This window comes from Isoptericola sp. NPDC055063 (assembly GCF_053608125.1).
Genome location: NZ_JBSGUW010000008.1, coordinates 121,810 through 178,563 on the forward strand (window position 1 = coordinate 121,810; position 56,754 = coordinate 178,563).

Here is a 56,754-nt window from a genome sequence, read left to right on the forward strand (position 1 = left end):
GAAGAGACGGTCGGGGTGTTGGGTGGGGGGGGTCTGCGGTAGGGGGTGAAGGAGAGGCACCGTTTGGGGGGAGGGGCCCCGGGGGAAGCGGGGCGGCCCCTCCACCGTTTGCCGGGCCCCCCGCGCGGCGTCAAGGTGAGGGACATGGCACGGGCGTCGACGCTGTCACGAGGGGTGTTCTACCCGGCTGCGGGCATCATCCTGCTGTTCGTCCTCCTGGCGGTGGTCGCCACCGACGCCACGACGGCGGTCATGAACTCCCTGCAGACCGAGGTGATCGGCGCCTTCGGCTGGTACTACGTGCTCCTGGTGGCCGCATTCGTGGTCTTCGCGATCTGGATGGGGCTGAGCCGCTTCGGCGACATCGTGCTGGGCCCCGACGACGAGGCCCCGGACTTCAAGCTGCCGGTGTGGTTCTCGATGCTGTTCGCCACGGGGATGGGCATCGGCCTCGTCTACTACGGGGTCTCTGAGCCGCTGTCCCACCTGGTCGAGCCGAAGCCGGGGGTCACCGGGGACGACGCCGCGCTCGCGCAGGCGGCGATCAGCCAGACGTACGTGCACTGGGGCATCCACGCGTGGGCGATCTACGTGGTGGCGGGGCTGGCGCTGGCGTACGCGATCCACCGCAAGGGGCGGCCCGTGTCGATCCGCTGGGCGCTGGAGCCGCTCCTCGGCGACCGGGTCAAGGGGGCGTGGGGGCACGTCATCGACGTCGTGGCCATCATCGGCACGGTGTTCGGCGTCGCGACGTCGCTCGGCCTCGGCGTGCTCCAGGTGGCTCACGGGCTGGGCTACCTGGAGGTGGTCGAGCCGTCGGTGGGTCTCGAGATCGGCCTGATCGCCGTGATCACCGCCATCGCCGGGTTCTCGGTGGCGTCCGGCCTCTCGCGCGGGATCAAGTGGCTGTCCAACGGCAACATGATGCTGGCGGGCGTGGTGCTCGCCGTCGTCCTCGTGCTCGGCCCCACCCTGTTCCTGCTGCGCAGCTGGGTCCAGTCGTTCGGGTACTACTTCGCGAACGTGGTCCAGATGACGTTCGACACGCTCGCCTTCCGCGGGGACGAGGGGCTCGCGTGGGAGTCGAGCTGGACGATCTTCTACTGGGGCTGGTGGATGTCGTGGGCGCCGTTCGTCGGCGTGTTCATCGCCCGCATCTCCCGCGGGCGCACGGTCCGGGAGTTCGTGCTCGGCACCCTCGCGGTCCCGATGCTGGTGACGACGATCTGGTTCAGCGTGTTCGGCGGCGCCGGGCTGCACCAGGAGATGACGGAGCCGGGCAGCATGCTCGACCCGGCGACCGGCGGTGTGAACACGGACACGGCGATGTTCCAGCTCTTCGACAGCCTGCCGGGCGCCGGCACCTGGCTCGCCGTCGCGGGGATCGTCCTCGTGGTGATCTTCTTCGTCACGTCGTCGGACTCGGGGTCGTTCGTCGTCGACATGCTCGCCCACGGCGGCAACCCGAACCCGCCGCTGTGGAGCCGGCTGTTCTGGGCGGCGCTGCAGGGGCTGGTCGCGATCGCGCTGCTGCTGTCGGGCGGGCTCCAGGCGCTGCAGACCGCCGCGATCCTCATCGCGCTGCCCTTCTCCCTGGTGCTCATCGGCATGGCCGTCTCGATCGTGCGCGAGCTGAGCGCCGAGCACCGGGCGATCGTGCGCTCCGAGCGGCGGGCCGCGCGCGCCGAGCTGACCGAGCACGTCACCGAGAAGGTGGCGACCACCTTGGCCGGACGCTGGGAGAACGTGCTGCCGTCGGCCCCCGGCGCCCTCCGGCTGCGCGTGCCCCGGCGCCGCGACGCGAGGCCGCCTGGCGGCGGAGCCGACCAGGAGCGGGGCGACGACGGGGCCCCGGGGGGCTGAGCGTGGGTCGTCGGGCAGGGTGAGGAGGACCATCCGCGAGCGGGTTCGCGCGGCAGGTAAGATGGTCGGGGCCCGATCGCGGGTCACACCTCCCTCCCCAGGAAAAGAGACCCTCGATGTCTGTGCGCTCAGACCTGCGCAACGTGGCGATCGTCGCCCACGTCGACCACGGCAAGACGACCCTCGTGGACGCCATGCTGCGCCAGGCAGGCGCCTTCTCCGCCCACCAGCACGTGGACGACCGCGTGATGGACTCCGGCGACCTGGAGCGGGAGAAGGGCATCACGATCCTCGCGAAGAACACCGCGGTCCGGTACGCCGGCCCGGCAGCCGCGAGCGTCGGCGAGCCCGGCGGCATCACCATCAACGTCATCGACACCCCGGGTCACGCCGACTTCGGCGGCGAGGTCGAGCGCGGCCTGTCGATGGTCGACGGCGTCGTGCTCCTCGTGGACGCGTCGGAGGGGCCGCTGCCCCAGACCCGCTTCGTGCTGCGCAAGGCGCTGGCCGCGAAGCTGCCCGTCATCGTCGTCGTGAACAAGGTGGACCGCCCCGACGCGCGCATCACCGAGGTCGTGGGGGAGACCACCGACCTGCTGCTCGGCCTCGCGAGCGACCTGTCCGACGAGGTGCCCGACCTCGACCTCGACGCGATCCTCGACGTGCCCGTCGTGTACGCGTCGGCCAAGGCGGGCCGCGCGTCGGTCGACCAGCCCGCGGACGGCTCGCTGCCCGCCAACGAGGACCTCGAGCCGCTGTTCGCCACCATCCTCGAGAAGATCCCGGCCCCGACGTTCGACGCCGAGATGCCGCTGCAGGCGCACGTCACCAACCTCGACGCGTCGCCGTTCCTCGGCCGCCTCGCGCTGCTGCGCATCTTCAACGGCACCCTGCGCAAGGGCCAGACCGTCGCCTGGGCGCGCCACGACGGCACCCTCACGAGCGTGCGCATCACCGAGCTTCTCGAGACCAAGGCGCTCGACCGCGTCCCCACCGAGTCCGCCGGCCCGGGCGAGATCGTGGCCGTCGCGGGCATCGCCGACATCATGATCGGCGAGACGCTCACCGACGTCGACGACCCGCGCCCGCTGCCGCTCATCACGGTGGACGACCCGGCGATCTCGATGACCATCGGCATCAACACCTCGCCGCTGGCCGGCAAGGGCGGCAAGGGCCACAAGGTCACCGCCCGCCAGGTCAAGGACCGCCTCGACGCGGAGCTCATCGGCAACGTGTCGCTCAAGGTCCTGCCGACCGAGCGACCCGACGCGTGGGAGGTGCAGGGCCGCGGCGAGCTCGCCCTGGCGATCCTCGTCGAGCAGATGCGCCGCGAGGGCTTCGAGCTCACCGTCGGCAAGCCGCAGGTCGTCACCAAGCAGGTCGACGGCAAGCGCCACGAGCCGATGGAGCGCATGACCATCGACGTGCCCGAGGAGTACCTCGGCGCCGTCACGCAGCTCCTCGCGCAGCGCAAGGGCCGCATGGAGACGATGAGCAACCACGGCACCGGCTGGGTGCGCATGGAGTTCATGGTCCCGGCGCGCGGCCTCATCGGCTTCCGCACCCAGTTCCTCACGGAGACGCGCGGCACCGGCATCGCGGCCTCCATCTCCGAGGGCTTCGAGCCGTGGAACGGCCCGATCGAGTCGCGCAACACGGGCTCGCTCGTCGCCGACCGCGCCGGCAAGGTGACGCCGTTCGCCATGATCAACCTGCAGGAGCGCGGCTCGTTCTTCGTCGACCCCACGCAGGAGGTCTACGAGGGCATGATCGTCGGCGAGAACTCCCGCAACGAGGACATGGACGTCAACATCACCAAGGAGAAGAAGCTGACGAACATGCGGTCCTCGACCGCGGACAACTTCGAGAACCTCATCCCGCCGCGCCACCTCACGCTCGAGGAGTCCCTCGAGTTCGCGCGCGAGGACGAGTGCGTCGAGGTGACGCCGGAGGTCGTGCGCATCCGCAAGGTGGAGCTCGACGCGACGGCGCGCGCCCGCGCGGTCGCCCGCGCCAAGCGCGCCTGACGGACCGGCGACGCCCGTGGGGCTGCTCGCGGTGCACGCGCACCCGGACGACGAGACCCTCGCGACCGGTGCGCTGATCGCGTCGTGGGCGGCCGCCGGGCGGCCGGTCACGGTGGTGACCTGCACGCGCGGCGAGCGCGGCGAGGTCATCGACACGCCGTCGCACCCCACGGGCCTGGCCCGCCTGGAGGGCGACGGGCCCGCGCTCGCCGCCCACCGCGAGACCGAGCTGGCCGCGGCGCTGGCAGCCCTCGGCGGCGCGCCGGGCGCCGTCGCCCACGCCTTCCTCGACGCGGTCGACCTGTCAGACGCCCCGGGCACCGGGGCGCACCCGGCGTCTGACACGCGGTTCGAGGACTCCGGGATGTCCTGGGTCGCGCCCGGCATCGCCGGCCCGGCCGACGACGCGCCGCCGACGGCGTTCGCGCGCGTCGCGCTCGACGACGCCGCGGCGCGGCTCGCGGCCCTGGTCCGGGCGCACCGGCCGGACGTCGTCGCGACCTACGAGGCGCGGGGCGGCTACGGTCACCCCGACCACGTGCGCACGCACGACGTCGCCGTCCGCGCGCTCGAGCTCGCGGCGGACCCTGCCGCGCCCGTCCCGGGCGAGGCGTGGGCACAGGCCGAGCTGTGGCAGGCGATGACGCCGTCGGCGGAGCTGCGGGCGTCGCGCAGGGCGCTGGCCGCGGACCCGGACGCGCGGGCCCTCGCGGACCGGGCCGGGCTCACCTTCCCCGACCCCGACGGGGACCTGCCGCCGCTCGCCCGGCACGACGAGGAGCTCGCCGCCGGCGACGTCCGCACCGTCGCGGTGGCGCCCGTGCTCGACCGGGTGCTCGGGGCGATGCGGGCGCACGCGACGCAGGTGCAGCACGCGACGGCCGGGCCGGCGGGGCCGACGGGGCCGACGGGGCCGACGGGGCCGACGGGCGACCCCGCCCTGCTCGGCTGGTACGCGCTGAGCAACGACGTGCTCGCCCCCGTGCTCGCCCACGAGACGTACCTGGCGTCCGCGCCGGTAGGCTCGGCGCGATGACCACGCCCGAGCACTCGACCGCCCCGGCCCGCACCGGCCGCTGGTGGGCGACCGCCGCCCGCGTCGTGCTCGCGCTCGCCCTCGGCGCCGCCGTCGGCGTGCTCGGCACCGTCGCCCACCGCACCCAGTGGCACGACCTGCCGGTCGGCATCGTCCTGGCCCTCGCCATCACCCTGTCGACGGCGATGCTGTGCCGTGCGTGGGCGGGCCTCGGCACGCTGCTCGCCGCGGGCGCCGGCTGGGTGGTCGCGGTGCAGGTGCTGTCGGTCGCGGGGCCGGGCGGGGACGTGCTGGTGCCGGCGCAGGCCGTCGGGCTCGTGTGGACCTACGGGGGCCTCGTCGCGTTCCTCGTCGCGGCCTTCCTGCCCCGGTCCTGGTTCACCGACCGCCGGGGCTGAGCGGACGGGTGTGACCGTCCCGTGCGCGGCACCATGCCGCGCGTGACGAACGTGTGGGAACTCGTGCCCGAATTGGCGGTTTCACCCGAACTGCGGCGAGGTCGGGCGAGGCCCCGCGAGTAGGATCCTCCACGCGGGTCCGGCCCGCGCCCACCTGTCCTCCCGGGGCGTCGTCCCCGCACCTCCACCCCGACGGAGCCTCTGCATGGGTCACCCGACCGAGCGCGATCCGGCGAGCCACGGATCCGCACCCGCCGAGCCCGCGCGTCCCGACTCCGGGGCCGACATGACGGCGACGAACCCGGCGGCGCCGCCGACCCTGATCACCTCCGCGCCGACTGCTCCCGCCCCGGCGGGCCTCGCGCCGAGCGCACCGGCGCCGGCACCGGCGCCGGCGACGCCGCAGCCCGCGACGGCGCAGCCTGCGACGCCGCCGGTGGCGGAGGAGGAGCCCGACGAGCCGTACCAGCCGCGCGTGCGCCTGTACGAGCAGCGCGTGATCGCGACCGTCGCCGCCCCCTCGACGGGCGCACCCACCCAGGCGCTGCCCGCGGTGTCCGCGTCCGCCGCCCCGGCGGCGTTCGGGGCGGCCGCGGCCTTCGCCGCGCCCGGCGGTCCGGCCGCGCCCGGCGGTCCGGCCGGACCTGTCGGCCCCGGTGGACCTGTCGGCCCCGGTGGACGTGTCGGCCCCGGCGGCGCGGGCGGGACCGGCGGGCCCGAGGGCCCGGCGTCGGGCTCCCCGCTCGACGGCCTCGCCGGCGACGGCGCCCCCAGCCGCGCGCCCAAGGTGGCGCTGTGGGCGGGCGTCGGCCTCGTCGTCGTGGCGGGCCTGTACGTGGGCGCGCAGGCGGCGGTCGCGGGGTCGGTGGCCAAGGGCACGACCGTGGCGGGCGTCGACATCGGCGGCATGGACACCGCCGCCGCGGTGGCGGCGCTGGACGCAGGCCTCGGCCCGCGCGCGGCCGAGCCGATCACCGTCCAGGCGGGCGACGCCTCGAGCACGGTCGACCCGGCCGACGCGGGCCTGTCCTTCGACGCCGACGCGACGGTCGAGGACCTCACCGGGTTCTCGCTGGGCCCGGCGCACCTGTGGGAGCACCTGGTGGGCGGGGACGAGGTCGCCCCGGCGGTCGACGTCCGACGCTCGGCGCTGACCGAGGCGCTCTCGGGGCTGGAGGAGTCGCTGCAGGTCGAGCCCGTGGACGGCACCGTCGGATTCAAGGGTGCCAAGGCGGTCGCGACGAAGGCCGAGGAGGGCTCCAGCGTGCAGGTCGACGCGGCGGTCGACACCGTCGCGGACGCGTGGCTGGTCACCTCGGGCCCGGTCGAGCTCCCCACCAAGACGGTCGACCCGGCGATCACGCAGGAGGAGACCGACGCGGCCCTGGCCGAGGCGGAGCAGGTCGTGAGCGGCCCCGTCGAGGTGGAGGTCGGCGACCAGACCGCGGAGCTGAGCCCGAAGACGCTCGCGAAGGCGACCTCGTTCAAGGCGGCCGACGGCTCGCTCACCGCGAAGTTCGACGGCGACAAGATCGTCTCGGCGGTCGTCGAGGGCACCGACGGGCTGCTCACGGAGCCGGACGACGCGCACTTCGTGTTCTCGGGCGGCAAGCCCGTGGTCGAGGGCGGCGCCCAGGGCACGTCCCTGGACCCGGACGCCGCGGCGAAGGCCGTCGGCAAGGCCGCTCTGGGGGACTCGCGCACCACGCAGCTGAAGCTCGTCGAGCGCGACCCGGAGCGCACCAAGGAGGGCCTCGAGGAGATGGGCGTGAAGGAGGTCGTCTCCGAGTTCTCCACGCCCCTGACCAGCGACAGCGTCCGCACCCGGAACCTGATCCGCGGTGCGCAGCTCGTCACGGGCACGCTCGTCGCCCCGGGCGAGACGTTCTCCCTGCTCGACACCCTGTCGCCCGTGACGGCGGCCAACGGGTACGTGCAGTCGGGCGTCATCAGCAACGGCGTGCACACCGACGCCATCGGCGGCGGGCTGTCCCAGATGGCCACCACCACGTACAACGCGGCGTACCACGCCGGGTACGACGACGCGGGCCACCAGCCGCACAGCTACTGGTTCGACCGCTACCCGGCCGGGCGCGAGGCCACCATCTACGTGGGCGCGATCGACATGAAGTTCACCAACGACACCCCGTACGGCGCGGTCATGCAGTCGTGGGTGTCGGGCGGGCGCGTGCACGTCGCGATCTGGTCCACGAAGTACTACACGGTGAAGCCCGGGACGGGCGACAAGCGCAACATCGTGCAGGCCACCCCGGTGCACAGCTCCGGCGCGTCGTGCGAGCCGTACCCGGGCGGCAGCGACGGCTTCACGATCACCGACTACCGCAAGGTGTACCTCGACGGCAAGCAGGTCAAGGACGAGTCGAAGACCTGGACGTACAAGCCGGACAACCCGGTGGTGTGCGACCAGCCGAAGGCCGACCGGGACCAGGACCGCCAGCCCAAGGACGACCAGGGCGACGGCGGCGGCGGGAGCACGGACGACAGCGACAGCAAGGCCAAGGAGGACTGATGCTCGGACGCTCGGAACGCGAGTCCCCGGCGCACGCCGCGCAGGCGGCGCACGACGCGGGATGGTCGGGGGTCGCCGCCGGCTCGGCGGTGGTCGCGGCCGTGGCGGACGAGTCGCTCGAGCTGCTCGACCTCGGCACGACGTCCGACACGCTCGCCACGGTGGCGACGATCGACGACCTCGCCGCGGTGGTGCACCTGGGCCACCCGGAGCAGCCGTCGCCGGCGCTCGAGGAGGCGATCCTCGCGGGCGACCCGTCGCTCATCGTCACGGCGGCGGTCGCCGTCGCGCCGCAGTGGGTGTGGGTGGCCCCGGCGGGCGCGTCGGGCGGCCAGGTCGTCATCGACGAGGCCGGGATGCGCGACTGCCAGGACCTGCTGCGTGGCATGGGCGTGAGCCCCCGCCTGGTGCCCACGCGGACGTCGGTCGACGAGCGGGTCGCGCTCGCCGGGGCGTCGGGCTCGATCGTCGTCGAGCGGTCGCGGGTGCCCGCCGGCTGGGCCGAGGTGCCCGGCAGCGAGCGGCTCGCCGGCCGCCTGCCGGTCTGGTACGGGCTGCTGGAGGCGCGCGCCGCGTGGCCGCGGTTCGACGAGCCCGCCCAGGTGTGGCTCGCCGTCGGGCCGTCGGACGACCACCGCGGGTCGCTGCAGCACACGCTGGCCGTGCTGTCGGCCGCGGGCGTGGACCTGCAGCACCTGCGCAGCCACGTGTCCGCCCGCGGGCCCCACGTGTTCTTCACCTCGTTCCGCTGCCCGTCCGTCGACGTCCTGGACGGCCTCGTCGCCGAGCTGGACGGCCGCGGCGTCGCGCACCGTACGCTCGCGGTGCTGCCGGGCGAGGGCTTCGTGCCGGGGCCCGTCCCGCTGGACCCGCGCTGGGTCGAGGGCGGGCAGGCCGGGGCATGAGGGTCGCGTACCTGGGCCCGGAGGGCACGTTCACCCACGAGGCGGCGCGCCGCTGGGCCGGGGGCGCGGGCTCTGCGGCACGGGACCAGGCCGAGGACGTGGCCCTCGAGCCCCTCGCGACGGTGCGCGCGGTGCACGACGCCGTCGCGTCGGGGGCCGCGGACCGCGGGGTCGTCGCGATCGAGAGCTCGGTCGAGGGGTACGTCGTGCCGTCGCTCGACGCTCTGGTGGGCAGCCCCGACGTCGTGGCCGTCGACGAGGTGGTGCTGGACGTCTCGTTCGACGCGTTCGTCCGGCCCGGGCACGCCGACGGCGCCGGCCTGCGCGAGGCGACCGCGCACCCGCACGGCCTGGCGCAGTGCACGCGGTTCGTCACCGAGCGGGGCCTGCTGCCCGTGCCGGCGTCGTCCAACGCGGCCGCCTGCCGCGACCTCGCCGACCATCAGGTCGCCTTCGGCCCGCGGCTGTGCGGGGAGCTGTACGGGCTGGAGACCCTCGCCACGGGGGTGGAGGACTTCGGCGGCGCGCGGACCCGCTTCCTCGTGCTGTGCCGGCGCGACGACGCGCCCGCCGCGTGGGCCCCGGTGCGCGCGGAGGGTGGTGAGGCCGCCGGTGGCGCATGGCGCACGATGCTCGCGATGACGCCGGTCGTGACGGGGCCGGGCGTGCTCGCGCGCGTCACGGGCGAGTTCGCGGCGCGCGGCGTCAACATGACGAGCCTCGTCGAGCGCCCGCTGAAGGTGCGTGAGAGCCAGTACGTGTTCGTCGTGACGCTCGACGGCGCCCCGTGGGAGCCGCGCGTGCGCGACCTGCTCGAGGCGCTCCTCGGCGCGGGCGACTCGCTCAAGGTGCTCGGGGCGTTCCCGGTGTCGCCGGGCGGGCCCGGGCTGGACGGCGTCCTGCCCGACCACGTGCCGACGGGCAGCGTGCTGCAGCAGGACGCGGACGAGACGCTCGCCCGGGGCCTGCTGTGGTGACCCGCGGCCCCGTCGGCACGGTCGCGGTGGTGGGCCTGGGGCTCGTCGGCGGGTCGCTGACCCGGCTGCTCGCCGCGCGCGGCGTCGACGTCGTCGCGACCGACGTCGACCCTGGTACCCGTGCGGACGCCCGGGCGGTGGGTCTGCGCGTCGCGGACGACCTCGCGGACCTCTGCGCGGCCGGCCCGGACCTGGTGGTGCTGGCCGTGCCGCTGCGGGCCGTCCGCGCGGCGGCGGCGGAGCTGGCGCCGCTGCTGGCCGGCGGCGACGCGACGCTCACGGACGTCGGCAGCGTCAAGGGCCCGGTGCGCGCCGCGGTGCGGGCGGCGGGCCTGGGCGACCGGTACGTGGGCGCCCACCCGATGGCCGGCACCGAGCAGAGCGGGTTCGCCGCGTCGGACGCCGGTCTGCTCGACGGCGCGCCCTGGGCGGTCACCGTGGCCGAGCCGGGCGCCGCCGCGGCGCACGAGCCGGCGCGCCTGGAGCAGGTGCTGCGCCTGGTGACGGGGCCGCTGGGCGGCACCGCGGCGGTCGTCACCGACGACCGGCACGACGAGGCGGCCGCCCTGATCAGCCACGTGCCGCACGTGCTGGCCACCCAGCTCCTCAACGCCGTGGCGGGCGCCCCCGTGCGCGACCTGGCGCTCGGCCTCGCGGCGGGCAGCTTCCGGGACGGCACGCGGGTCGCGCTCACCGACCCCGGCCGCACCGAGGCGATGGTCACCGAGAACGCCGCGTGGGTCGCGCCCGCGCTGCGCAAGGCGGTGCGCGACCTCGAGGTCGTGATCGGGGCGCTGGAGACGAACGGGTCGCTGCACGACGTCTTCCATGCCGCCGACGACGTCCGCGAGCTCCGCGCGGGCCGTGAGCGGCGCAACGGCGCCGAGGAGCGCGTGCCGCTGACCGGCGGCTGGACGCCCGCCGCGGTGGACGACCTCGTCTCGCGCTGCACGACCGGAACCGTCGTGGTGGGCGTCGACGACGACGCGGTCCGGGTGCGCGCGCCGCGCTGACGCGGGTCGACGTCGGGTCCTGCGTGGCTCAGTCGTCCTCGGGCCGGCCGCGCCGCGCCCGCCGCGGCGGGATCGGCTTCACGGCCTCGACGTCGGCTGCGGCGACGGAGACCTCCGCCAGGCCGGGGGACCGGTCGGGGAGCACACGCACGCCGTCGGGCCCGGCGGCCGTGAGAATCCCCACGACGTCGGCCCACCGGGCGCCGCTCTCGGCGGCCTCCGTGGCCGACAGCCGTCGCCGCACGACGACGCGGGTGCCCGCGGGCAGGCGGCGCCACGCGGACGGGGGTCCGGGGGGCGGTACGGCTGGTGGGACGGCTGACGGCGGAGGCACCACGTCAGCGATACTAGAGTTGGTCCGGCGCCCGGCTCTCCGGCGCGCGCCCTCGTCACCTGGAAGGTAGCCCGCAGTGACCTACGTGATCGCTCAGCCGTGCGTCGACGTCAAGGACAAGGCGTGCATCGAGGAGTGTCCCGTGGACTGCATCTACGAGGGCTCGCGGTCGCTCTACATCCACCCGGACGAGTGCGTGGACTGCGGTGCATGCGAGCCGGTGTGCCCGGTCGAGGCCATCTACTACGAGGACGACGTCCCCGAGCAGTGGAAGGACTACTACCGCGCCAACGTCGAGTTCTTCGACGACCTGGGCTCCCCGGGCGGCGCCGCGAAGATGGGGCTCATCGAGAAGGACGACCCCATGATCTCCGCCCTGCCGCCCCAGGCCTGATGGGCTTCGCGGACCTCAGCGACCTGCCCTACCCCTGGGACACGCTGGGGGACGTGCGGGCCACGGCCCACGCCCACCCCGGCGGCGTGGTCGACCTGTCGATCGGCACGCCCGTCGACCCGACGCCCGCCGTCGTGCGCGACGCGCTGGCCGCGGCGTCGGACGCCCACGGCTACCCGCTGACGCACGGCACGCCCGCGCTGCGCGCGGCCGTCGCGGACTGGTTCGCCCGGCGCCGCGGCGTCCCCGACCTCGACCCGGCGGCCGTGCTGCCCACGGTGGGCTCCAAGGAGCTCGTCGGGCTGCTCCCGTCGCTGCTGCGGCTGGGGCCGGGCGACGTCGTGGTGCACCCGGCGGTCGCGTACCCGACCTACGACGTCGGGGCGCGCCTGGCGGGCGCGACGCCGCTGGCCACGGACGACGTCGACGACTGGGCCGGGCGCGACGACGTGCGCCTGGTGTGGGTCAACTCGCCCGGCAACCCGACCGGCGAGGTCGCCGACGTCGCGCACCTGCGCCGCGTGGTGGAGGCCGCGCGCGCGACCGGCGCCGTCGTCGTGGGCGACGAGTGCTACGCCGAGCTGCCGTGGGCGGACGCCTGGGTGGGCGAGGGCGGGGTCTCCCGCGTGCCGAGCCTGCTCGACCCGCGGGTCACCGGCGGCAGCCACGACGGCCTGCTCGTGGCGTACTCGCTGTCGAAGCAGTCCAACGTGGCCGGGTACCGCGCCGCGTTCGTGGCCGGCGACCCGGCCCTGGTCGAGGGTCTGCTGGCCACGCGCAAGCACCTCGGCATGATCGTGCCGGCACCGGTCCAGGCGGCGATGACCGCGGCGCTCGGCGACGACGTGCACGTGGCCGCGCAGCGCGAGGTCTACCGCCGCCGCCGCGCGGCCCTGCTGGGCGCGCTCGAGGCCGCCGGGTTCGTCGTCGACGGGTCCGAGGCCGGCCTCTACCTGTGGGCGCGCCCCGCGGGGGAGCCCGGCGGCGCGACGTCGGGGGCGGCGGACCCGGTGCCGGCCGGCGCGACGTCGCGGGAGCTCGCGGCCTGGTTCGCCCGCCGCGGCATCCTCGTCGGGCCCGGGGAGTTCTACGGGACGGCGGGGGAGCGGCACGTGCGCGTCGCGCTGACCGCGCCCGACGACTCCGTGGCAGAGGCTGTGTCCCGCATCACATCCGCGTGACCGCCCGGATGGCAGGGGATGAGCAGGGGATTGGAACACCTTGGTGTTGAGGGGTAGGTTCGACCGCAGGCCGCGGTCACCCTGGAGGACACACGCGGCCGGCGTACCTCGGGTCGCCCCCGTCCCCGAGTCACGAGTCACGCGCTCTCCGTCCCCGTCGCCGGGTGCCGGTGGGCCCGTCACGGAAGGAAGACATGACGTCCACCACGCCTGCCGCAGGCACCACGGGAGACACCGCCACGGTTGAGCTCGTCGTCGACGGCACCGCCCGGCAGCTGCCCGTCGTCCCGGCCACGGAGGGCAACGACGGCATCGTCGTGTCGTCCCTGCTCAAGGACACCGGCCTGGTCACCGTCGACCCGGGCTTCACCAACACCGCGTCGTGCGAGTCGGCCATCACGTACATCGACGGCGACCAGGGCATCCTGCGCTACCGCGGGTACCCGATCGAGCAGCTCGCCGACTCGTCCACCTTCCTCGAGGTGGCCTACCTGCTGATCCACGGCGAGCTGCCCTCGGCGACGGAGCTGTCGGCGTTCGAGGAGCGGGTCAACCGCCACACGCTCGTGCCCGAGGGCTTCCGCGCGTTCCTCTCGTCGTTCCCGCGCGGCGGACACCCGATGTCGATCCTCGCGTCGGCCGTCAACGCGCTCCCGACGTACTACCCGGAGTCGCTCGACCCGCACGACCCCGAGGCCGTCGAGCTCGCCACCGTGCTGATCCTCGCGAAGATCCGCACCATCACCTCGTACCTGCACCGTGCGACGCGCGACGAGCCGCTCATGTACCCGGACTACGCCCGCGGCTACGTGGACGACTTCCTGCGCATGACGTTCTCGCGGCCGTACGAGCAGTGGGAGTCCGACCCGGTGCTCGTGTCCGCCATGGACAAGCTGCTCATCCTGCACGCCGACCACGAGCAGAACTGCTCCACGTCCACCGTGCGCATCGTCGGCTCGTCGAACGCGACGCTCTACGCGTCCGTCGCCGCCGGCATCAACGCCCTCTCCGGCCCGTCGCACGGCGGCGCCAACGAGGCCGTGCTCACGATGCTCGAGAGCATCCGCAGCGGCGACGACTCCGTCGAGACCTTCATGAAGAAGGTCAAGAACAAGGAGGACGGCGTCCGGCTCATGGGCTTCGGGCACCGCGTCTACAAGAGCTACGACCCGCGCGCCGCGATCGTCAAGAAGCACGCCGACGCCGTGCTCGGCCAGCTCGGCGCCAAGGACGAGCTCCTCGACATCGCCCGCGGGCTCGAGGAGATCGCCCTGTCCGACGACTACTTCGTGCAGCGCAAGCTGTACCCGAACGTCGACTTCTACACCGGCCTCATCTACAAGGCCATGGGCTTCTCGCCGGCCATGTTCACGCCGCTGTTCGCGCTGGGCCGCATGCCGGGCTGGATCGCCCAGTGGCGCGAGATGATGCACGACCCGCAGACCAAGATCGGCCGCCCGCGGCAGGTCTACACGGGTCCCACCGAGCGCGACTACGTGGGGCTCGAGCAGCGCTGATCGCCTTCCTTGGGACCGTCGCGTCCCGGTAGTGCCCGCCGAGGGAGCGGGATCTCGTGTCGCGAGGCGTCCATCCGATCGCTCGCACCTCGCGACCTCCCGCCAGGCCCATCCAGCCTCGCGACACGAGATCCCGCTCCCTCGGCTCGTTCGTCCTGCGGCCTTTCGCTCCGCGGCCTTGGTGCAGGAACCGTGTCCGCCCGCGAGGTGGACTGCGGGGAACCGTGTCAGCCGGCGGGGAGGACGACGACGACCGCGCCCGCGGGCGGGTGTGCGGCGCCCGGGGCTGTCTCCCACTCGCCGGTCTCGCGGCTCCAGGCCTGCCGGCCGGCGCGGACCTCCTCGGCGCCGGTGGACGACGCCGTCGCGACCGCCCAGTGCGCGACGGCCCACGTCGAGAGCTTCTGCTTCAGCGGCAGGCCGGCCGTGTCGATGCGCACCGTGGTGCCGTCGTCGCCCGCCCGCACGGCGTCGGTGGGCAGGCCGAGGTCGCGCGCCGCGAGCTCGGTCAGGGTGGCCACGGCGGCGTCGCCGGTGGGGGCGTCGGTCTCGGCGACGGGCGGGAGCGTGCACGTGACGGCGCCGGGGGAGTGCCCGGTGAGCGCGGACGCCCAGGCGCGCGACCGGGTCTCGTGCTGGGCGTACGCCTCCGGGAACCCGGAGCGTTGCACGGCCTGGGCGGCGTCGGTGACCTCCATGTCCTGGTAGCCCCGGACCTCGACGAGGCCGTCGAAGAAGGCGCCGGTCGAGTACACGGGGTCCATGATCTCCTCGGGCGTGCCCCAGCCCTGCGACGGGCGCTGCTGGAACAGGCCGAGCGAGTCCCGGTCGCCGTAGTCGATGTTCACCAGGCGCGACTCCTGCAGCGCGGTCGCCAGCGCGATCGTCGCGGCCCGTCCGGGCAGGCCCCGCTGCACGGACGTGCCGACCACCAGCGCGGCGTTCTGGGCCTGCACGGGCGTGAGGTACCAGGACGTGCCGTCCAGCGCGGCGGCGCAGCGCTCGGGCTCCGGCGGGCTCGTGCGGTCCAGGAACCACACGACGCCCGCGATCGCGCCGACCCCGACCACGAGGACGGCGCCGACGGCCGCGGCGATCCCGGCCGTGCGCCGCCTTCGACGTCGGGCCCGGCTCACCGTCAGTTCGCGTGCAGCGCGGCGTTGAGCTCGATGCCGACCCCACCGCGCTCGAGCACCTCGACGGTGCCGGTGCGGGAGTTGCGGCGGAAGAGCAGGTTGTCGCGGCCGGCCAGGTCGCGGGCCTTGACGACGAGCGGGTCGCCGTCGGCGCCCATCTCGCCGAGCACGGTGACCTTGGTGCCGGCGGTCAGGTAGAGGCCGGCCTCGACCACGCAGTCGTCGCCCAGCGGGATGCCGAGGCCGGCGTTGGCGCCCAGCAGGGACCGCTCGCCCACGCGGATGACCTCCTTGCCGCCCCCGGACAGCGTGCCCATGATCGACGCGCCGCCGCCGACGTCGGACCCGTCGCCCACGACGACCCCCGCCGAGATGCGGCCCTCGACCATCGACGCGCCGAGCGTGCCGGCGTTGAAGTTCACGAAGCCCTCGTGCATGACCGTGGTTCCGGCGGCGAGGTGCGCGCCCAGGCGCACGCGGTCGGCGTCGGCGATCCGCACGCCCGCGGGGACGACGTAGTCGACCATGCGGGGGAACTTGTCGACGCCGAACACGGTGACGGCGCGGCCGGTGTCGGCGCGCAGGCGCAGGCGGGTGGCCTCGAAGCCCTCGACGGCGCACGGGCCGTGCGACGTCCACACCACGTTGGTCAGCACGCCGAACAGCCCGTCCAGGTTCACGCCGTGCGGCTCGACCAGCCGGTGCGAGAGCAGGTGCAGGCGCAGGTACGCGTCGGCGGTGTCCGTCGGCGCGACGTCGAGGTCGATCACCGTGCGCACGACGACGACGTCCACGCGGCGCGCGTCGTCCCGCTCGGTGAGGGCGTCGAGCTCGGCCGGGATGTCGACGTCCGACTCCGGCGGCGCGCCCAGCACGGGGGCGGGGTACCAGACGTCGAGCGTGGTGCCGTCGTCGGCGACCGTGGCGAGACCGAGGCCCCAGGCGGGGCGGGAGGAGGCAGGCGTCGTCATGCGGCCAGCGTAGTCGGCGCGTCTGCCACGATGGTGCGCGTGACCACGGACCGCACAGCGCCTTCGCCCGACCCCCACCTGGACCTGCACGCCGCCTCCCGGATCGACACACTCCTGGACACCCTGCTCGACCCGGCGACGATCGCGTCGTCCGACCTCGTCGACCTGCTGGCCGCGGTGTGCGACGTGCCGTCGGTCTCGGGCGACGAGGCCGCGCTCGCCGACGCCGTGGAGCGCGTGCTGCGCGCCCAGCCGCACCTGGAGGTGCTGCGCGACGGCGACGCGCTCGTGGCGCGCACGACCCTCGGCCGCGACCGGCGCGTGATCATCGCCGGCCACCTCGACACCGTGCCGCTCACCGAGCCCGCCAACCTCCCGACCCGGCGGGAGACCGCGGCGGACGGCACCGTGGAGCTGTGGGGCCGCGGCACGGTGGACATGAAGGGCGGCGTGGCGATCGCCCTCGCCCTCGCCGTGGAGCTCGGGCGCCCGGGCGCGGAGCCCGCGCACGACGTCACCTACGTCTTCTACGACCACGAGGAGGTCGAGGCGTCCCTCAGCGGGCTGGGCCGCCTGGTGCGCAACCACCCGGAGGCGCTCGCGGGGGACTTCGCGATCCTCGGGGAGTCCAGCAACAACGGCATCGAGGGCGGCTGCAACGGCACGCTGCGCGTCGAGGTCCGCACCCACGGCGTCGCCGCGCACTCGGCCCGTGCCTGGGCGGGAGTCAACGCGATCCACGCGGCGGCCCCGGTGCTCGCCCGCCTGGCCGCGTACGAGGCGCGGGAGGTCGAGGTGGACGGCCTGGTGTACCGGGAGAGCCTGGGCGCGGTCGGCATCCGCGGCGGCATCGCGGGCAACGTCGTGCCCGACGCCTGCACCGTCACCGTCAACTACCGCTTCGCGCCGTCCCTGGACGTCGCGGGGGCGGAGGCGCACGTGCGCGAGCTGTTCGAGGGGTTCGAGGTCGTCGTCACCGACGCCGCGCCGGGCGCCCGACCGGGCCTCGACGACCCGCTGGTGGCCGACTTCGCGGCCGCGGTCCAGGCCGCCACGGGTACCGAGCCGAAGCCCAAGTACGGCTGGACGGACGTGGCGCGGTTCGCCGAGCTGGGCATCCCCGCGGTGAACTTCGGTCCCGGCGACCCGGTGCTGGCGCACAAGGACGACGAGCGGCTGCCCGTCGCGCGCCTCGCGGTCGGCCGCGACGCCCTGCGCGCGTGGCTGCTGGGCGCCTAGGCTCGGGGACATGACGCGAGCGACCAACCATCCTGGCCCGGGCACCGGCCGCGGCGACGACGGCGTGCCCCAGAAGGGCAGCGGCTACCGCAAGGGGCCCGTGCTCCTGCGCGGGAAGGAGATCCCCGCCCAGACCACCGACCAGCGGCTCCTGTCCGGCGGGGGAGACTCCGACTGGGTGCACTCCGACCCGTGGCGCGTGATGCGGATCCAGTCGGAGTTCGTCGAGGGCTTCGGCGCGCTCGCCGAGGTGGGCCCGGCCGTGTCGGTCTTCGGCTCGGCGCGCACGTCTCCCGACCACCCGGACTATGCGCAGGCCGTCGAGGTCGGCCGCCTCCTCGCGGAGGCCGGGTACGCCGTCATGACGGGCGGCGGCCCCGGCATCATGGAGGCCGCGAACGCCGGCGCGCACAAGGCGGGCGGCACGTCCATCGGCCTCGGCATCGAGCTGCCGTTCGAGCAGGGCATGAACGAGCACGTCAACCTCGGCGTGAACTTCCGGTACTTCTTCGCCCGCAAGACGATGTTCGTCAAGTACGCGCAGGGATTCATCGTGCTGCCGGGCGGGTTCGGCACCTTCGACGAGCTGTTCGAGGCGCTCACCCTCGTCCAGACGCACAAGGTCACCGAGTTCCCCATCGTGCTCGTCGGCTCCGACTACTGGGGCGGCCTCCTCGACTGGCTGCGCACCGCCGTCGCCGACCGCGGCATGATCGGCGCACACGACATCGACCTCATGCACCTGACGGACTCGCCCGCCGAGGCCGTCCAGTACGTCGTCGAGCGCGGGCACGTGCTCGCGGCGCGCGCCACCGCCGACGGCTCGTGACGGACCTGGCCCCGCCGCCCGCGGGGACGCCGCTGGTGCTGCGCGGGCGCGAGGTCGGCCGCGGGTCCGACGGCGCGCTGCGGCCGGTGGTGATGGCGATCGTCAACCGCACCACCGACTCGTTCTACGCCCCCGCCCGCCAGCCGGACGAGGGCGCGGCGCTCGCGGCCGCCCACCAGGCCTGGGAGGACGGCGCGCAGATCCTCGACGTCGGTGGCGTGCGAGCCGGCGTCGGCCCCGAGGTCGACGAGGCGGAGGAGATCGACCGCGTCGTCCCGTTCGTCGCGCGGCTGCGCGAGCAGGTCCCGGACCTGCTCGTGTCGGTCGACACGTGGCGGGCCGGCGTCGCCCGCGAGGTGGTCGCGGCGGGCGCGGACCTGGTCAACGACACCTGGGCGGGCCATGACCCCGAGCTCGTCGAGGTGGCGGGTGCGGCGGGCGTCGGCGTCGTCTGCTCGCACACGGGCGGGGCCGTGCCGCGCACCGACCCGTACCGCGTCGAGTACCCGCCGACGCCGGGCGCGGGCGGCGACCCGCGCGACGGCGTCCTCGACGACGCGGTCGCGACGCTGCGCGCGGCGGCCGCGCGCGCGGTGGCGTGCGGCGTCCCGGCCCGCTCCGTCCTGGTGGACCCGACGCACGACTTCGGGAAGAACACCTGGCACTCGCTGCACCTGCTGCGCCGCACGGAGGTGCTCGCCGGGCTGGGCTACCCGCTGCTCATGGCCCTCAGCCGCAAGGACTTCGTGGGGGAGACGCTGGGGCTCGGCCCCGACGACCGCCTCGAGGGCACCCTGGCGGCCACGGCGCTCGCGGCGTGGATGGGGGCGACCGTCTTCCGCGCGCACGACGTCGTCGCGACCCGGCGGGTGCTCGACCTGGTCGCGGTCGTGCGCGACGAGGCGCCCCCGCACGCCGTGCTGCGTGGCCTGGCCTGACGGCGGCGGGTCTCGCCAGTCGATCCGAGGCGTCCGGGGTGTGGAAGTCGGGGGCAGGTTCTGAACTAGAATGGTGGGGCGCGCCTCGGCCCGCTCCCGCCGACCGGCGGACAGCGGGCAGGGGTCAGGCCGAGGAACCGGACAACGGAATGGAGAGCCACAGATGGCTGCGATGAAGCCGCGGACGGGCGACGGGCCGCTGGAGGTCACCAAGGAAGGACGCGGCATCGTCATGCGGGTCCCGCTCGAGGGTGGCGGCCGTCTGGTCGTGGAGCTGAACGCCACCGAGGCGACTGAGCTGGGCGAGGCGCTCCAGGCCGTCGTCTCCTGACGGCGAGGACGCGACAGACGCGGCGAGCGCGGGGCGGACGCCCCGCGCTCGTTTCTTTTGCCCTCCCTCGGAGCCGTCCTCCGTCGGCGTCTCGCGGGCGGTGCTCAGCGCCGCACGGCGAGCAGCAGCCCGTCGCCGGAGGGCGCGAGCGCCGAGAGCACCCGGTCGTCGGCGCGCAGGGAGCGGCCGACGTCGCGCACCACGGTGGTGACCTCGTCGCGGCGCGCCGGGTCGGGCACGCGGCCGCCGTGCAGGGCGCCGTCGACGGCGAGCACACCGCCCGGGCGCAGCAGCCGCAGCCCCGCCTCGACGTACTCCGGGTAGGCGTGCGGGTCGGCCCCGACGAGCACCAGGTCGTACGCACCGTCGGTGAGGCGCGGCAGCACGTCCGCGGGGCGGCCGGGGATGGTCCGCGTGCGGGCCGGGCGGATCCCGGCCTCGGCGAACGCCCGCTTCGCGGCCCGCTGGTGCTCGAGCTCCGCGTCGATCGTCGTGAGGACGCCGTCGGCGGGCATGCCGCGCAGCAGCCAGAGCGCGGCGACCCCCGTGCCCGTGCCGACCTCGACCACGGCCCGCGCGCCCAGCGACGCGGCCATCACCTGGAGGAGCGCGCCGGTGCCCGGGGAGGCGGCGTGGCAGCCCAGCTCCGCGGCGCGCTCGCGGGCACGCAGCAGCACCTCGTCCTCGGGGACGAAGGACTCGCTGTAGGCCCAGGCGGCGGTGCGTCCGCTGCGGGCGTCGACGTCGGTGCTGATGGCGGGTCCTCCACGGCGCGGTCGCCGGCGGGGCGGCCGGCGCGGGTGATGCTGCGGTGATCGTACGCGGGAACGTCGCGGCGTGCCCGGACGTTGCCGTGGGACGATGGTGATGATGACGACCGACCCCGCTCCCGTGCAGGACGTGCCCGAGGCCCCCGCCGAGGCGGGCTTCGGCGTGCCCGAGGACGCCGCCTGGACGCCCCCCACGTGGGACGAGATCGTGCGCGAGCACTCGGCGCGCGTCTACCGGCTCGCGTACCGGCTGAGCGGCAACCGGCAGGACGCCGAGGACCTGACCCAGGAGACGTTCCTGCGCGTCTTCCGCTCCCTGTCCAGCTACACGCCGGGGACGTTCGAGGGCTGGCTGCACCGCATCACGACCAACCTCTTCCTCGACCAGGTGCGGCGCAAGAAGCGCATCCGCATGGAGGCGATGGGAGACGACGCCGCCCGCGTGGCCGCGCCGGAGGACCACGGTCGCCCCGAGCGCGGCTTCGAGCACGCGAACCTGGACCACGACGTGCAGGCGGCCCTCGACGCGCTGCGCCCCGAGTACCGCGCCGCCGTCGTGCTGTGCGACATCGAGGGCCTCAGCTACGAGGAGATCGCGGTCACGCTGGGCATCAAGCTCGGCACGGTCCGCTCCCGCATCCACCGGGCCCGCGCGCAGCTCCGTGACGCGCTGGAGCACCGTCGCGCGGAGGTGACGGCGCGGGACGCGAGCGGCGGGGTGCCGTCGTGACGGGCTACGCCGGGGGCGGCCACCTCGGACCGTGGGTGAGCGACGTCGCCGACGGCCAGCTCGACGCCGCGTCGACGGAGCGGGCGCTGGTGCACGTCGCGGGCTGCGAGCGCTGCGCCGCGGAGCTCGACGCCGCCCGGGCGGCGCGCCGGGCCCTCGCCGGGGCCCGTGACGTGGCGCCCGACCCGGAGCTCACGGACCGCCTCCTCGCACTGTCGGCCTCGATCCCGTCGACGGCGGGGGACCCGTTGCGCGACCGGGGCGACGTCGTCGGCTGGGAGCGCCCCGCCGCGTGGGCCCCGACGCTCTCCGGGCAGCTCGGCGCGCGGCGCCGGCACCGCACGCGCCGCTTCGTCGCCGTCGGCGCGGGCGGGGTGGGCGTGCTCGGGGTGGCGCTCTTCGTGCTGGGCCAGGCCCCGGTGGTCAGCCCCGACCCGTCGCGGGCCGCGGCCCTCACCCTCCTGGCGGGCGCGGAGCCGGTCGGCGCCTCCGACGCGGCGGCCGCGCGCGCGAGCACCGCGGAGTCGATCGCGTGGCTGTCCGAGCACGGCTGGGCCGCCCCCGCGGCGCTGCCCGTCGGCTACGCGATCACCGCGCTGCGCACCGACGGCTGCACCGCGACCGACGGGTCGTCCACCGGGTCGGTGGAGCTGGACGTGTCCGGGCCGGACGGCAACGCCGTCGTGTGCCTGCGCCAGGGGCGGCTCGCGGACCTGGGGCCCGCCGTCGACGGCGCGGGCGTCGCCGGGTCGGGGGGCCTCGAGGTCCACGACCACGACGTGCGCGTGCTCTCCAGCGAGCCGTGGCACGTCGCCTGGCAGTCGGGCGACACGGCGCTCGACGTCGTCGCCGACCTTCCCGCGGACGCGCTCGCCGAGCTCGTCGCCGCGTTCCCGGGCACCACCGCGGGCGACGACGCCGGCGTGCTGCACGAGATCACCCGCGGCTGGACCACCATGACAGGAGCCCTCTGGCGCCGATGACCGCACCGTCCCGCCCTGACGACGACGACCTGTTCGCCCCGCCCGAGCCGCCGGCGCGCGCCCCGGAGCCCGAGCCGCCGGTCGTGCCGGTCGTCCGCGCGCTCCCCGCCTCGCCGTTCCCGCCGACGCTGTCCCCGACGCCGTCGGACGCGGCGCACGCCCCGGCCGCGGACCACGCCGGCGCCGCGGAGGACCACAGCGCCCCCGCCGCGGACCATGTCGCGCCGACGGGCCACGCCCCGGCTGGACCGGCGACGCGCCGACGCCGGCCGGGCACGGCCGCCGTCGTGGCCCTCGCCCTGGTGGCGGGCGCGGTGGGCGGCTTCGTCGGGGGGCGGGTCTCCGACGCGCTCGACGACGGGCGCCCCACCGACGCGGCGCTGCCGACCTCCGGCACGGGTGGCGCGGCGACGGGCGCCTCCGCCGGGGCGGCGCGGCCCGACGGCTCGGTCGCCGCGCTCGCCGCGCACGTGCTCCCGAGCGTCGTGTCGATCCAGGTGACGGGCGCGGACGGCGTGTCGACGGGCTCGGGGTTCGTGCTGCGCGAGGACGGCTACATCCTCACGAACAACCACGTCGTGGCCCCGGCGGACGGCAAGGGATCGGCCCGCGTGACGTTCTCGGACGGGCGGGAGCGCGACGCGAAGGTCGTGGGGCGCACCGCGGACTACGACCTCGCCGTCATCAAGGTGGACGAGGACGGGCTGGAGCCCCTCGTCCTCGGCGACTCGGACGAGGTGGTCGTCGGCGACCCGGTGCTCGCCGTGGGTGCGCCGCTGGGCCTGGACTCGACCGTCACGACAGGGATCGTCAGCGCGCTGCACCGGCCGGTGCAGGCGGGCGACGAGACCGGGGGAGCGACCGCCGCGTTCATCGACGCCATCCAGACCGACGCCGCGATCAACCCGGGGAACTCCGGGGGGCCGCTGATCGACGCCGACGGCGAGGTGGTGGGGATCAACTCCGCGATCGCGCAGCCGCCGGGTGCGCTGGCCGCCACGGGCAACATCGGCCTCGGCTTCGCGATCCCGTCGTCGCAGGCGCGCCACACGGCGGAGCAGCTCATCGAGTCCGGGCACGCCACCTACCCGGTGATCGGGGCCCTGCTCGACACGTCGTACTCGGGCGAGGGGGTCAAGGTCTCCGACGGCTCCCAGCAGGGGCAGGCGGCGGTGACCCCCGATGGCCCCGCCGACCGGGCCGGCATCCGGCCGGGCGACGTGATCCTCTCGGTCGACGGCAGGCCCGTGACCATGAGCGACGCGCTCATCGTGGCCATCCGCGCGCGCCAGCCCGGCGACGCGGTGACGCTGCGCGTGCGCACGAACGGGCAGGAGCGCGAGGTGCGCGTCGTGCTGCAGGAGAGGGAGTCCGAATGACGTCCGTGCCCAGTTTCCGTCGCGGCGTCCGCGCCGCCTCCCGCGGGCGCTAGGCTGCTCCCGTGTTCGACATCAACGGCGGTGAGTTCCTCATCATCGTGGTGCTCGCCGTCCTGCTGATCGGACCCGAGCGCCTCCCCGGGTACGCCTCCCAGCTCGCGTCGCTCGTGAAGCGCGGCCGGCGCATGCTCCGGGACGCCAAGGAGCGGGTGGACACCGAGCTCGGCCCCGAGTTCCAGGACGTGGACTGGTCCAAGCTCGACCCCCGCCAGTACGACCCGCGCCGCATCGTGCGCGAGGCGCTGGCGGACGACGACGACGACATCCCGGCGCGGGCGCCCGCGCCGGCTGCGACGGCCGCAGCGGCGGGCACCGCCGCAGCGGCGGGCACGGCCGGCGGGTCCGCGGGCGCCGCCGCCACGAGCACCTCGGAGCAGGCGGAGGTCACGGTGCCGGCCCCGTTCGACGACGAGGCCACGTAGCCGTCGCTCCGGCGGCCCTCCTCCTGGACCGGTTTTCGACGGGCCCGGGCGACCTGCCACAATGGACGCCATGCCCGACGTCGCCACCTCATCGTCCCCGCAGCGCGGAGCGTCCGCGCCGGGGCTGCCCCGCATCTTCTCCGGCATGCAGCCGACCGACGGGTCGTTGCACCTCGGGAACTACCTGGGCGCGCTGGCCCAGTGGGTGGCCCTCCAGGAGGGCCACGAGGCGTTGTACTGCGTCGTCGACCTGCACGCCCTGACGGTGAACCCGGACCCGGCGGCGCTGCGCGAGCGCACCCGCCGCACGGCCGCGCAGTACCTCGCGGGCGGCATCGACCCCGAACGGTCGATCCTGTTCGTGCAGTCGCACGTGGCCGAGCACGCGGAGCTGGCGTGGCTCCTGTCGTGCCAGACCGGTTTCGGCGAGGCCGGCCGGATGACGCAGTTCAAGGACAAGTCGGCCAAGCAGGGGTCCGAGGGCACCACCGTGGGCCTGTTCACGTACCCGGTGCTCATGGCCGCGGACATCCTCCTGTACGACACGGCGCTGGTGCCGGTCGGCGAGGACCAGCGCCAGCACCTCGAGCTCACCCGCGACCTCGCGGAGCGCCTGAACGCCCGCTTCGGCGAGGGCACCGCCGTCGTCCCCGAGGCGCACATCGTCAAGGCCGTGGCGAAGATCCAGGATCTGCAGGAGCCCACGGCCAAGATGAGCAAGTCGAACGCCGGCGGCAAGGGTGTCGTCTGGCTGCTGGAGGACCCGAAGAAGGCCGTCAAGGCGATCAAGTCCGCCGTCACGGACGCGGACGAGTCCTACGGCGTGCGCTACGACCCGGCCGCCAAGCCGGGCATCTCCAACCTGCTGACGATCTTCTCAGCCGTCACGGGGCGCGGCGTCGACGAGATCGCCGCCGAGTACGACGGCCGTGGCTACGGCTACCTCAAGGTGGACCTGGCCGACGCCGTCGTCGCCTTCCTCGAGCCGTTCCAGACGCGGGCCCAGACCTACCTCGCGGACCCGGCGCAGCTCGACAAGGTGCTGGCCGACGGCGCCGAGCGCGCGCGGGACATCGCGCGGCCGGTGCTCGACCGCGTCTACGACCGGTTCGGCCTGCTGCCGCGAGGCGCCCGGTGAACTTCCCTGACCGCGGGCCTGCCCAGGTGCGGATCGGCGTCGCCATCGCGGTGCCCGAGCCGTACGGCACGCAGCTCCAGGAGGCGCGCGCCCGGCTCGGCGACCCGCTGGCGAACTCCATCCCGCCGCACATCACGGTGATCGGCCCGACGGTGGTCGACGAGTCGCTGCTCGACGCCGTGGCGGAGCACCTGGAGAAGGTGGCGTCAGAGACGGCCCCGTTCCGCGTCCACCTGCGCGGGGCGGGCACGTTCCGCCCCGTCTCGCCGGTCGTGTTCGTGTCGCTCGCCGAGGGCATCGCGGAGTGCGAGCGGCTCGAGACCGCCGCGCGGTCGGGCGTGCTGGCCCAGGACCTGCGGTTCAACTACCACCCGCACGTCACCGTCGCGCACGAGGTCACCGAGGCCGACCTGGACCGCGCCTTCGTCGAGATGGCCGACTTCGACGGCGTCTTCGAGGTGGACCGCCTCTGGCAGTACGAGCACGGCGACGACGGTGTGTGGCGCCCGCAACGCTCGTTCCGGCTCGCGGGGGAGCACCCGGCTCCCTAGGGTCGCGGTTGTGAACGACCGACTCGTCCAGGCCAAGAGCCGGTCCGTCGTCGCGTACCAGTGGTTCAAGAGCCTCCGGCCCGTGCGGTCCTGGTACTGGTACGTCGACCGCCGCGGCGCCCTCCTGTGCGGCGGCATCGCCTACACGGCGATCTTCTCGCTCTTCGCCGCGCTGACCATCGGCTTCACCGTGTTCTCGCGGGTGCTGGACGGCCGGAAAGAGCTCCAGGAAGCCGTCTTCAGGCAGATCAACACGTGGCTGCCGGGACTCGTCGGCGAGGGTGACAAGTACGTCATCCAACCGTCGCAGCTGGTGCTGCCCAGTGTGATCACCTGGTACAGCGTGACGGCCACCGTGGTGTTCCTGTGGACGGCGATCGGGTTCATGCGGGCCCTGCGCATCTCCGTGCGGTCGATGTTCGACCAGCCGGTGGTGGGTGTCAGCCCCGTGCTGTCGAAGATCTGGGAGCTGCTGGGCTTCGTCATCCTCGGGGCGATGATCGTGGCCTCCGCCGCGGCGAGCATCCTGTCCCAGGCGGTGAGCCGGCGGGTCGAGGACCTGTTCGGCGGGTCGTTCGTCGTCGCCCAGGTCACGGCGCTGGGATCTGCCGCGGTCGGGGTGGCCCTCGACGCGCTGCTGGTCTACCTCATCGTGCGCGTCGTGGCCCGGGTGCGCCCGCGCCGCACGCGCGACTTCGTCCTCGGCTGCCTCGCGGCGGGCGTCGTGGCGGGAGTGCTGCGCTGGCTGGGCACGTCGGTCGTGGCCGCCGGCGCGGAGCGCAACGCCCTGCTCGCCGCGTTCGCCGGCCTCGTGACGGTCCTGGTGCTGGTGAACTTCGTCGCGCGGGTGCTGCTGCTGGTGTGCGCGTGGATCTACGACCCGCCCCGCCTGGACGAGATCGCGCGCGCGGAGGCGGAGGTCGCGGCGATGCGCGACGCGGCGGAGATCGAGCGCGTCGTCCGGCGCGGGCAGGGGTCCGGAAAGCCGTGGAGCCCCGTCGTACGCGGGGTACGACGGGGCTCCTACGCCATGCGGATGTCCAGCGTCCGCCGGGTGGGCCGGCGGGCGGGACGGGGCGTCAGAACGCGCGGGTGATCATCGCGCGCTTGACCTCCTGGATGGCCTTGGTGACCTCGATGCCGCGGGGGCAGGCCTCGGTGCAGTTGAAGGTCGTGCGGCAGCGCCACACGCCCTCCTTGTCGTTGAGGATCTCCAGGCGCTGGGTGGCGCCCTCGTCGCGGCTGTCGAAGATGAACCGGTGCGCGTTGACGATCGCGGCCGGGCCGAAGTACTGCCCGTCGGTCCAGAACACGGGGCACGACGACGTGCACGCGGCGCACAGGATGCACTTGGTGGTGTCGTCGAACCGCTCGCGGTCCTCGGCGGACTGCAGCCGCTCGCGGCTCGGCTCGTTCCCCGACGTGATGAGGAACGGCATGATCTCGCGGTAGGAGGCGAAGAACGGCTCCATGTCGACCACGAGGTCCTTGACCACGGGCAGGCCCTTGATGGGCTCCACGGTGATCGGCTTGTCCGGGTTGACGTCCTTGAGGAGCGTCTTGCAGGCGAGCCGGTTGCGGCCGTTGATCCGCATGGCGTCGGAGCCGCAGACCCCGTGAGCGCACGAACGGCGGAAGGTCAGCGACCCGTCCTGCTCCCACTTGATCTTGTGCAGCGCGTCGAGCACGCGGTCGGTGCCGTGCACCTGGACGACGAAGTCGTCCCAGGTCGACTCCTCGCCGTGCTCCGACTCGGGGTTGTACCGCCGGACGCGGAGCGTGACCTCGAAGCTGGGGACGGCGCCGGCCTTCGGCTCGGCCGACGGGGCAGCGGGGTTCTCGAGAACAGCAGTCATCAGTACTTCCGCTCCATGGGCTCGTACCGGGTCTGGATGACGGGCTTGGACCCCAGGACGACCTTGTAGTCCCCGAAGTCCTCGACGTGGTCGAAGTAGCCCGGGACGTGGCCGTCGCCGGCGTCGGGGGCCGACGTCGGGCGGCGGTACGCCATCGTGTGCAGCATGTAGTTCGCGTCGTCGCGGGCGGGGTAGTCCTCGCGGTAGTGCCCGCCGCGCGACTCCTTGCGGTTCAGGGCGGCGACGACGGTCACCTCGGCGATGTCCAGCAGGAAGCCGAGCTCGATCGCCTCGAGCAGGTCCGTGTTGAACAGCTTGCCCTTGTCCTGGACGGACACGTTCCGGTACCGCTTCTGCAGGTCGCGGATCGTGGCGAGCGCCTCGTTCAGCGAGTCGCCGGTGCGGAACACCTGGGCGTTCGCGTCCATGGTCTCCTGCAGCGCCTGGCGGACGTCGGCGACGCGCTCGCCCTCGGGGCGGTCGCGCATCTCGGCGAGCTGGGCCTCGACGCGGGCGGCCGGGGCCTCCGGCAGCTCCGCGTGCTGGGCGACCGTCTTGGCGTACGCGGCCGCGGAGCGGCCGGCGCGCTTGCCGAAGACGTTGATGTCGAGCAGCGAGTTGGTGCCCAGGCGGTTGGAGCCGTGCACGGACACGCACGCGACCTCGCCCGCGGCGTAGAGGCCCTTGACGACGTTGTGGCTGTCGCGGAGCACCTCGCCCAGGATGTTGGTCGGGACGCCGCCCATCGCGTAGTGCGCGGTGGGGTACACGGGCACGGGCTCGGTGTACGGCTCGATGCCGAGGTAGGTGCGCGCGAACTCGGTGATGTCCGGGAGCTTCGCGTCGATGTGCGCGGGCTCGAGGTGCGTCAGGTCGAGCAGGACGTAGTCCTTGTTCGGGCCGGCGCCGCGGCCCTCGCGCACCTCGTTGGCCATCGACCGGGCGACGATGTCGCGCGGCGCGAGGTCCTTGATGGTGGGGGCGTAGCGCTCCATGAAGCGTTCGCCGTCCGCATTGCGCAGGATGCCGCCCTCGCCGCGGGCCGCCTCCGACAGGAGGATGCCCAGGCCGGCCAGGCCTGTCGGGTGGAACTGGAAGAACTCCATGTCCTCCAGGGGCAGGCCGCGGCGGTACGCCAGCGCCATGCCGTCGCCCGTGAGGGTGTGGGCGTTGGAGGTGGTCTTGAAGATCTTGCCCGCGCCGCCGGTCGCGAAGATGATCGCCTTCGCCTGGAACACGTGGATCTCGCCGCTGGCCAGGTCGTAGGCGACGACGCCGGTCGCGTTGACCTCGGCCCCGTCTTCGATCTGCTCGGTGGTGAGGTCGTGGTCCGTCAGCAGGTCGAGGACGTAGAACTCGTTGAAGAACTCCACCTGCTGCTTCACGCAGTTCTGGTAGAGCGTCTGCAGGATCATGTGGCCGGTGCGGTCCGCGGCGTAGCAGGCGCGGCGCACCGCGGCCTGGCCGTGGTCGCGGGTGTGCCCGCCGAACCGGCGCTGGTCGATCCGGCCCTCGGGCGTGCGGTTGAAGGGCAGGCCCATCTTCTCCAGGTCGAGGACCGAGTCGATGGCCTCCTTCGCGAGGATCTCCGCCGCGTCCTGGTCGACCAGGTAGTCACCGCCCTTGACGGTGTCGAACGTGTGCCACTCCCAGTTGTCCTCCTCGACGTTCGCGAGGGCCGCGGCCATGCCGCCCTGGGCGGCGCCGGTGTGGGAGCGGGTGGGGTACAGCTTGGAGATGACGGCGGTGCGGGCCTCGCCGGAGGCCTCGAGCGCCGCGCGCATGCCGGCGCCGCCTGCGCCGACGATGACGACGTCGTACTGGTGTGTCTGCATCGGGGGAGCCAGTCCTTAGTTCGCGGAACAGATCGACGGCAGGAGGTTCGCCGGTGCGTCCGGCGGGCACGGGTTGAACGTGAAGATCACGAGGGTGCCGAGCACGACGACGATCACGAACGCCAGGTACAGCAGCCCCTTGAGCACCATGCGGGTGGTGTCGCGCTGGGCGTAGTCGTTGATGATCGTGCGCACGCCGTTGGTGCCGTGGATCATCGCGAGCCACAGCATCAGCAGGTCCCAGACCTGCCAGAACGGGGAGGACCACTTGCCGCCGACGAAGGCGAAGTCGATGGCGTGCACGCCGTCGCCCACCATGAGGTTGACGAACAGGTGCCCGAAGACGAGCACGAGCAGCACGACGCCCGACGCCCGCATGAACACCCAGCTGTACAGCTCGTAGTTGCCGCGGGTGGTCTTGCGGCGCGCGTACGGGGAGCGCGGTGCGGCGAGCGCGGACGGGGTCTGGGTCTGAGCCATCAGTGCCCACCTCCGAAGACGTTCATCAGGTGCCGCGGCAGGAAGCCGGCCATCGTCACGACGAACAGGCCGACGACGATCCAGAGCATGGCCTTCTGGTACTTCGGGCCCTTGGCCCAGAAGTCGACCAGGATCACGCGGATGCCGTTGAACGCGTGGAAGACGATCGCGGCCACCAGGCCGGCCTCCCCGAGTCCCATGATCGGCGTCTGGTACGTGCCGATGACGGCGTTGTATGCCTCGGGCGAGACCCGGACGAGCGCCGTGTCCAGGATGTGCACGAGGAGGAAGAAGAAGATGAGCACGCCGGTCACGCGATGCGCGACCCAGGACCACATGCCTTCACGGCCGCGGTAGAGCGTGCCAGCAGGTGCTGTAGGCACGGGGGGAGCCTCCGTTGGCGGATTCTGTGTGGATTCCGTTCACGGCCACTGTAGTGACATCCGGTCGCCTCCCGGCACACGAGGTCCGGCAAACCGGGACGGCTCGGGGCGTTTCGTGACCCATCCCACAGGGTTGACGTCGCGCGAGCCGTCGCCGTCAGCACGCGTCACTATGCTGCGGACATGACTTCCCGACCCGTCCCCGGGTTCTTCGCCGTGGTCCCGGCGGGGGGCGCGGGCACCCGCCTGTGGCCGCTGTCCAGGGCGGGCGCCCCCAAGTTCCTGCACGACCTCGCGGGCACCGGCCGCTCCCTGCTGCAGGGCACCGTCGACCGGCTCCGGCCCCTGACCGGTCCCGGTGGGGTGGTCCTCGTCACGGGGGAGCAGCACGTGGCCGCCGCGCGCGAGCAGCTCCCCGGGCTCGGCGACGACGACGTGCTCGCCGAGCCGTCGCCGCGCGACTCCATGGCTGCCATCGGCCTCGCCGCCGCCGTGCTCGAGCGGCGGCACGGGGACGTCGTCGTCGGCTCCTTCGCGGCGGACCAGGTCGTGTCCGGCGCGGCCGCCTTCGACGCCGCGGTGCGCGAGGCGGTCGAGGCCGCGCGCGCGGGCTACGTCACGACGATCGGGATCGCGGCCTCGCGCCCGTCCGTGGCCTTCGGCTACGTGCACAGCGGCGAGCCGCTGGGCGTCGAGGGCGCGCCGAGCGCCTTGCACGCGCGCGGCTTCACGGAGAAGCCGGACGCCGCGACCGCCCGCGAGTACGTGGCGTCGGGCGAGTACCGCTGGAACGCGGGCATCTTCGTGGCCCGCAGCTCTGTGCTCCTGGGGCACCTGGCGACCCACCGCCCCGCCCTGCACGACGGGCTGCGGCAGATCGCCGCCGCGTGGGACACACCGCGGCGCGCCGAGGTCGTGGCCCGGGTGTGGCCGGGGCTGGAGAAGATCGCGATCGACCACGCCGTCGCGGAGCCGGTGGCCGCGGAGGGCGGCGTCGCCGTCGTGCCCGGCACCTTCGGCTGGGACGACGTCGGGGACTTCAACTCGCTCGCCGCGCTCCTGCCGTCGGACGACGACGGGGGGTCCAAGGTGCTCGGCGACCCCGCCGACGTGGTGCGCGTGCAGTCCGCCGGATCCGTCGTCGTCCCGGGCGGCGACCGGGTGGTCGCGCTGCTCGGCATCGACGACGTCGTCGTCGTCGACACCCCGGACGCGCTGCTGGTCACGACCCGGGCCCGCGCCCAGCAGGTCAAGGACATGGTCGACGCGATGCGGACCCACGGCCGCGAGGACGTCCTGTGAGCGCCGGCACCGGCACCGGCGCGCGCCTCGACGAGGTCGTCGGCGCGCTGGAGGCGGAGCTGATCGCCGTGCGGCGCGACGTGCACGCCCACCCGGAGCTCGCCCGCCAGGAGGTGCGCACCACCGCGCTGGTGGCCGACCGGCTGCGTGCTGCCGGCCTCGAGCCCCGGCTGCTGGAGGGCTCGGGGCTGGTCTGCGACATCGGCCCGGGGCGCACGGCCGACGGCCGCGGCCGGGTGGCCCTGCGTGCCGACATCGACGCGCTGCCGCTCGAGGACTCCTGCGGGCTGCCGTTCCGTTCCGTCGTGCCGGGCGTCGCGCACGCCTGCGGTCACGACGTGCACACGGCGGTCGTGCTGGGCGCCGGGCTGGCCCTCGCGGCCCTGGCCGACGAGGGCCTGCTCGAGCGCGGCGTGCGGCTCGTGTTCCAGCCCGCGGAGGAGGTCACCCCCGGGGGCGCGCACGACGTCATCGGGCAGGGCGCGCTGGACGGCGTGGACCGCATCGCCGCGGTGCACTGCGAGCCCAAGCTCGACGTCGGGCAGGTCGGCACGCGCATCGGGCCGATCACGTCCGCGTCCGACACCGTGACGGTCACGCTGTCCTCGAGCGGCGGCCACACCTCGCGCCCGCACCTCACGGGCGACGTCGTGTACGCGCTGGGCCAGGTCATCACCCAGGTCCCCGCGGTGCTGGGCCGCCGGCTCGACCCGCGCTCGGGCGTGAACCTCACCTGGGGCGCCGTGCACGCGGGCAACGCGCACAACGCCATCCCCGCCACGGGCACCGTGGGAGGCACGCTGCGCTGCCTGGACGTGCGCGCCTGGGAGCGCGCGGGCCAGGTGCTCCACGACGCGGTCGAGCAGGTCGTGGCCCCCTACGAGGTGGACGTGACGGTGCGGCACGCGCGCGGCGTCCCGCCGGTCGACAACGACGCGGCGGTGACCGGGGCGCTGGAGGCCGCGGGGGCGGCGGTGCTCGGGCCCGACGGCGTGGTGCTCACGGAGCAGTCGCTCGGCGGCGAGGACTTCGCCTGGTACCTCACCAAGGCCCCCGGCGCGATGGCGCGGCTGGGCACCGCGACGCCGGGGGAGCGGCGCTACGACATCCACCGGGGCGACCTGGTGGTCGACGAGCGGTCGATCGCCGTCGGGGCCCGGCTGCTGGGACGTTTCGCGCTGCAGCCCTGACCCGCCGGAAAGTTGCCGGTGTGTTCCCGGGAGGTGCCGCGTCGATACCGCTTCGGTAACGACTCCTGCAGGTTCACCGCTTGCGGTTCTCGGCGCGGTCGCCGGTGGCTAGGCTCACCTCGGTGACGGGCCGGACGATCCTGGCCCGACGATCGATCGACAGGAGCGACAGGTGAAGAGAGCGATCCAGCTCACCGCCCTCGCCGGCGTCGCCGCGCTCGCGCTGGCGGCCTGTGCGGAGGCCCCCGAGGAGTCCGGCGGCGGTAGCAGCGCCGCGACCGCGGTGGAGGGCTTCAAGCCGTGCATCGTCTCGGACCAGGGTGGGTTCGACGACAAGAGCTTCAACCAGCTCAGCTTCGAGGGGGCGACCGCGGCGGCGGACGAGTTCGGCGTGAAGCTCACGTCCGTCCAGTCCCAGTCGGAGAGCGACTTCAAGCCGAACGTCGAGTCGCTCGTCGGTCAGAACTGCAGCCCGATCGTGTCGGTCGGCTTCGCGTTGTCGGCCGCGACGATCGAGTCGGCGAAGGCGAACCCCGAGACCGAGTACATCATCATCGACGACGCGGCGGACGCGGACTTCGACGGCAAGACGGACGCCGAGAACATCAAGCCGCTGCTGTACGACACGGCGCAGGCCGCGTTCCTCGCCGGCTACCTGTCCGCGGGCTACTCGCAGACGGGCAAGGTGGGCACCTTCGGCGGCCAGCCGTACCCGACCGTGACCATCTTCATGGACGGTTTCAAGCAGGGCGTCGAGTACTACAACGAGACCAAGGGCAAGAAGGTCGAGGTCGTGGGCTACTCGGGCGGCGAGGAGGGCTCGTTCACGGGCGGCTTCGAGGCCAACGAGACCGCGAAGACCACGGCGCAGAACATCATCGACCAGGGCGTCGACGTGCTCCTGCCGGTGGGCGGGCCGATCTACCAGTCCGCGATCGCCGCGATCCAGGACTCGGGCAAGGACATCGCGCTCATCGGCGCAGACGCGGACCTCTTCGAGTCCGACCCGTCGACGCAGGACTACGTGCTCACGTCGGTCCTCAAGGCGATGGACCTGTCCACCGAGGAGGCGGTCACGGCCGCCGGCAAGGGCGAGTTCGACGCGACGCCGTACATCGGCACCCTCGAGAACGAAGGCGTGGGCATCGCCCCGCTGCACAACTTCGAGGACAAGGTCGACCCGGCCCTCATGGACGAGGTCAAGGACCTGCAGCAGAAGATCATCGACGGCGACGTGACGGTCAAGTCGTACCTCTCCGGCCAGGAGTGACCGACCGCTCGACCTACCGATGACGCTCGTGCGCGGGCCCCGCGGAACACCCCGGGGCCCGCGCACGACGTATGCGGGGCGGCGGCGACGTCGCCCCGGTGAGAGGCTGACGACGGTACGTCGATCCCGGCCCCTGACGACCCCTCGACGGATCCCTCGACGGACGGAAGGCAGAGCATGAGGCTCGAGCTGCGAGGCATCACGAAGCGCTTCGGCGCGCTCGTGGCGAACGACCACATCGACCTGGTGGTGCAGCCGGGCGAGATCCACTGCTTGCTGGGCGAGAACGGCGCCGGCAAGTCCACCCTGATGAACGTGCTGTACGGCCTCTACCAGGCCGACGAGGGCGAGATCCTGCTGGACGACGAGGTCCAGGCGTTCGACGGCCCGGGCGACGCGATGGCCGCCGGCATCGGCATGGTGCACCAGCACTTCATGCTCGTCCCCGTGTTCACGGTGGCCGAGAACGTCATGCTCGGGCACGAGTCGACGCGGGCCGGCGGCGTGCTCGACCTGGACAGCGCGCGCAGCCGGGTCGAGGAGATCGCGGGCCGGTTCGGCTTCCACGTCGACCCCGACGCGGTCGTCGAGGACCTCCCCGTGGGCGTGCAGCAGCGGGTCGAGATCATCAAGGCGCTGTCGCGCGACGCGGACGTGCTGGTCTTCGACGAGCCGACCGCGGTGCTGACGCCGCAGGAGACCGACGAGCTGATGGCGATCATGCGCCAGCTGCGCGACGAGGGCGCCGCGATCGTCTTCATCACGCACAAGCTGCGCGAGGTGCGCGCCGTCGCCGACCGCATCACCGTGGTCCGCCACGGCAAGGTCGTCGGCGAGGCCAGCCCCACAGCGACCGACGGCGAGCTGGCGTCCCTCATGGTGGGCCGCGCCGTCGAGCTGACGGTGCGCAAGGACGCCCCGCGCCCGACCGAGCACGCGCTCGAGGTCACCGACCTGCGGGTCGAGGGCGCCGACGGCGTGGTGCTGGTGGACGACGTGAGCTTCACCGTCCGCGGCGGCGAGGTGCTCGTCGTGGCCGGCGTGCAGGGCAACGGGCAGACCGAGCTCACCGAGGCGCTCGTCGGCCTGCAGCCCGGGGTCACCGGAAGCGTGCGGCTGGACGGCACGGAGCTCGTGGGCCGGTCCGTGCGCCGCATCCTGGACGCGGGCGTGGGCTTCGTCCCCGAGGACCGCAACGAGGACGGCCTGGTGGGCGAGTTCACCATCGCCGAGAACCTTGTGCTCGACCGCACCGACGGACCGCCGTTCGTGCGCCGCGGCGCGCTGCAGCTCGCCCTCCGCGACGAGTTCGCCCGCGAGAAGGTCGCGGAGTTCGACGTGCGCACGCAGGGCATCGAGACCCGGGTGGGCCGCCTGTCGGGCGGTAACCAGCAGAAGGTCGTCCTGGCGCGCGAGCTCTCGCGCGAGCTGAGCCTGTTCGTGGCGGCGCAGCCGACCCGCGGCGTCGACGTCGGGTCGATCGAGTTCATCCACAAGCGGATCGTCGAGACGAGAGACACGGGCATCCCCGTGGTCGTGGTGTCCACCGAGCTCGACGAGGCCGTCGCCCTCGCCGACCGGATCATGGTCATGTACCGCGGGCGGGTGGTCGGCATCGTCCCCGCGACGACCCCGCGCGACGTGCTCGGCCTCATGATGGCCGGAATCGCGCCCGAGGACGCGTCGCCGACGGGTCCCGAGAACGAAGGAGACGCGGCGTGAGCGGCGAGTCGCCCCAGGACCGGGCCGACGGTCCGGCGAAGGACCCGGCACATGACCCCGTGCCGGACGTCGACCCCGGCTCGCCGCTGGGCGAGGCGATCGAGCAGGTCGACGCGGAGGCGGAGCCGGGCCTCGCGGAGGAGCTCGAGCAGGAGGTCGCGCGTGTCGCGGCCCCCGCGGTCGAGGAGTCGGGCGACCGGTGGCGCGACGCGATGCGCCGCGCGACGTCCGGCGGCTGGGCCGTGGCGCTCGGCGCCATCGTCCTGGCCGTGATCGCCGGCTCGATCCTCATCGTCGTGACCGACGAGGCCGTGCTCGCCGCGGCGCCGTACTTCTTCTCCCGACCGAGCGACACGCTCGCCGCGATCGGGCAGGCCGTGGGCGGCGCGTACTCCGCGCTGTTCCAGGGCGCGGTCTACAACTTCGGCGCGGACTCTTTCGCGCAGGGCATCCGGCCGCTCACGCAGACGCTCACGAACGCCACGCCGCTCATCGCGGCCGGCCTTGGCGTCGCGCTCGCCTTCCGCGCGGGCCTGTTCAACATCGGTGGCCAGGGGCAGATGCTCATGGCCGCGACCGCCGCCGGCTGGATCGGCTTCGGCGTCACCGGGCTGCCGTTCCCGTGGCACATGCTGCTGTGCCTCGTGGCCGGCGTCGCGGCCGGCGCCCTGTGGGCCGGGATCGCCGGCCTGCTCAAGGCACGCACGGGCGCCCACGAGGTGATCGTCACGATCATGCTCAACTACGTGGCGTTCTACCTGCTGTCGTACTTCCTCGCGACGCCGGGGCTCATGCAGGCCCCGGGCTCCGCGAACCCGAAGACGCCGCCGATGCAGGACTCGGCCGTGCTGCCGCCGCTGCTCGGGCCGTCGTACAACCTGCACTGGGGCTTCGTGCTCTCGCTGCTCGCCGTCGTCGGCGTCTGGTGGCTGCTCAACCGGTCCAGCGCCGGCTTCGCGTTCCGCGCCGTGGGGGAGAACCCCAAGGCGGCGCGGGTCGCGGGCATCGACGTCTCGCGCACCACGGTGCTCGTCATGCTCGTCGCCGGTGGCCTGGTCGGGCTCGCGGGCGTCCAGCAGGTGCTGGGCAGCGTGACCACCGGCTTCAGCGTCGACATCGACGCGGGCATCGGCTTCGACGCGATCACGGTCGCGCTGCTCGGCGGGTCGTCGCCGTGGGGCGTGCTCGGCGCCGGCATCCTGTTCGGCGGCTTCAAGGCCGGCGGCTCGGCGATGCAGGCCGCGCAGGGCATCCCCATCGAGATCGTGCTCGTCGTGCAGTCCCTGATCGTGCTGTTCATCGCGGCGCCCCCGCTGGTGCGCGCGATCTTCCGCCTGCCGCAGCCCGACCGCACACCCCGCGGGCGCGAAAGCCGCCGCGACCGCCGCCGCGCCGCGGCCGCCGCCACCGAGGAGGGACGGGCATGACCGCCACGACCGTCGACGCTGCGGGTCCCACCGCCACCGAGCCCGCCCCGCGCGTCGTGGCGAGGGTGTCGTGGAAGGCCGTCGTCGGCCTCACGGTGGTCCTCGCGCTGTACGCGCTGCTCCTGCTGCTCGCGCCGCACGAGGGCTCGGCCCGGTTCGCGCTGTCGACCAGCACCGACTTCGTCGTCCTGTCCACGATCGTCGTGCCGGCGATGGCGACGGCGTGGGTGTGCGGGGCGATCGGGGTGCTCGTGCTGCTGTTCGCCATCGTCCGCACGCGGTCCGGGCGCCGGGTGCCCGCCTGGGCGATCGCGGTCTTCGCGGCCGCGCTGCTCGTGGGCTTCCTCGCCTGGGCCGCCGCGGGCAGCCCGCGCGACCTGTCGGTCGTCGGCCTGCTGGGCGGCGCCGTCGGCCTCGCGGTGCCGCTCGTGTACGGCGCCCTCGGCGGCGTCGTGGGCGAGCGCGCGGGCGTCGTGAACATCGCCATCGAGGGCCAGCTGCTCGCGGGGGCGTTCGTCGCCGCGATCGTCGGGTCGCTGACGAACAGCCCCTGGGCGGGCCTGGTCGCCGCGGTCGTCGCGAGCGCGCTGGTGGCGCTCGTGCTGGGCGTCTTCACCATCACCTACAAGGTGAACCAGGTGATCGTCGGCGTGGTGCTCAACGTGCTGGTGATCGGCCTGACGAGCTTCTTCTACTCCGAGGTGCTGGTCCCCAACGCCGAGACCCTCAACTCGACCACCCGCTTCGAGCGCCTGCCAATCCCGCTGCTCGAGCGCATCCCGATCATCGGGCCGGTGCTGTTCAACCAGACCATCGTCGTGTACCTGATGTTCGTGGCGGTCGCCGCGGTCTGGTACGCCCTGTTCCGCACCCGCTGGGGGCTGCGCGTCCGCGCGGTGGGCGAGCACCCGAAGGCGGCGGACACGGTCGGCATCGACGTGCTGCGCACCCGCTACCGCGCCGTCCTCATCGGCGGCGCCGTGGTCGGCCTCGGCGGCGCGTTCTACACGGTGGTGTCGATCAACCAGTTCGGCCGCGAGATGACGGCGGGTGCGGGCTTCATCGCCCTCGCCGCGGTGATCTTCGGCAAGTGGGACCCGCTGCGGGCGGCCCTCGCGGGCCTGCTGTTCGGGTTCGCGACGAACCTGCAGAACGTGCTGTCCGTGGTCGGCTCGCCCGTGCCCAGCCAGTTCATGCTGATGCTCCCGTACGTGGTGACCCTGCTGGCCGTGGCCGGCCTGGTCGGCAAGTCCCGTGCGCCCGCGGCGTCGGGCACCCCCTACACCAAGGAGTAGCCGTGCCCGAGCCCGCACCGTCCGAGCCCGCCGTGCCCGGGCCCCCGGTCGACTGGGACGCCCTGCGCGCCGCGGCGCGCGACGTCGTCGGCCGCGCGTACGCGCCCTACTCGGCGTTCCCGGTGGGCGCCGCGGCGCTGGTCGACGACGGCCGGGTGGTGGTGGGCTGCAACGTGGAGAACGCCGCCTACGGGGTGACGCTCTGCGCGGAGTGCTCGCTCGTGTCCGCCCTCGTCACGGGCGGGGGCGGCCGCCTGGTCGCGTTCACGTGCGTGGACGGCGCGGGCGAGCTGCTCATGCCGTGCGGGCGCTGCCGCCAGCTGCTGTGGGAGCACGGCGGGCCGGCGCTGCTCGTGGAGACCGCGCGCGGCGTCGTGCCGATGACCGAGGTGCTGCCGGACGCGTTCGGCGCGGCCGACCTGGACCGGCCGCGCACCAGCGAACGAGAGGGCAGCTGAGCATGACCACCACGCCGGGGAACGAGCCGTTCGACGCCGTCGACGTCATCCGGGCGAAGCGCGACGGGGGGACGCTCGAGGCCGCGCAGATCGACTGGGTCGTGGACGCGTACACCCGCGGCGCGGTCGCCGAGGAGCAGATGTCGGCCCTCGCGATGGCGATCCTGCTGAGGGGCATGACCCGGCCGGAGGTGGCGCGCTGGACCGGCGCGATGATCGCCTCCGGCGAGCGGATGGACTTCTCCGGCCTGTCGCGGCCCACGGCGGACAAGCACTCCACCGGCGGCGTGGGCGACAAGATCACGCTGCCGCTCGCGCCCCTCGTGGCGTCGTTCGGCGTGGCGGTGCCGCAGCTCTCGGGCCGCGGGCTGGGCCACACCGGGGGGACTCTGGACAAGCTGGAGGCGATCCCGGGCTGGCGCGCGTCGCTGAGCACCGCCGAGCTGATGGACCAGCTCGAGGACGTCGGCGCGGTGGTCTGCGCGGCGGGGGCGGGGCTGGCCCCGGCGGACAAGAAGCTCTACGCGTTGCGCGACGTGACCGGCACCGTCGAGTCGGTGCCGCTCATCGCGAGCTCGATCATGAGCAAGAAGATCGCGGAGGGCACGGGCGCGCTCGTGCTCGACGTCAAGGTGGGCTCCGGCGCCTTCATGAAGGACCTGGCCGCCGCCCGCGAGCTCGCCCGCACGATGGTCGACCTCGGCACGGACGCCGGCGTGCGGACGGTCGCGCTGCTCACCGACATGCAGGTGCCGCTCGGGCGCACCGCGGGCAACGCGCTCGAGGTCCGCGAGTCGGTCGAGGTGCTCGACGGCGGCGGCCCGGCCGACGTCGTCGACCTCACGGTGGCGCTGGCGGTCGAGATGCTCGCCGGGGCGGGCCGCCCCGTGCCCCAGGCCGAGGTGCGGGCGGCGCTGGCCGACGGGCGCGCCAAGGACGTCTGGCGCCGCATGATCGCCGCGCAGGGCGGCGACCCGGACGCACCCCTGCCGGTCGCGGCGCACCGCCGGGACGTGGTCGCCGACCGCGCCGGGGTCGTGTCGCGCCTCGACGCCTACGCCGTCGGCCTGGCCGCGTGGCGGCTCGGCGCGGGACGCTCGCGCCGGGAGGACCCGGTCCAGGCGGGTGCCGGCGTCGAGATCCACGCCCGCCCGGGCGAGAGCGTCGAGGCCGGCCAGCCGGTGCTCACGCTGCACACCGACACCCCCGAGCGCTTCGACCGCGCGCTGGCCGCCCTCGACGGGCAGTGGGCGGTCGACGACGTGGCGGCCGTGGGGTCGCCGTCGGCGCTCGTCCTGGACCGGATCGGCTGAGCCGACGGCAGGGATGCGTCGCCTGACGGACCTCCTCGCCGCGGTGGGCGCGTTCGCGGGCCCGCCGCCGGCGCCGCCGCCCGCGGGGAGGTTCGCCCGGCCGGACGTGCCGGACGACCTCGCACCCGCGCTGGCGGCCCTGCCGCCCGCGGCGCGGGCGTGGGTGCTCGACCCGCTGGGCCGCGACGCGCCCCCGCCCGCCCCGGGTCGTCCGCGCGCCCTCGTGCTGCCGGGGCCCGAGGGCGTGCTGGCGCCCGCGCGACAGGTCGACGAGCGCAGCTGCGGCCCGGCGGTGCTCGCGATGCTGCGCCTCGCTGGCGACCCGCGCCGTGCGCTCGAGCTGAGCCGATGGCCGGAGGGCACCGCGGCGGCGTTCGCGTCCCAGCAGCGCGCCCTGCACCGGGAGACCACCCACGGCGTGCGCGGCCTGCCCGTGTGGCCGCAGGCGCTCGGCACTCCGCCGTGGGGCGCGGCGCGCGTCGCCCGGTACGGCCGCGTGCGCTACACGCACCGCGTGGTGGGCGGCCGCACCGCCCCCGGCGTCCTCGCCTCGGCCGTGGCCGCCGCGGCCGCCGGCGTGCCCGTCCCGCTCTACACGGGCGGCGACCTCGCCCGCGGCGCGGCGACGGCGGTGCCGCGGCACGTCGTCCTGCTCACCGCCGTCCGTGGCGGCCTCGCGACGCTGTACGAGCCGTCCGCCGGGCGTCTGCACGCCGTGCCGCGGGCCGAGCTGGAGGCGGCGGGAGGAGGCCGTCGCGCGGACGCGACCGGCCCCGTGAGGGAGGCCGCGCTGGGCGGCTGGCCCCACGTGGTCTGGGCGCTGCTGCCCCGCGACGCGCGCGGCTGAGCACAGCCGGGCTCCTCTGGCGCGCCGCCGGGGGGCGGGTCACGATGGGTGGGCGCACCGCCGTCGAGCGAAGGAGGAGCTCCATGAGCACCGTCCCGGAGGACGCCCGGCAGGACGCCGGCGTGGAGGGCACGGAGGAGACGACCAGCCTGGTCGAGGACGCCGAGACCGCCGAGCAGGAGCCTCCCGCGCCCGAGGAGTACCGGCCCCGGCACGCCCGCCCGGACCTCGACGACGAGGCCGCGGAGGCGGACGTCGTGGAGCAGAGCCAGGAGGTGCCGGGGCTCGACGATCCCGACGCCGCCGCCGGCGCCTGACGGCCGGTAGGTTGGCCCCATGACGCAAGCGCTCGTCGACCTGATCCCCGCCCTGCCCAAGGTGCTCCTGCACGACCATCTCGACGGGGGCCTGCGACCGCAGACCGTCCTCGAGCTCGCCGCCGAGGTGGGCCACGAGCTCCCGGCGTCGGACGCCGCGTCGCTCGGCACGTGGTTCGTCGAGGCCGCGGACTCGGGGTCCCTGGTGCGGTACCTCGAGACGTTCGACCACACGATCGCCGTCATGCAGACGCCCGACGCCCTGGCGCGGGTCGCGCGCGAGGCGGTGCTGGACCTGGCCGCGGACGGCGTCGTGTACACCGAGCAGCGCTGGGCCCCGGAGCAGCACCTGGCCCGCGGGCTGAGCCTCCCCGAGACGGTCGAGGCCGTGCAGGCGGGCATCGACGAGGGCATCCGCGAGGCCGCCGCGCGCGGGCAGATCATCCGCGTGGGCCAGCTCGTCACGGCCATGCGGCACACCGACCGGTGGCAGGAGATCGCCGAGCTCGCCGTCGCCTACCGCGACCGCGGCGTGGTCGGGTTCGACATCGCCGGCCCGGAGGACGGGTTCCCGCCGTCGCGCCACGTCGACATCTGGCGCTACCTCGCGCAGCAGGACTTCCCGACCACGATCCACGCCGGCGAGGCGGCCGGCCCGGCGTCGATCGCCGAGGCGGTGCACCTGGGCCAGGCCGACCGGATCGGCCACGGCGTGCGAATCGTGGAGGACATCACCTTCCACGAGGGCTTCGACGACGACGGCGAGCGGCGCGCCGAGCTGGGCCGCCTGGCCCACTGGGTGCGCGACCACCAGATCACGCTCGAGGTCTGCCCGGTCTCCAACCTGCAGACCGCGGCGACGACGGCGACGTCGGTGGCCGACCACCCCATCACGCGCCTCAAGGAGCTGGACTTCGCGGTCACGCTCAACACCGACAACCGCCTCATGTCGCGCACGTCGATGAGCAACGAGATGACGCGCCTGGTCACCGAGGCCGGCTGGACCATCGACGACCTGGCCGACGTCACCCTGACCGCCGCGTGGAGCGCCTTCATGCACCACGACGAGCGCCGTGCGCTCGTCGACGACGTCATCCTGCCGGGCTACCAGCAGGCCGAAGGAGCGCAGCGATGAGCGACGCAGCCCGTACCGTCCCCACCGACGCGGCGGCCCTCGCCCAGTTCGTGGACCACACGCTGCTCAAGCCCGAGGCGACGACGGCGGACGTCACGGCGCTGGTCGAGGAGGGCGCCCACCTCGGCGTCTTCTCGGTCTGCATCTCGCCGACGTTTGTCGCGCACGCCGCCCGCGTCGCGGCGGGCCGCATCGCCGTGGCGACGGTCTGCGGATTCCCGTCGGGCAAGCACGTCAGCGCGGTGAAGGCGGCCGAGGCCGCCCGCGCCGTGGCCGACGGGGCCGACGAGGTCGACATGGTGATCGACGTCGGCGCCGCCAAGGAGGGCGCGTTCGACGCCGTCCGCGCCGACATCGCCGCCGTGCGGGCCGCCGTGCCCGCCGAGCACCTGCTCAAGGTCATCATCGAGGCGGCCGCGCTGACCGACGGCGAGATCGTCGCCGCCTGCCGGGCGGCGAAGGACGCCGGGGCGGACTTCGTCAAGACGTCCACCGGGTTCCACCCCGCCGGCGGCGCGTCCGTGCACGCCGTGGCCCTCATGGCGGACACCGTGGGCGACGCCCTGGGCGTGAAGGCCTCCGGCGGGATCCGCACGCTGGACGACGCGCTCGCCATGATCGGCGCCGGCGCCACGCGGCTCGGGCTGTCGGGGACCGCGGGCGTGCTCGCGGGCTTCTCCGGCGAGGCCCCGGCCGCCGGCGGCAGCGGCTACTGAGCGGGCGCGGGGTGGACGCCGGGCCGCTCGTCGAGGTCTGCGACGCGACCCGCACCCACGGCACCGTGCAGGTGCTCGGGCCGACGACCCTGACCCTCGGCCCGGGGGAGGCGGCGGCCGTCGTCGGGCCCAACGGCAGCGGCAAGTCGACGCTGCTGCGTCTCGTCGCCGGCAAGGACGAGCCGACGACCGGGCGGGTGCGCGTGCTCGGTCTGCCCGCCGGGCAGGCGCGGCTGCGCCGCCGGGAGGACGTGGCGGTGCTGCTCGGCGGCCTGTCCGCCTACCCGGACCTCACGGTCGCGGAGCACCTGCGCCTCGTGGCGTCGGCGTGGGCGGGCCGGCACCCCGGCCCGGACGTCGAGGCCGCGCTGGCCGCCGCCGAGCTCGACCGGGTGCGCGACCAGCTCCCCGGCGAGCTGTCCTCGGGCGAGGGGCAGATGTTCGCCCTCGCGACGACGCTGTACCGGCCCGCCCGCCTCGTGCTGCTCGACGAGCCGGAGCAGCGGCTCGACGCCCGCTGGCGCGCCGTCGCCCGCCGCCTCGTCGCGGGGGCGCTCGACGCCGGCCGCGCGCTGCTCGTCGCGACCCACGACCCGGACCTGCGCGCGGACCTCGCGCGCCGGGGCCGCGAGGTGGAGCTCGCGGCGCCGGGGCCCCGGTGACCCGGTGAGCGTCGTCGCCGGGCACGTGGACGACGGCTCCCGCGTGCCGTACCGCCGCTGGCGCCGCTGGGTGGCGTCGCTGCGCCGCCGGGCCGTCGTCGTGCGGGCTGCCGAGAACGGCGGGGACCCGCACGACCGGGTCTACCTCGGGTACGGCGTGGTGCTCCTCGCGCTGGTGTACGGGCCGATCCTGTGGTCCGCGCTGGTGCAGGCCGCGGCGGCGCTGTCCTGGCCCGCCGGGGCCTCGGGGACCCTGGCGGCGGCCGCGGGGTGCGTCCTCGGGCTGGGCGTGCTGTGCACCGCAGGGCTCGCGTCGGCGCGTGCCGGCGGGCCGCTGTGGACCACCCCGGCGGAGGCGACCTTCGCCCTGGGCGGCCAGTTCGCGCCGCACGACGTGCTGCGACGGCGCGCGGCGTGGCTCGTGGCGGGCGCGGCCGCCGTCGGGGCGTTCCTCGGCAGCGCCGTGGCCCAGGGCGCCGTCGCGTCCGGCACCGTGCTCGCGGGGGCCGTCGCCGCGCTGCTCGCGCAGGTGCCCCTGGCCGTCGGCGTGGCCGCGCAGGTGCCCGGCCGCGTGCGGTCGGCGGCGACCACGACGACCGCGGCCCTGCTGGTCCTCGGTGCGGGCGGCGCCGGGGCGGCGGGGGCGAGTGCGAGCGCGGTCCTGCCGGGGGCGTCCGGTGCGGTGGCCGTCGTCGTGGCAGGACTTCTGGGTGTGGGGGGCGCCGTGCTCGTGCTCCGCGTGCTGCCCGACGGCATCGACATGGACCGTGCGGCCGCGGGGCAGGCCAGGACGGTGACGGCCGCGCGGGGGCTCGTGGGGGGCGAGTCCGGCGCCGTGGGGGACGTGCTCGGCCCGCGCGCGTACGCGGGACGAGCGGCCACGCTCCCGCGGTGGCTGCTGGCCCGCGCGCCGCTGGTGGCGCGCGACCTGCTGGGGCTGCGCCGGCGCCCCGCGGCGTTCGCCGTCTCCCTCGTGGCGGGGTGCGCGGGCGCGCTGCTCGTGCAGCTCGGGGCGGACGGCGGCCCGGCGCTCGTCACCGTGGTCGGGGCGGCGGCGCTCTACGCCGCCTCCCGGACGTGGGCCGACGGCCTGCATGCCTACGCCGCCCAGCCCCGGCCGGGTGCCCTCCTGCCAGGGTCGACGACGGCCGCCGTCGCCGGTCACGCGGCGGTGCCGGGGGCCCTGGGCCTGCTGGCCGCCGTCCTCGGGACGGCGGTCGGGGCGCTCGCCGGGGGCGCCGGGGCGGCGGGAACCGGCGCCGTCGTCGTCCTCGCCGTCGTCGTGGCCGCGCTCGGGGTCCGCATCTGGGTGGCGGGCGCGACCGCTGCGCCGCCGGGTCTGTTCACGCCGATGATGACGCCGAACGGCGACATGTCGATGCTCGTGCTCGGCGCCTGGTACCTGCGGGGGTGGCTCGTGGTGGCCGCCGCGGGCTGGCTGCTGCACCGGGCCGGCGCCGCGGGCTCCCCGGGCCCGGCCTCGGTGGCGGTGGTGGCCCTCGCCGCGGGCCTCGTCGCGGCCGCAGTGCGGCGGTTCGCGCGCGCCTGAGGCGTCCCGCTCCCCGCCCCGCCCCGTCCCGCCCCGTCCCGGTCGCGGCCCGCGACGTTTCGGCAGAGGCTCGACCCAGGGCCCGCGACCCGGGCCGTCGCGCCGACCGGAGGGACCGCCCGTGTACTACAGCAACGGCAACTACGAGGCCTTCGCCCGACCGCGCAAGCCGGCCGGTGTGGACGGCAAGACGGCGTGGTTGGTCGGTGCCGGCCTCGCGTCCATGGCGGCGGCGGCGTTCATGATCCGCGACGGGCAGCTCGCGGGGGAGCGCATCACCATCCTGGAGCGGCTGCGCCTGCCCGGCGGTGCGCTCGACGGGATCAAGGAGCCCGAGAAGGGCTTCGTGATCCGCGGCGGGCGCGAGATGGAGGACCACTTCGAGTGCCTGTGGGACCTGTTCCGGTCGGTGCCGTCGATCGAGGTCGAGGGCGCGTCGGTGCTCGACGAGTTCTACTGGCTCAACAAGGACGACCCGAACTTCTCCCTGCAGCGCGCCACCGTGGACCGCGGCCAGGACGCGCACACCGACGGCCTGTTCGCGCTGTCGGAGAAGGCGCAGAAGGACATCGTGAGCGTCTTCCTCGCCTCGCGCGAGGAGATGGAGGGCAAGCGGATCGACGAGGTCTTCGGCCGCGAGTTCCTCGAGAGCAACTTCTGGCTGTACTGGCGCACGATGTTCGCGTTCGAGGAGTGGCACAGCGCGCTGGAGATGAAGCTGTACATCCACCGCTTCGTGCACCACATCGGCGGCCTGCCCGACTTCTCGGCGCTGAAGTTCACCAAGTACAACCAGTACGAGTCGCTGGTGCTGCCGCTGTACCGGTGGCTGCTCGACCAGGGCGTGACGTTCCGCTTCTCCACCGAGGTCACGGACATCGACTACGCGGTCACGCCCGGCGCCGACGGCGCGAGCCGCAAGGTCGCGACGCGCATCCACTGGGTGTCCGACGGCGAGGCCGGGGGCGTCGACCTCGGCGAGGACGACCTGGTGCTGGCCACCATCGGCTCCCTCACGGAGAACTCCGACAACGGCGACCACCAGACCCCGGCCCGCCTCGACACCGGCCCCGCCCCCGCGTGGGACCTGTGGCGCCGGATCGCGGCGAAGGACCCCTCGTTCGGGCACCCCGACGTCTTCGGCGGCGACATCCCGCACACGAAGTGGGAGTCGGCCACCGTCACGACGCTCGACCCGCGCATCCCGGAGCACATCCAGCGCATCTGCAAGCGCGACCCGTTCAGCGGCAAGGTCGTGACCGGCGGCATCGTCACCGTGAAGGACTCCAGCTGGCTGATGAGCTGGACGGTCAACCGGCAGCCCCACTTCAAGCAGCAGCCCGCCGACCAGGTCGTGGTGTGGGTGTACTCGCTGTTCGTCGACCGCCCGGGCGACTACGTGACGAAGCCCATGCAGGAGTGCACGGGCGAGGAGATCACCCGCGAGTGGCTCTACCACCTGGGCGTCCCCGTCGACCAGATCGACGAGCTCGCGGCCACAGGAGCCCGGACGGTGCCGGTGATGATGCCGTACGTGACGTCGTTCTTCATGCCCCGGCACGCGGGCGACCGGCCGGACGTCGTGCCCGAGGGCGCGGTGAACTTCGCGTTCATCGGCCAGTTCGCGGAGACCAGCCGGGACTGCATCTTCACCACCGAGTACTCGGTGCGCACGGGCATGGAGGCCGCCTACCGCCTGCTCGACATCGAGCGCGGCGTGCCCGAGGTGTTCGGCTCCACCTACGACGTGCGGACGCTGCTCAAGGCCACGAGCCGGCTGCGCGACGGCGAGGAGGTGGACCTGCCGGGGCCCAGGTTCCTGCGCGAGCGGCTGCTGCGGCGCCTGGACGGCACGCAGATCGGCGAGCTGCTCACGGACTTCGGGCTCATCCCCGAGCGGGGCGCCACCACGCGCCGCGAGCGGCAGGACGACGCCGTCGAGTGAGTCATGATTGCTGGTGATGACCGACACGGCTGAGACCTCCGCTGGCACCCCCGCTCCTCCCGCCCGCAAGCGCACCCCGCGGCACGCGACCGTCTCGGCCGTGCGCCGGCTCTCGCCGCACCTGGTGCGGGTCACGCTCACGGGCCCCGAGCTCGCCTCGCTGGACCCGACGGCGCACACGGACAGCTACGTGAAGCTGGTGCTCGGCGAGCTGGCCGACGGGCGCCCGCTGGTGCGCGCGTACACGGTGCGCGCGGTCCGAGACGGGTCGGCCTCGACGTCGGGCTCGACGTCGGGGGACACCGAGTGGGACCTCGACCTCGTGGTGCACGGCGACGAGGGCGTGGGCGGCCCGTGGGCCACGCGCGTGCGGCCGGGGGAGCCGGTCACGTTCCTGGGCCCGGGCGGCGCGTACGCCCCGGACCCCGCGGCGCCGTGGCACCTGCTGGTGGGCGACGACTCCGCGCTGCCCGCGATCGCGGCCGCGGTGGAGTCCCTGCCGGCCGGCGCCGTCGCGCACGCCGTCGTCGAGGTGCCGGGGCCGCAGGACGAGCAGCCGCTCGAGTCGGCCGCGGACCTCACCGTGACGTGGGTGCACCGCGATGCGGGCGACGGCCTCGCCGACGCGGTGCGGGCCGCCGCCGGGGAGTTCCCCGCCGGCGCCCCGCACGTCTTCCTGCACGGCGAGGCCGGGTGCGTGCGCGACCTGCGTCGCTGGGTGCGCACGCAGCTCGGCGTGCCGCGCGAGCTGCTGTCGGCCTCGGGCTACTGGCGCCGCGGAAGCGACGACGAGGGCTGGCGCGCGAGCAAGCGCGACTGGGCCGCCGCCATCGAGCGCGACGACGCGGAGCTCACCGACGGCGCGGGGCTCACCGACGACGCGAAGCTCACGGACGACGCGGGGCTCACAGACCCAGCGCGGTCCTGAGGTCCGCCTTGATCCGGTCGAGCTTCTTGTGCGCCGCGACCCGCATCCGGCCGATGTCGATCGCGGACGCGTCCGACGCGACCGGCTCGACCACCTCGAGGTAGCACTTCACCTTCGGCTCGGTGCCGCTGGGCCGCACGACGACGCGGGTGTCGTCCGCGCCGAGCAGCACGATGCCGTCGGTGGGCGGCAGCCCGTCGATGCCGTCGCCGAGGTCGAGGACCTGCGCCACGCCGGCCCCGGCGAGGGTGCGGGGCGGCGCCGAGCGCAGCCGCGCCATCGTCTCGGGGATCTTCGACAGGTCGTCGAAACGGACGGACAGCTGGTCGGTGACGAACAGCCCGTTCTCGCGGGCGACGTCGTCGAGCGCGTCGACGAGGGTGCGCCCCGCGGCCTTCTCGCGCGCGGCGAGCAGTGCCACCAGGACCGCGGTGCTGAGCCCGTCCTTGTCGCGCACCTGCGCCGGGTCCACGCAGTAGCCCAGCGCCTCCTCGTACCCGAAGACGAGGCCCGGGGTCCGCGAGATCCACTTGAACCCGGTGAGCGTGGTCGCGTGCCCGACGCCGTACCGCACGGCGATCGAGGACAGCACGCGGGAGGACACCACCGAGCAGGCGACGACCGGGCCGGCGCCGTCCGGGCCGTCCGGCGGGGCGACGTCGCCCCGCGCGATGCGGCGCACCGCCTCGCGCCCGAGCAGGGCGCCCACCTCGTCGCCGTGCAGCATCCGCCAGCCGTGCGAGCGGGCCGTCTCGGCGCCCTGGTGGGTGCCGTGGCTCGGGTCGTAGACGGCCACCGCGCACCGGTCCGCGTCGGGGTCGTTCGCGATGACCACGTCGGCGTGCGCCTCGGCGAGCGCGACGGCCATGTCGATGGCGCCGGGCTCCTCGGGGTTCGGGAACCGGACCGTGGGGAAGGCGGGGTCGGGGTGCAGCTGCTCCTCGACGGGCTGCACGTGGGTGAAGCCCGCGTCGGCGAGCACCCGGGCCAGGACCCTGCCGCCGACGCCGTGCAGCGACGTCGTGACGACGCGCAGCGCGGCCCGCTCCGCCGGACCGGTGGACGTGCCGGCCCGCTCGGCGAGCGCGTGCACCGACGCGACGTACGCGTCGACGACGTCGCGCCCGAGGACGGTCCAGCCCGACTCGACTCGCGGCACCCCCGACGCGGGCCCGGCGGCGGCGATGCGCTCGGCGATGCCCGCGTCGTGCGGCGGCACGATCTGCGCGCCCTGGCCGGCGTCGGTCACGACGCGGCCGCCCAGGTAGACCTTGTAGCCGTTGTCCCGCGCGGGGTTGTGGCTCGCGGTGACCATGACGCCCGCGTCGGCGTCCAGGTGGCGGACGGCGAAGGCGAGCACCGGGGTGGGCAGCGCCGACGGCAGCAGCAGCACCTCGGCGCCGGCCGCGGTGAGGACGGCGGCCGTGTCGGTCGCGAACGTCGACGAGCGCTCGCGCGCGTCGTACCCGACGACCACACGCGGGGCCACGCCCGGCCCCAGCTGCGCCGCGAGGTAGGAGCCGAGGCCGGCCGCGGCCGCCGTCACGACCGCGCGGTTCATGCGGTTCGGGCCCGGCGCCATCGCGCCGCGCAGGCCCGCCGTGCCGAACTGCAGGCTGCCGGCGAAACGGTCGCGCAGCAGGTTCACCGCGTGCTCGCGCGTGCTCGCGCGCGGCGACGACGTCTGCTCGGCAAGGCGGGACAGCTCGGCCTTGTCGTCGTCGTCGACGTCGTACCGGATCCAGCGCTCCACCTGGTCGAGCAGCGTGGACAGGTCGGTGGACCGCGCGGCAGGCTCGAAGGCCGGGTCGTCGGTGTCCAGGCTCATCGCTGACCTCTCTCTTCGCGGGTCTCTTCGCGGGGCGTCACAGGGCCGTGACGATGCGGGCGAGCAGCTCGCTGATGCGCGGGCCGGCGGCCTGGCCGGCCTCCAGCACCTCCTCGTGCGACAACGGCTGCGGGCTGATGCCCGCGGCGAGGTTCGTCACGAGCGAGACGCCGAGCACCTCCAGGCCGGCGTGCCGCGCGGCGATGGCCTCCAGCGTCGTGGACATGCCGACGAGGTCGGCGCCCATCAGCCCGGCCATCTTCACCTCGGCCGGGGTCTCGTAGTGCGGGCCGTGGAACTGGGCGTACACGCCCTCGGGCAGCTCGGGGTCCACGGTGCGGGCGATCTCCCGCAGCCGCGGGGAGTACAGGTCGGTGAGGTCGACGAACGTCGCGCCCTCGAGCGGCGACGTGCCCGTGAGGTTGATGTGGTCGCGGATCAGCACCGGCTGGCCCGGCCGCCACGCCATGTGCAGGCCGCCGCACCCGTTGGTGAGGACGACCGTCTCGCAGCCGGCGGCGGCGGCCGTGCGCACGCCGTGCGCGACGCGGCGCACGCCCTTGCCCTCGTACAGGTGGGTGCGGCCGCCGATGACCAGCGCGTGGCGCACGGCGCCGTCGGGGCGCTCGACCCGCACGGAGCGGGTGGTGGCCGCGTGCCCGACGACGGCGGGGCGGGAGAAGCCCGGAATCTCGTGCGTCGGGATCTCGGCCACGACGTCGCCGAGCAGCTCGGCGGCGCCGCCCCAGCCGGAGCCGAGCACCAGCGCCACGTCGTGGCCGGGCACCCCCGTCACCTCGGCGATGTGGTCGGCCGCCGCGCGGGCGACGTCGAACGGGTCGGTGGTCGGGTCGTCGAGGTCCCCGACGCTGCGGCTCGTGGTGCTCATGGTCCCGAGGGTAGTCCGGGCGGGGTCCCCGCGCCGCGTCGGCGCGGGCCCCTCGGCGGCCTGACACAATGGCCCCCGTGCCCTCCGTGAACACCCCTTCCCCGGACACCGCCCCGGACACCCCGGCCTCCTCGATCGCCCCCACCCCCGGCATCCCCGAGACCGACCCCCGCGCCCCGCACGTCGTCGTGGTCGGCGGCGGCCCGGGCGGCTACGAGGCCGCCCTCGTGGCCCGCCGGCTCGGTGCCCGCGTCACCGTCGTCGAGCGCCAGGGCCTCGGCGGCGCCGCGGTCCTCACCGACGTGGTTCCGTCCAAGACCCTCATCGCGACCGCCGAGTGGTTCACCACCGCGGAGCAGGGCCCCGAGCTCGGCGTCCGTGGCGAGGCGCCCGCCGGCGAGCGGCGCGACCTCGTCGACCTCAAGGCCGTCAACGCCCGCGTGCTCGCGCTCGCCGACGCCCAGTCGCGGGACATCCACGCGCGCCTGGAGCGCGAGGGGGTCGACATCGTGGCCGGGACCGGTCGGCTCGACGGGCCGTCGCGCGTCGTGGTCGACGGCGCGGCGGGGGAGACGACGTCCCTCGACGCTGACACCGTGCTGCTCGCCGTGGGCGCCACGCCCCGCACGCTGCCGACCGCCGTCCCCGACGGCGAGCGGATCCTCACGTGGACGCAGCTGTACCGGCTCACCGAGCTGCCCGAGAAGCTGATCGTCGTGGGCTCGGGCGTCACCGGCGCGGAGTTCGCCGGCGCGTACCAGACGCTCGGCTCCCAGGTGGTGCTGGTCTCCTCGCGCGACCGCGTGCTGCCCGGCGAGGACATGGACGCCGCCGAGCTGCTCGAGGGCGTCTTCCGCTCCCGCGGCATGACCGTCATGTCCCGTTCGCGCGCCGCGTCCGCCGAGCGCACCGCCGACGGCGTCGCCGTCACCCTGTCCGACGGCCGCGTCGTGGAAGGCTCCCACGTCCTCATCGCCGTCGGCGCCGTGCCGTCGACCGGGGGCCTCGGCCTCGAGGAGGCCGGCGTGCGACTGTCCGCGAGCGGGCACGTCGAGGTGGACCGCGTCTCGCGCACCTCCGTGCCCGGCGTGTACGCCGCGGGCGACTGCACGGGCGTCCTGCCGCTGGCCTCCGTGGCCGCCATGCAGGGGCGCATCGCGATGTCGCACGCCCTGGGCGACGCGGTCGCGCCGCTCAAGCTCGGCCGCGTCGCCGCCAACATCTTCACCGGCCCGGAGATCGCGACCGTCGGCCTCAGCGAGCAGGCGCTGCGCGAGCGGGGGCACCGTTACGTCACCACCACGCTCCCGCTGGCGCGCAACCCGCGCGCCAAGATGCTCGGGATGCGCGACGGCTTCGTGAAGCTCTTCGCGCACCCCGACGCCGGGGTCGTGCTCGGCGGCGTCGTCGTGGCCCCCCGGGCCAGCGAGCTGATCTTCCCGATCACCCTCGCCGTCGCGCACCGGCTCACCGTCGACGACGTCGCGGACGCGTTCACCGTCTACCCGTCGCTGTCGGGCTCGATCGCGGAGGCCGCGCGCGTACTGCACGGCCAGTCCGGCCCGCAGGCCGTCGACTGAGCCCGCGACTCAGCGGCTGACGTCGCTCGTCACAGGCCTGGGCCGCGCGTCATCGGCCGAGACCGGCCGCGTCCAGCCGGGCGCGCAGCGTCGGCCAGGCCACGGCGAACGCGGGCAGCAGGGGGAGGGCCGCGACGTCGTCGACGGCCACCCACCGCACCTCGAGGCTCTCCGGGTCGGCGGCGGACGGCGCGACGTCGGCCCCGGGCACGACGTCCGCGAGGACGGTCGTGTAGGCCCACGGTCCGTGGTCGAGGACGTGCGTGCCCAGCACGTGCACGGCGCGGGGCGGCACGGCCGCCTCCTCGAGGCTCTCGCGCAGGGCGCCGTCGACGGGGGTCTCGTCCGGCGCCAGCGCGCCGCCGGGCACGCCCCAGGTGCCGCCCTGGTCCGACCACGGTGCGCGGTGCTGCAGCACGACGTCGGTGACAGGACCGGCGCCGGTCCCTTGGTCGGTCGCGCGGCCAGCGGTCGCGCGGCGGGCGAGCAGCAGCCCCGCGGCACCGTGCAGGCCCCAGTGCCGGTGGTCGCCGCAGGTCACCCAGCCGTCCCCGGGGTGCCGGTGGAGCGTCTCGCGCGGAGGGAATGGGCTGGGCACGCGGCCAGGCTACAGGCGACGATTGCCGGGTGAGCGACGCCGGCACCGATGACTTCAGCTCCCGCGGACCGTCATCTGCACCCATGGACGACGACCAGGTGACCACCGCGCCCGAGACCGCGCTCCCGGCCGTGCCCCTGACCGGGCCCGAGGGCGAGATGCCCGGCTGGAAGCGCAACGTCGCGATCTTCCTCACCGGCCAGACCGTCTCGCTGCTCGGGTCGATGCTCGTGCAGTTCGCCGTGATGTGGCACCTGACGATCGTCACCCGGTCGGGGTCGGTGCTGATGCTCAGCATCGTGTTCGGCATGCTGCCGCAGGCGTTCATGTCGATCTTCGGTGGCGTGTGGGCCGACCGGCACTCGCGCAAGCTGCTCATCATCGGCGCGGACAGCGCGATCGCGACCATCACGCTGGGTCTCGCGCTGCTCATGCTGTCCGGTGTCGACGACCTGTGGATCATCTACGTGGCGCTGGCGGTGCGCTCCACGTTCGCCGGCATCCAGACGCCCGCGGTGAACGCGATGGTGCCGCAGATCGTGCCGACCGCCCAGCTCATCCGCATCAACGGGATCAACCAGTCCATCCAGTCCGGGATGATGCTGCTCGCCCCGGTGCTGGCCGCCGCCATCTACGCGAGCTTCGACATCGTCGCGGTGTTCTTCGTGGACGTCGTCACCGCGTTGCTGGGCGTGGGGATGCTGCTGCTCGTGCGGGTGCCGCGGCTGGTGCGGCACGACGCCGCTGGGACCGCGGGCACGGAGGGCGGTGCCGGTGCCGCGGGGGAGCGGCCTACCTACTTCGGCGACCTGGTGGCCGGGGTGCGCTACATCCGCGGCCACGCGGCGGTGCGGTGGCTCATGACGATCTTCGCCACCACGATGGTGCTGATCGGCGCGCCGTCGTACCTCACGCCGCTCATGGTGACCCGCACCTTCGGCGACGAGGTCTGGAAGCTCACCACGAACGAGGTGTTCTGGGCGGCGGGCATGCTGGCCGGCGGGCTCGCGATGGCGCTGGTCGGCACTCGCGTCACGAACCGGGTGGCGCTGATCGTCGGCACCACCTTCGCGGCGGGCGTGTTCACGACGGGGCTCGGGCTCTCCACGAACATGTGGGTGTTCTTCGCGCTCGGGCTGCTGATCGGGGTGTCGTTCACTCTGATGTCGGCCCCGAGCATGGCCATCCTCCAGGAGACCGTCGCCCCTGAGATGCAAGGCCGCGTCTTCGGCTTCGTCGGCATCGTCATGACCGTCGCCATGCCGCTGAGCATGGTCGTCTTCGGCCCGCTCGCCGACCGGTACTCCGTGCAGGTGCTGCTCGTCGTCGCCGGAGCGCTGCTCGTCGCCTTCGTCCTCGCCGTCCTGTCCGTGCCGTCCGCGCGCCGGTCGCTCGCCGCCATCGCGCGCCCTGCGACCGCGGACGCCGACGAGGAGCCCGCCACCACCTGAGCCTGGGTCGACGCGCCCGTCACGCCTGACCGCGCCAGCCGCTCACGACGCGCCGCTCACGACGCCTCGCTCACGACGGGTGGCGTTGACAGGTAGGGGGTCCTGGGGGCGTGGCTCAGAACGGTGGGACCGCGGGTGAGACGTCCGGTGGGTCGTCGAAACCCGGGTCGGGGAGCGCGTGGTCGGGGACCTCGTGCCCGTGGGGCGCGTGTCGGTGTCGGGTGGTGTCGATGGGCTCGGGCGTGGTGGTGTGGCGGCGTCCGGTGGGGGAGGTCCATTCGAGGGTGCCGCCCCAGTCGGGTGGTTGACGGTGGGGGCCGGTGCCGGCCGCCGTGTTCACCTGTCTGACCTGCCATGTCGTTTGATGTTTCAGGACGTGGTGTCGGCGGCAGAGTGCGGCGAGGTTGGTGGCGTTGGTGGTGCCGCCGGTGGCCCAGGGGGTGGTGTGGTCGAGGTCGGACTGGGTGGCGGGGTGGGTGCAGCCGGGGAAGCGGCAGGTGGTGTCGCGGTGGCGGATGAGGTTCTTGAGGTCGGCGGGGGTGGTGTAGGTGGTGCGCCCTACGGACAGGACGGTGCCGGTCTCGGGGTGGGTCAGGATCCGCCGCAGTGAGGGGGCGAGGGCTGTCAGGGTGCGTGCGGTGTCGGGGTCGATGGGGATGTGCCCGTTCATCGTGGCCGGGGCGTCCGTGATGCCGAGCAGCGTCAGGACCGGGACCGTGACCGTGACCTGGGGGCGGATGGAGCGCGCCAGCGTCGCGATCGCCGACTGAGTGCATTTCAGGTCGGGCGCTTCGTCTGGGGGATCGGGGCTCGGGTCGTCGTGCGGACGGCCGTCGACTGGCCTTGTGTCATGGGTCGTCTCATGGGTCCCGCCCGGCGCGGTGGTGTGGTCGAGGGTGCCGTCGTCCAGCAGGAGCGCGGTGAGGGTGTCGGCGCGGGCTTGGGCGAGGGTGCGGCCGCCGCCCATGCCGTCTCCGCCGCCAGTGCCACCAGCGCGGCCGGCGCCGTTGCCAGCGTCGTTGTTGGTGGTGAGGTGGCGGGCGGTGCGGGTGAGGCGGTCGTAGGCGGCGTGGGCGAGGGGTGCGGGGAGGTGGGCGACGAGCCAGGACATGCCGTCGTGGTCGTCCTCGAGCCAGACCGTGCGCCGGAGGGCGGCCTCGTGGTGGCGGACGTCGAGCGGGGTGGGGTGGGCGGTCTCGCGGGCTCGGCGGGCGCGGCGGGCGACCTGGGTGGGCGTGCACGAGACCGTGCCGGCGGTGGTGCCGGGGGCGTCGTCGGGGTTGACCTCGGCTGTCATGACGGCGGCGAGGACGGTGTGCTCGACATGTGCGGCCTCGTCGGAGGTCAGGTCGGCGAGGTGTGTGGTGATGGCGGTGGCATGCGCCCAGGACAGTCGGCCGGCGCTGAGGGCGGTCAGGGTCGCGGGGGCCTTGCCGGTCAACGCCACGGCGTGGTCGACCAGCGTGCCGGTGGCGTGCTCGCCCAGGTGCAGGGTGGTGGCGATCTCGGTGGTGACGGCGCGGCGGGCGAGCTCGAGCCGCCGGGCGGAGGGTGCCCGGCGGGCGGTCGGGTCGGCGGGGTCGTCGTCGGCGAGGAGGTCGGACTCCAGGGCCTCGGCCAGGCCCGTTGCCTGTGCGAGGAGGACCGCGCGGTGGGCGTGCAGGGTAGCGATCTCGGCGTCGTTCTCGGCGAGCTCGTCGAGCACCCGGTCCAGGTCGGCCAACGAGGGCTGCTTCGAGGAGGCAGGGTGCTGCGGCTCAGTGCCGGGCCCGCCCCTGCCAGATCGTCCTTCTTCCTCGAGCAGCTCGCTGATCGACGGGGTCCACGACCGTGGCATCGCGGCGAGCCGCTCCGCCGCCGCGTTCAGGTCAGCCGGCCCGCTCGCGCGACCCGCAGGCGTGCCGGCGGAGGTGCCGGTCGCGGAGTCGGGGAGCGTCGTCGTCATCCCCCGAGCCTAGCGACGTTCGAACGCGTGTTCTGGAGCCTCCCGGCAATCTGTGGACAACGACGGCGGAGGGTCGGGCTGAGTCCGTGGCCAGGGTCTCCGTGGCTAGGGTGTTCGTCGTGTCTTTCGCCGCGTACGAACCCGACGGCGGGGGTGAGCGCGTCCCGCTCACGGTGCGCCC

At 74.4% G+C, this 56,754-nt stretch carries 53 protein-coding genes (1 of these 53 only partly in view); 41 read left to right on the plus strand and 12 right to left on the minus strand.

Translation table 11 applies throughout. The annotated features are described in order from the left end of the window. Positions 1-144: 144 nt before the first annotated feature. The 8 genes from ACWF41_RS11615 (at position 145) to ACWF41_RS11650 (ending at position 10,749) form a co-directional block, all read left to right on the plus strand. A complete protein-coding gene (locus ACWF41_RS11615) occupies positions 145-1,863 on the plus strand; it encodes a BCCT family transporter (protein WP_380317872.1) in 1,719 nt (572 codons plus the stop codon). A gap of 116 nt (positions 1,864-1,979) precedes the next feature. Further along, the gene (typA, locus tag ACWF41_RS11620) at positions 1,980-3,890 is read left to right on the plus strand and encodes a translational GTPase TypA (protein ID WP_380317875.1); all 1,911 of its coding nucleotides are present in this window, start codon (positions 1,980-1,982) and stop codon (positions 3,888-3,890) included. A 16-nt stretch (positions 3,891-3,906) separates the two neighbouring features. After that, positions 3,907-4,926: a PIG-L family deacetylase gene (locus tag ACWF41_RS11625; protein WP_380317878.1), complete on the plus strand. Its 1,020-nt coding sequence runs from the start codon at positions 3,907-3,909 to the stop codon at positions 4,924-4,926. Then, a complete protein-coding gene (locus ACWF41_RS11630) occupies positions 4,923-5,324 on the plus strand; it encodes a DUF6113 family protein (RefSeq protein ID WP_380317881.1) in 402 nt (133 codons plus the stop codon). Before ACWF41_RS11625 ends, ACWF41_RS11630 begins: the two co-directional genes overlap by 4 nt. A gap of 205 nt (positions 5,325-5,529) precedes the next feature. Further along, the gene (locus ACWF41_RS11635; protein ID WP_380317884.1) at positions 5,530-7,854 is read left to right on the plus strand and encodes a VanW family protein; all 2,325 of its coding nucleotides are present in this window, start codon (positions 5,530-5,532) and stop codon (positions 7,852-7,854) included. Next, positions 7,854-8,759 carry an ACT domain-containing protein gene (locus ACWF41_RS11640; protein WP_380317887.1) on the plus strand — a complete coding sequence of 302 codons (906 nt, stop codon included), beginning with the start codon at positions 7,854-7,856 and terminating at the stop codon, positions 8,757-8,759. Before ACWF41_RS11635 ends, ACWF41_RS11640 begins: the two co-directional genes overlap by 1 nt. Continuing rightward, on the plus strand, positions 8,756-9,736 hold the full coding sequence (locus ACWF41_RS11645; RefSeq protein WP_380317890.1) for a prephenate dehydratase: 981 nt from the start codon (positions 8,756-8,758) through the stop codon (positions 9,734-9,736). The genes ACWF41_RS11640 and ACWF41_RS11645 overlap by 4 nt, the downstream gene beginning before the upstream one ends. Continuing rightward, positions 9,733-10,749, plus strand: a complete 1,017-nt coding sequence (locus ACWF41_RS11650) for a prephenate dehydrogenase (RefSeq protein ID WP_380317893.1) — start codon at positions 9,733-9,735, stop codon at positions 10,747-10,749. The genes ACWF41_RS11645 and ACWF41_RS11650 overlap by 4 nt, the downstream gene beginning before the upstream one ends. A 28-nt stretch (positions 10,750-10,777) precedes the next feature. On the opposite strand, the gene ACWF41_RS11655 is transcribed toward ACWF41_RS11650, so the two are convergent. After that, complete coding sequence (locus ACWF41_RS11655; protein ID WP_380317896.1) at positions 10,778-11,086, minus strand: hypothetical protein; 309 nt, start codon at positions 11,084-11,086, stop codon at positions 10,778-10,780. A gap of 73 nt (positions 11,087-11,159) precedes the next feature. On the opposite strand from ACWF41_RS11655, the gene fdxA reads away from it, so the two are divergent. The 3 genes from fdxA (at position 11,160) to ACWF41_RS11670 (ending at position 14,175) form a co-directional block, all read left to right on the plus strand. After that, positions 11,160-11,477 carry a ferredoxin gene (gene fdxA, locus ACWF41_RS11660; protein ID WP_079573027.1) on the plus strand — a complete coding sequence of 106 codons (318 nt, stop codon included), beginning with the start codon at positions 11,160-11,162 and terminating at the stop codon, positions 11,475-11,477. Further along, positions 11,477-12,658 carry a succinyldiaminopimelate transaminase gene (gene dapC, locus ACWF41_RS11665; protein ID WP_380317900.1) on the plus strand — a complete coding sequence of 394 codons (1,182 nt, stop codon included), beginning with the start codon at positions 11,477-11,479 and terminating at the stop codon, positions 12,656-12,658. The genes fdxA and dapC overlap by 1 nt, the downstream gene beginning before the upstream one ends. Before the next feature lie 194 nt (positions 12,659-12,852). Next, entirely contained in the window at positions 12,853-14,175 is a 1,323-nt protein-coding gene (locus tag ACWF41_RS11670; protein ID WP_380317903.1) for a citrate synthase, read from the plus strand. A gap of 227 nt (positions 14,176-14,402) precedes the next feature. Here ACWF41_RS11670 and ACWF41_RS11675 read toward each other — a convergent pair whose 3' ends face one another. Together ACWF41_RS11675 and dapD are read right to left on the minus strand one after the other, a co-directional pair. Beyond that, positions 14,403-15,311 (minus strand): hypothetical protein, encoded by a 909-nt coding sequence (locus ACWF41_RS11675; protein ID WP_380317906.1) that lies wholly within the window; start codon positions 15,309-15,311, stop codon positions 14,403-14,405. A 2-nt stretch (positions 15,312-15,313) separates the two neighbouring features. After that, complete coding sequence (dapD, locus tag ACWF41_RS11680; RefSeq protein WP_380317909.1) at positions 15,314-16,282, minus strand: 2,3,4,5-tetrahydropyridine-2,6-dicarboxylate N-succinyltransferase; 969 nt, start codon at positions 16,280-16,282, stop codon at positions 15,314-15,316. A 30-nt stretch (positions 16,283-16,312) separates the two neighbouring features. Here dapD and dapE point away from each other — a divergent pair, with 30 nt between their 5' ends. The 4 genes from dapE to ACWF41_RS11700 all read left to right on the plus strand — a co-directional run bounded on the left by dapE (position 16,313) and on the right by ACWF41_RS11700 (position 19,619). Continuing rightward, positions 16,313-17,521 carry a succinyl-diaminopimelate desuccinylase gene (gene dapE / locus ACWF41_RS11685; protein ID WP_380317912.1) on the plus strand — a complete coding sequence of 403 codons (1,209 nt, stop codon included), beginning with the start codon at positions 16,313-16,315 and terminating at the stop codon, positions 17,519-17,521. Between the two features lie 10 nt (positions 17,522-17,531). Further along, the gene (locus ACWF41_RS11690; RefSeq protein WP_380317915.1) at positions 17,532-18,350 is read left to right on the plus strand and encodes an LOG family protein; all 819 of its coding nucleotides are present in this window, start codon (positions 17,532-17,534) and stop codon (positions 18,348-18,350) included. Further along, the gene (gene folP, locus ACWF41_RS11695; RefSeq protein ID WP_380317918.1) at positions 18,347-19,288 is read left to right on the plus strand and encodes a dihydropteroate synthase; all 942 of its coding nucleotides are present in this window, start codon (positions 18,347-18,349) and stop codon (positions 19,286-19,288) included. Before ACWF41_RS11690 ends, folP begins: the two co-directional genes overlap by 4 nt. Positions 19,289-19,451: 163 nt before the next feature. Beyond that, on the plus strand, positions 19,452-19,619 hold the full coding sequence (locus ACWF41_RS11700; protein WP_079573043.1) for a DUF3117 domain-containing protein: 168 nt from the start codon (positions 19,452-19,454) through the stop codon (positions 19,617-19,619). Between the two features lie 104 nt (positions 19,620-19,723). Here the strand turns inward: ACWF41_RS11700 and ACWF41_RS11705 are convergent, their stop codons facing one another. Further along, positions 19,724-20,296 (minus strand): O-methyltransferase, encoded by a 573-nt coding sequence (locus ACWF41_RS11705; protein ID WP_380317922.1) that lies wholly within the window; start codon positions 20,294-20,296, stop codon positions 19,724-19,726. 193 nt (positions 20,297-20,489) lie between these two features. On the opposite strand from ACWF41_RS11705, the gene sigE reads away from it, so the two are divergent. From sigE to ACWF41_RS11740, 7 genes are all read left to right on the plus strand, one after another. Then, positions 20,490-21,119 carry an RNA polymerase sigma factor SigE gene (gene sigE / locus ACWF41_RS11710; RefSeq protein ID WP_380317925.1) on the plus strand — a complete coding sequence of 210 codons (630 nt, stop codon included), beginning with the start codon at positions 20,490-20,492 and terminating at the stop codon, positions 21,117-21,119. After that, positions 21,116-22,102: a zf-HC2 domain-containing protein gene (locus tag ACWF41_RS11715; RefSeq protein ID WP_380317928.1), complete on the plus strand. Its 987-nt coding sequence runs from the start codon at positions 21,116-21,118 to the stop codon at positions 22,100-22,102. The genes sigE and ACWF41_RS11715 overlap by 4 nt, the downstream gene beginning before the upstream one ends. Continuing rightward, a complete protein-coding gene (locus tag ACWF41_RS11720) occupies positions 22,099-23,481 on the plus strand; it encodes a S1C family serine protease (RefSeq protein ID WP_380317931.1) in 1,383 nt (460 codons plus the stop codon). Before ACWF41_RS11715 ends, ACWF41_RS11720 begins: the two co-directional genes overlap by 4 nt. Positions 23,482-23,543: 62 nt before the next feature. Then, positions 23,544-23,963: a Sec-independent protein translocase family protein gene (locus ACWF41_RS11725; protein ID WP_380317934.1), complete on the plus strand. Its 420-nt coding sequence runs from the start codon at positions 23,544-23,546 to the stop codon at positions 23,961-23,963. A 70-nt stretch (positions 23,964-24,033) separates the two neighbouring features. Continuing rightward, the gene (gene trpS / locus ACWF41_RS11730; RefSeq protein ID WP_380317937.1) at positions 24,034-25,101 is read left to right on the plus strand and encodes a tryptophan--tRNA ligase; all 1,068 of its coding nucleotides are present in this window, start codon (positions 24,034-24,036) and stop codon (positions 25,099-25,101) included. Continuing rightward, entirely contained in the window at positions 25,098-25,652 is a 555-nt protein-coding gene (locus ACWF41_RS11735) for a 2'-5' RNA ligase family protein (protein ID WP_380317940.1), read from the plus strand. The genes trpS and ACWF41_RS11735 overlap by 4 nt, the downstream gene beginning before the upstream one ends. Positions 25,653-25,662: 10 nt before the next feature. Further along, positions 25,663-26,748, plus strand: a complete 1,086-nt coding sequence (locus ACWF41_RS11740) for a YihY/virulence factor BrkB family protein (RefSeq protein WP_380317943.1) — start codon at positions 25,663-25,665, stop codon at positions 26,746-26,748. On the opposite strand, the gene ACWF41_RS11745 is transcribed toward ACWF41_RS11740, so the two are convergent. Genes ACWF41_RS11745 through sdhC form a run of 4 tightly spaced genes read right to left on the minus strand, consistent with a single transcriptional unit; the run spans position 26,732 to position 30,206 of the window. Further along, complete coding sequence (locus ACWF41_RS11745; RefSeq protein ID WP_380317946.1) at positions 26,732-27,508, minus strand: succinate dehydrogenase iron-sulfur subunit; 777 nt, start codon at positions 27,506-27,508, stop codon at positions 26,732-26,734. The genes ACWF41_RS11740 and ACWF41_RS11745 overlap by 17 nt on opposite strands. After that, a complete protein-coding gene (gene sdhA / locus ACWF41_RS11750; protein ID WP_380317949.1) occupies positions 27,508-29,343 on the minus strand; it encodes a succinate dehydrogenase flavoprotein subunit in 1,836 nt (611 codons plus the stop codon). The genes ACWF41_RS11745 and sdhA overlap by 1 nt, the downstream gene beginning before the upstream one ends. A 15-nt stretch (positions 29,344-29,358) precedes the next feature. Further along, the gene (locus ACWF41_RS11755; RefSeq protein WP_380317952.1) at positions 29,359-29,823 is read right to left on the minus strand and encodes a succinate dehydrogenase hydrophobic membrane anchor subunit; all 465 of its coding nucleotides are present in this window, start codon (positions 29,821-29,823) and stop codon (positions 29,359-29,361) included. Next, positions 29,823-30,206 carry a succinate dehydrogenase, cytochrome b556 subunit gene (gene sdhC, locus ACWF41_RS11760; protein ID WP_380317955.1) on the minus strand — a complete coding sequence of 128 codons (384 nt, stop codon included), beginning with the start codon at positions 30,204-30,206 and terminating at the stop codon, positions 29,823-29,825. The genes ACWF41_RS11755 and sdhC overlap by 1 nt, the downstream gene beginning before the upstream one ends. Before the next feature lie 183 nt (positions 30,207-30,389). Here sdhC and ACWF41_RS11765 point away from each other — a divergent pair, with 183 nt between their 5' ends. The 16 genes from ACWF41_RS11765 to ACWF41_RS11840 all read left to right on the plus strand — a co-directional run bounded on the left by ACWF41_RS11765 (position 30,390) and on the right by ACWF41_RS11840 (position 48,282). Beyond that, positions 30,390-31,508 (plus strand): mannose-1-phosphate guanylyltransferase, encoded by a 1,119-nt coding sequence (locus ACWF41_RS11765; protein WP_380317958.1) that lies wholly within the window; start codon positions 30,390-30,392, stop codon positions 31,506-31,508. Further along, on the plus strand, positions 31,505-32,698 hold the full coding sequence (locus tag ACWF41_RS11770) for an amidohydrolase (RefSeq protein WP_380317961.1): 1,194 nt from the start codon (positions 31,505-31,507) through the stop codon (positions 32,696-32,698). Before ACWF41_RS11765 ends, ACWF41_RS11770 begins: the two co-directional genes overlap by 4 nt. 172 nt (positions 32,699-32,870) lie before the next feature. After that, on the plus strand, positions 32,871-33,968 hold the full coding sequence (locus tag ACWF41_RS11775; RefSeq protein WP_380317964.1) for a BMP family lipoprotein: 1,098 nt from the start codon (positions 32,871-32,873) through the stop codon (positions 33,966-33,968). A 177-nt stretch (positions 33,969-34,145) separates the two neighbouring features. Beyond that, complete coding sequence (locus ACWF41_RS11780; protein WP_380323866.1) at positions 34,146-35,690, plus strand: ABC transporter ATP-binding protein; 1,545 nt, start codon at positions 34,146-34,148, stop codon at positions 35,688-35,690. A 98-nt stretch (positions 35,691-35,788) separates the two neighbouring features. Then, on the plus strand, positions 35,789-37,117 hold the full coding sequence (locus tag ACWF41_RS11785; RefSeq protein ID WP_380323902.1) for an ABC transporter permease: 1,329 nt from the start codon (positions 35,789-35,791) through the stop codon (positions 37,115-37,117). After that, complete coding sequence (locus tag ACWF41_RS11790) at positions 37,114-38,412, plus strand: ABC transporter permease (protein WP_380323869.1); 1,299 nt, start codon at positions 37,114-37,116, stop codon at positions 38,410-38,412. The genes ACWF41_RS11785 and ACWF41_RS11790 overlap by 4 nt, the downstream gene beginning before the upstream one ends. Before the next feature lie 2 nt (positions 38,413-38,414). Beyond that, positions 38,415-38,870: a cytidine deaminase gene (locus ACWF41_RS11795; RefSeq protein ID WP_380323872.1), complete on the plus strand. Its 456-nt coding sequence runs from the start codon at positions 38,415-38,417 to the stop codon at positions 38,868-38,870. 2 nt (positions 38,871-38,872) lie between these two features. Further along, positions 38,873-40,183 (plus strand): thymidine phosphorylase, encoded by a 1,311-nt coding sequence (locus tag ACWF41_RS11800; RefSeq protein ID WP_380323875.1) that lies wholly within the window; start codon positions 38,873-38,875, stop codon positions 40,181-40,183. 13 nt (positions 40,184-40,196) lie between these two features. Beyond that, the gene (locus tag ACWF41_RS11805; protein ID WP_380323879.1) at positions 40,197-41,030 is read left to right on the plus strand and encodes a hypothetical protein; all 834 of its coding nucleotides are present in this window, start codon (positions 40,197-40,199) and stop codon (positions 41,028-41,030) included. A gap of 83 nt (positions 41,031-41,113) precedes the next feature. Then, positions 41,114-41,347, plus strand: a complete 234-nt coding sequence (locus ACWF41_RS11810) for a hypothetical protein (protein ID WP_380323881.1) — start codon at positions 41,114-41,116, stop codon at positions 41,345-41,347. Between the two features lie 19 nt (positions 41,348-41,366). Beyond that, the gene (locus ACWF41_RS11815) at positions 41,367-42,482 is read left to right on the plus strand and encodes an adenosine deaminase (protein ID WP_380323884.1); all 1,116 of its coding nucleotides are present in this window, start codon (positions 41,367-41,369) and stop codon (positions 42,480-42,482) included. Then, positions 42,479-43,198 (plus strand): deoxyribose-phosphate aldolase, encoded by a 720-nt coding sequence (gene deoC / locus ACWF41_RS11820; protein WP_380323887.1) that lies wholly within the window; start codon positions 42,479-42,481, stop codon positions 43,196-43,198. The genes ACWF41_RS11815 and deoC overlap by 4 nt, the downstream gene beginning before the upstream one ends. An 11-nt stretch (positions 43,199-43,209) precedes the next feature. Continuing rightward, on the plus strand, positions 43,210-43,860 hold the full coding sequence (locus tag ACWF41_RS11825) for an ABC transporter ATP-binding protein (RefSeq protein WP_380323890.1): 651 nt from the start codon (positions 43,210-43,212) through the stop codon (positions 43,858-43,860). 4 nt (positions 43,861-43,864) lie between these two features. Then, entirely contained in the window at positions 43,865-45,409 is a 1,545-nt protein-coding gene (locus tag ACWF41_RS11830) for a hypothetical protein (protein ID WP_380323893.1), read from the plus strand. Between the two features lie 121 nt (positions 45,410-45,530). Next, complete coding sequence (locus ACWF41_RS11835; RefSeq protein ID WP_380323896.1) at positions 45,531-47,354, plus strand: oleate hydratase; 1,824 nt, start codon at positions 45,531-45,533, stop codon at positions 47,352-47,354. Between the two features lie 16 nt (positions 47,355-47,370). Continuing rightward, on the plus strand, positions 47,371-48,282 hold the full coding sequence (locus tag ACWF41_RS11840; RefSeq protein WP_380346739.1) for a siderophore-interacting protein: 912 nt from the start codon (positions 47,371-47,373) through the stop codon (positions 48,280-48,282). Here the strand turns inward: ACWF41_RS11840 and ACWF41_RS11845 are convergent. Further along, complete coding sequence (locus tag ACWF41_RS11845; RefSeq protein WP_380318329.1) at positions 48,260-50,110, minus strand: phospho-sugar mutase; 1,851 nt, start codon at positions 50,108-50,110, stop codon at positions 48,260-48,262. The genes ACWF41_RS11840 and ACWF41_RS11845 overlap by 23 nt on opposite strands. Before the next feature lie 37 nt (positions 50,111-50,147). Next, on the minus strand, positions 50,148-50,999 hold the full coding sequence (locus tag ACWF41_RS11850) for a purine-nucleoside phosphorylase (RefSeq protein WP_380318332.1): 852 nt from the start codon (positions 50,997-50,999) through the stop codon (positions 50,148-50,150). 134 nt (positions 51,000-51,133) lie between these two features. Between ACWF41_RS11850 and ACWF41_RS11855 the strand changes: the two genes are divergently transcribed. Continuing rightward, positions 51,134-52,579, plus strand: a complete 1,446-nt coding sequence (locus tag ACWF41_RS11855; protein ID WP_380318408.1) for an NAD(P)H-quinone dehydrogenase — start codon at positions 51,134-51,136, stop codon at positions 52,577-52,579. 49 nt (positions 52,580-52,628) lie between these two features. On the opposite strand, the gene ACWF41_RS11860 is transcribed toward ACWF41_RS11855, so the two are convergent. After that, positions 52,629-53,177 (minus strand): NUDIX domain-containing protein, encoded by a 549-nt coding sequence (locus tag ACWF41_RS11860; protein ID WP_380318335.1) that lies wholly within the window; start codon positions 53,175-53,177, stop codon positions 52,629-52,631. 83 nt (positions 53,178-53,260) lie between these two features. Between ACWF41_RS11860 and ACWF41_RS11865 the strand changes: the two genes are divergently transcribed. Next, the gene (locus ACWF41_RS11865) at positions 53,261-54,628 is read left to right on the plus strand and encodes an MFS transporter (RefSeq protein WP_380318338.1); all 1,368 of its coding nucleotides are present in this window, start codon (positions 53,261-53,263) and stop codon (positions 54,626-54,628) included. Positions 54,629-54,743: 115 nt separating this feature from the next. Here ACWF41_RS11865 and ACWF41_RS11870 read toward each other — a convergent pair whose 3' ends face one another. Continuing rightward, complete coding sequence (locus ACWF41_RS11870; RefSeq protein WP_380318341.1) at positions 54,744-56,573, minus strand: HNH endonuclease signature motif containing protein; 1,830 nt, start codon at positions 56,571-56,573, stop codon at positions 54,744-54,746. Between the two features lie 119 nt (positions 56,574-56,692). Between ACWF41_RS11870 and ACWF41_RS11875 the strand changes: the two genes are divergently transcribed. Next, a protein-coding gene (locus ACWF41_RS11875) for a GNAT family N-acetyltransferase (protein WP_380318344.1) crosses the window boundary here: on the plus strand, positions 56,693-56,754 show its start. The gene runs 553 nt beyond the window's last position; only the first 62 of its 615 coding nucleotides appear in the window; its start codon is at positions 56,693-56,695; its stop codon lies beyond the right edge, outside the window.

What these genes read in the sequence shown, in the direction of transcription:
- trpS (WP_380317937.1), top strand. Translation starts at nt 24,034, where the DNA reads ATGCCCGACGTCGCCACCTCATCGTCCCCGCAGCGCGGAGCGTCCGCG.
- ACWF41_RS11640 (WP_380317887.1), top strand. Translation starts at nt 7,854, where the DNA reads ATGCTCGGACGCTCGGAACGCGAGTCCCCGGCGCACGCCGCGCAGGCG.
- ACWF41_RS11765 (WP_380317958.1), top strand. Translation starts at nt 30,390, where the DNA reads ATGACTTCCCGACCCGTCCCCGGGTTCTTCGCCGTGGTCCCGGCGGGG.
- ACWF41_RS11840 (WP_380346739.1), top strand. Translation starts at nt 47,371, where the DNA reads ATGACCGACACGGCTGAGACCTCCGCTGGCACCCCCGCTCCTCCCGCC.
- ACWF41_RS11780 (WP_380323866.1), top strand. Translation starts at nt 34,146, where the DNA reads ATGAGGCTCGAGCTGCGAGGCATCACGAAGCGCTTCGGCGCGCTCGTG.
- ACWF41_RS11690 (WP_380317915.1), top strand. Translation starts at nt 17,532, where the DNA reads ATGACGCGAGCGACCAACCATCCTGGCCCGGGCACCGGCCGCGGCGAC.
- ACWF41_RS11870 (WP_380318341.1), bottom strand. Translation starts at nt 56,573, where the DNA reads ATGACGACGACGCTCCCCGACTCCGCGACCGGCACCTCCGCCGGCACG.
- ACWF41_RS11670 (WP_380317903.1), top strand. Translation starts at nt 12,853, where the DNA reads ATGACGTCCACCACGCCTGCCGCAGGCACCACGGGAGACACCGCCACG.
- ACWF41_RS11615 (WP_380317872.1), top strand. Translation starts at nt 145, where the DNA reads ATGGCACGGGCGTCGACGCTGTCACGAGGGGTGTTCTACCCGGCTGCG.
- ACWF41_RS11720 (WP_380317931.1), top strand. Translation starts at nt 22,099, where the DNA reads ATGACCGCACCGTCCCGCCCTGACGACGACGACCTGTTCGCCCCGCCC.
- ACWF41_RS11845 (WP_380318329.1), bottom strand. Translation starts at nt 50,110, where the DNA reads ATGAGCCTGGACACCGACGACCCGGCCTTCGAGCCTGCCGCGCGGTCC.
- ACWF41_RS11745 (WP_380317946.1), bottom strand. Translation starts at nt 27,508, where the DNA reads ATGACTGCTGTTCTCGAGAACCCCGCTGCCCCGTCGGCCGAGCCGAAG.
- ACWF41_RS11865 (WP_380318338.1), top strand. Translation starts at nt 53,261, where the DNA reads ATGGACGACGACCAGGTGACCACCGCGCCCGAGACCGCGCTCCCGGCC.
- ACWF41_RS11790 (WP_380323869.1), top strand. Translation starts at nt 37,114, where the DNA reads ATGACCGCCACGACCGTCGACGCTGCGGGTCCCACCGCCACCGAGCCC.
- dapE (WP_380317912.1), top strand. Translation starts at nt 16,313, where the DNA reads ATGGTGCGCGTGACCACGGACCGCACAGCGCCTTCGCCCGACCCCCAC.
- dapD (WP_380317909.1), bottom strand. Translation starts at nt 16,282, where the DNA reads ATGACGACGCCTGCCTCCTCCCGCCCCGCCTGGGGCCTCGGTCTCGCC.
- ACWF41_RS11850 (WP_380318332.1), bottom strand. Translation starts at nt 50,999, where the DNA reads ATGAGCACCACGAGCCGCAGCGTCGGGGACCTCGACGACCCGACCACC.
- sdhA (WP_380317949.1), bottom strand. Translation starts at nt 29,343, where the DNA reads ATGCAGACACACCAGTACGACGTCGTCATCGTCGGCGCAGGCGGCGCC.
- ACWF41_RS11805 (WP_380323879.1), top strand. Translation starts at nt 40,197, where the DNA reads ATGCGTCGCCTGACGGACCTCCTCGCCGCGGTGGGCGCGTTCGCGGGC.
- deoC (WP_380323887.1), top strand. Translation starts at nt 42,479, where the DNA reads ATGAGCGACGCAGCCCGTACCGTCCCCACCGACGCGGCGGCCCTCGCC.
- ACWF41_RS11815 (WP_380323884.1), top strand. Translation starts at nt 41,367, where the DNA reads ATGACGCAAGCGCTCGTCGACCTGATCCCCGCCCTGCCCAAGGTGCTC.
- ACWF41_RS11645 (WP_380317890.1), top strand. Translation starts at nt 8,756, where the DNA reads ATGAGGGTCGCGTACCTGGGCCCGGAGGGCACGTTCACCCACGAGGCG.
- typA (WP_380317875.1), top strand. Translation starts at nt 1,980, where the DNA reads ATGTCTGTGCGCTCAGACCTGCGCAACGTGGCGATCGTCGCCCACGTC.
- ACWF41_RS11810 (WP_380323881.1), top strand. Translation starts at nt 41,114, where the DNA reads ATGAGCACCGTCCCGGAGGACGCCCGGCAGGACGCCGGCGTGGAGGGC.
- ACWF41_RS11800 (WP_380323875.1), top strand. Translation starts at nt 38,873, where the DNA reads ATGACCACCACGCCGGGGAACGAGCCGTTCGACGCCGTCGACGTCATC.
- ACWF41_RS11755 (WP_380317952.1), bottom strand. Translation starts at nt 29,823, where the DNA reads ATGGCTCAGACCCAGACCCCGTCCGCGCTCGCCGCACCGCGCTCCCCG.
- sigE (WP_380317925.1), top strand. Translation starts at nt 20,490, where the DNA reads ATGACGACCGACCCCGCTCCCGTGCAGGACGTGCCCGAGGCCCCCGCC.
- dapC (WP_380317900.1), top strand. Translation starts at nt 11,477, where the DNA reads ATGGGCTTCGCGGACCTCAGCGACCTGCCCTACCCCTGGGACACGCTG.
- ACWF41_RS11635 (WP_380317884.1), top strand. Translation starts at nt 5,530, where the DNA reads ATGGGTCACCCGACCGAGCGCGATCCGGCGAGCCACGGATCCGCACCC.
- ACWF41_RS11630 (WP_380317881.1), top strand. Translation starts at nt 4,923, where the DNA reads ATGACCACGCCCGAGCACTCGACCGCCCCGGCCCGCACCGGCCGCTGG.
- ACWF41_RS11700 (WP_079573043.1), top strand. Translation starts at nt 19,452, where the DNA reads ATGGCTGCGATGAAGCCGCGGACGGGCGACGGGCCGCTGGAGGTCACC.